The sequence below is a fragment of the Flavobacterium sp. KY-23415 genome (assembly GCF_055384985.1).
Map to the genome: position 1 here is coordinate 1038090 of NZ_AP044001.1, position 57671 is coordinate 1095760.

Below are 57671 nucleotides of genomic sequence, written 5' to 3' on the forward strand. Positions count from 1 at the left end.
TAAGACCAGAATTGGTACTTCGCTTTTTAATTGTTTTTAACAAATTAACATCATAAGTATAAAGTTCTTCTGTAGAAGAAACATCCCCACTAGACAATAAAGTAGTAGTAATTGTTTTACTATTTAACCGATCTAAAAGATAAGGAGAACTCAAAGGAGCATCATACCCATAGGTAGTAACTGTTTTTTGCTCAGTGGTGGTTCCATTTTTAATGCTAGTAGTAGTACTCAAAGGATTGTTATTCCCATTATAAGTTATCGAAGTAAGGCTACTTGTGTTCTCTAAACCATTAAAACTTTCGGTTTTTGTTTTAAAAAGTTTGAATACCTTATTCGGTAATAATGGGTTTATATAAGCTGTATCTTCATTATTATAAGTAACAAGACTTCTTGAAACATAAGAGTCTGTTGAAAGCAAATTATAGTTAGGTTCAACTAAACCAACCTTAGAAAATGTTTCAGTATTGGCTCCATTCTTAGTAAAGTCATATTTATTTACCGTGGAAATAATACCTGAAATATCTATAAACCAATTAGTTGATGTGGTTGCCTGAAAACCACTTATTCCTCTCCCAGCAATATCATAAACAGCTCCATAATATTTAAATTGTTTTTTCTTTATTGGTGAACCTGAATAAAAATGTCTAATTTCTGAAACTACCTTATACTCTTTATCATTTAATAAATTAAAATACGGATATTCGAGTAAATCATTTGAAGTCGTATAGGTTCCGTTTCCATCTTTAAGATTGTCATAAATAATCTCATTTATAACACCATTACCTTCGTCAACACTTGTTAAAAGAGTTTGATCATTACTATGCCTTTGAAAGTTAAAATATGATGTCACTCCTAGATAATCTTCTTGTCCAAAGTTATCAGTTTGTCCTCTATACCCACTTATTCCTAATAGAGATAAATTTTGTTGATTTGTATTTTCTTTAAGTAAAGTTGGTAATAAAGGTGCAAATTTATTATCGTCTGACGGGTCATCTGGAACAGAATTATTAATATAATCCTGTGTTATTTTTTCAAAATTATATACTTTCCATGTTCCTTGCTTCTCATAATAATTAATCCTAATTCCTGATTTTACCCAATTCATTTCAGCACAAACAGAACACTTTTTTATTCTTTTGGTCTCATACAATGACTCAAGTCTTACTATGTCAGATTTACCATCATTATTCATATCCCAAGACAAATAAGCTGTTCTTTTTGTCGGATTTGGTGTTACAAAAGTATTTGGCAACAGTTCTGAAGCATAGTGACTAATAGAACCTTGTGAGTAAATTATCTTTTTTTCCCAAGTCATCAAAAAATCAGTTTTAGAGTCTCCATTATAATCTCCCAATACAATCGGATACTTTCCAGAATTGAATATATCGCCTGGCAAATTATAATTTATATCTATTTTTTTTTCAAAAAGATTATTATTTAAACTGTAAACCTCAATTTTATTATATGGACTACCTCTAAAAACAATCAAATCTGAGCGACCATCACCATCATAATCTCCTTGTAATACCTTAGTTGTTCCTGAATGATTAAAACTACTTTCGCCTAAATAAGTAGCACCAATATTTATAATTGGTGTATCAAAATTGTAATTTGCGGTTAGTCGTCTATCTAAATCTATAAATTTCAACAACAAATTACCCCCTTCTATTTTAAAAGTAACAAAATCTGTTAACCTATCACCATTGAAATCTGAAAAAAATCCACCACGAGAATTTTGTCCTATAGGATAACCATTTGTTCCTGTTTCATAGATTTCACTGTAGACACCAAAATAATCTTCTTGATTTTCAGTTCCATATAAATGACTTATTACTTTTTCATACTCAAATTCATATGAATTATTATCCTTGTTGTAACTATAGATCTTTAAGCTTTTATCTAAGTCTAAAGCATCAAAACCAAAAAAATAATCGCAAAACCCCATTTTATTGCTAACTTTTAAATCTGCATTTAAAAAAGTTAATGGTATAGTACTAATAGGTCGTCCCAAAGAACTTAAATTTCCATTTACAGGAGATGTCTTTGTTACAGAGTAATCAGGGTTTAACCTGTATAACTGCTTATATTGATGACCTTCAATTTCATCATCGCCAGTAAAATCTCCTAAAATCTTATTTGGTAAGTATCCTCCTCTATGGCTATAACTAATTTCTTGATTATAGCTAGATTGATTAACCTTATAGTTAAAAGTTAAAGGCTTCAAACTTTTAGAATTGTCTCCTGTTTTTTCCTGAATGCTTTTTAACCTTTCGTTTCCAGAAGACGTTAAATCATGAGTTAAATAATAATTTTTAAAAGGAACTCCATTGCCTGTAATTTTTATAGCGCTTAAAACTTTATTCCTCTTTTGTTCCACTTCCAAAAAATAATAAACATCTTGCTTATTTTTTTCCTTATATACAAACTCAATACTATTAAGCCCTTGATTACTGTCATTACCATATTTGATAGACTTTATAAGTGCGCTATACTCTTTTACAAAACCTGAAGCGTAAGTATAATATTCATAAGTAATTTTTAGACCTTGCGGATTCTCCCATTTTGTAATAGGAAATTCTAGATAAGATATGTTATTTTGTCCTCCTTCAACATAGCCATAATATGCAATACTCCCATCTGGATATTCAACTTTAAAATATCTATTATGTCCAATTCCATATCCATTAGACAAATATGAAATCTTAACATTCGAAAACTGTTCAGTTTCATAAGTTGAGCCAGGTATCCCATAAACTCCTGTTTTTAATATCAATCGCTGTCCATCAAAAGAAAATCTTTTTAAACCATCAAAACTAACAGGGTCAATAACTCCATCATGATATAAATTCGAGGGTACTTTTGAAATTTTAGAAAGACCACCAATATGCCAACCATATCCCGCATAACCGTCGCCAGACTGACTATTATAGTTAAGTGAAATACTAGGAGCTATGTCTTTTATTCCTGGTGGCAATTGTATAGGCACATTATACACCGCTCCTCCTGTTGCAGAAACCGACAAATTTCCTTGCGTGTTTCCCACTTCACCATCTCCAGTAGAAGGAGTAGTGCCAATAGGGTCAAAAGGATCAACAATATCATCTGGCCCAGTAATTTGAATTTGCGAAAAAAGAGTAGCGCTCAATAAAAACGCAAATAAGACTAAAATTTTCTTCATAATTAATAACAAATTATTGTTTTACTATAGTTATAGATTTTTGCTCATTATTAGTATAGAACAAGAGCACCAAATAGGTTCCGTCAGGTTGATCCATAAATGGAATTGTTTGGCTAACATTATTTTCCAAGTCAACAAAAGTCTGTAGTAACTGTCCATTAAAAGAATAGACCTCTATTTTAGAAACCTTAGTATTTTCTATCAAATCCCATTTCAAATAAAGCTCTTCTCTAACAGGATTAGGATAATAAGACAGCACATCTTCTCTAGAAGCTTTCTCAAAATCTTCTAATTTTACGTCTTCGACCCCCGCAATAAGTGAATCTTTCGAAGCAACTTTTGCCGAACACAAACAAACATATCTTTTTATTTGGTTACCCGCAGTATCATATTCAAACTTAATTCGTTGTTGAATTTGAGAAACCCCTAATAGAGAAACAAAAAACAAGCAAAAGGTTATTATTTTTTTCATACTAGAAAATTAAAATTTTGCAAATGTAATATTTTTCATAAAAGAAAATACGTACAAAATAAAATTTAACTGTAATTAGAAAAAAAAATGTAACAAATGTTAAAAACTCCTTGCGATAGCTAAATCACAAGGAGTTCAAAACAAGATTCAAAATAGTTTAAAGTACCTCAATAACAGTAAGCACATTAAAGGTTTCATTCTTTAAAGAATACTGCACACCATTAATTTCTTGATAAAAAGAAAACATCAAGGCAAACAATTGCACTCCATTTCCAGTAGGTAAACTAGATGGTGTTAAAACTGTAGAGTTAGGCACATGAGAAATAGGCAAATTCACCAAAGCACTATAAGCAATTTCTGTTTCCTCTGTTTCAAAATCCAAATGCAAAACAGCACTTTGCATACTAAAATGTGTTGCCCCTTGTGGAAACTGCAATTGTTCAGCAGGAATAAAGGCATCAAAAGAGATGCTCCCCGTCAAACTGTCAAAAGTAAAAGGAGCAAACAGCACACTTTTTAAAGGAGCATTTAGATTAAAATCGAACCCCTTAAGTGTTTGTTTCCCTTCGGGAGTAGCAATCCCTATTCCCACTCTCCGCTGTCCCCGTAAAGAAGTAGTGTCTAAGTTTTTAATCTTAGACATCGTCTGTAGCATCCTGCTTGCCAATTTACTGTCTTTTGCTTTAAAAACTAGTGTCCCTAAAGCAAAACGCAACAGCTTTCCTGCATTGGCACAATGCGCAAATTCAGCACCATTCTCTCTTGTTCTCACAAAACCTGGGTCGTTCAGTATTCGTTCTCTAGAAACACCACCTTTTCTTCTTACAAAGTTTTTACCCTCTTTTTTGTAGAAAGTCAAATCATCAATCGTTCCTTCAATTTTCAAAAATCCATTTGCTTTTGCCATAATTATATTTGTTTAAAAGTTTATGGTGCAAATATAATGATTGTTTGAAAATAATCAAATAAATGAAGAAAAAAATCTAAAAAATATTTTTAAAAAAGACAATTATCTAAAACATCATTCTTAAATACTCCATAGATAAAGCATACAAAAGGTATAAATAATGTATTGAAATAGTATTAAGCATGAAGACAACACCATTTTTGATTTGAATTTACTGTAAAAGAAAAACGATGATTTTTTTCTTGATACGAAATCGCCATAAGAAAAGCGTTTGCTTGCAAACACCAACAAAAATATACGATTCCATATGACCAATTAAAAACAAATAATTATCTACATGTAAAATAGAAAATCAAAGCATAGCATCGCTACGTTTTTATTTTATATTGAAATAACGAGGAAAAAAGTGCGTTTTATCCCAATAAATTCAAGTGATAAAGGTATAAATATCAGTTGATTTTATAAAAAACTCATTATTTAAACTTATTCGGAAAATTTTCTTTAGGCAAATTCAGAAGTAAGCCAATAAAACCTCTACACTTCAATAAATAAAAATTTCAAGTATAAGTTTTCAAATATCCAAAGGACAGTGAAGTTTAAATATGTTTTTAATTAAAAATAACAAAATACAAACAAGAGAAAGTGTGAGAATTTTTGAATTATTCATAAAAAACAAAAAAAAGTGCATTTTGTCTTAAAAAACACACTCTTTATCGATAAAAACACGAAAAGCCTTGATAGATATTAAAAAATTTCTTTCGCAATGGTTCTCACGTTTTCAGCTTTCCCCATAGAATAATAATGCAAAACTGGAATCCCTGAATTTAAAAGCTCTTTACTTTGCTCAATACACCATTCAATTCCAATTTCTTTTACTACATCATTATCTTTTGCCTTCACCACTTCCATAATTAAGTCATCTGGTAAATCAACCTTAAAACGATGTGGAATTAAGTTTAATTGCTTCTTTGTTGCTATTGGTTTTAGACCTGGTATTATTGGCACAGTTATCCCAGCTACTCTACATTTAGTTACAAAGTCAAAAAACTTTTTATTATCAAAAAACATCTGAGTAATAATATAATCTGCACCATTGTTTATTTTTTGTTTCAAAAAATGAATATCACTATCCATACTTGGAGCTTCCATGTGTTTTTCAGGATATCCCGCTACACCTATACAAAAATCTGTCTTTGTAGAGTTTTGTAAATCTTCATCTAAATATATTCCATTATTTAAATTACTAATTTGAGTAACCAATTCAGACGCATATGAATGCCCATCTTTATCTGGCTTAAAGTAAATTTCGCTTTTAACTGCATCACCACGCAAAGCCACCACATTATCAATCCCCAAGAAGTCCAAATCAATTAATAAGTTTTCAGTATCTTCCTTAGTAAAACCTCCACATAAAATATGAGGAATAGCATCCACATTGTATCTATTTTGAATAGCTGCACATATACCAACTGTACCAGGTCTTTTCTTTACAATTTTCTTTTGTAACAAACCATTTTGCAGCTCCTTGTATTCATATTCCTCTCGATGATAAGTTACATCAATAAAAGGAGGCTTAAATTCCATTAAAGGATCTATTCCATCAAAAATAGACTGTATGTTTTGTCCTTTTAAAGGTGGTAATATCTCAAAAGAAAACAAAGATTTACCATTTGCATTTTGTATATGTTCCGTTACTTTCATTTACTTAATTTGTATATTGTATTATAAATGTGTTTTATAAAGTGAGTTTACAATTCCACTCTATAGAACACAAAATTAATCTGCTATATTAGGAGCAAGCCATTTTTCAGCTTGTTCCACACTAATACTTCTTCTTTTAGCATAATCTTTGACTTGATCTTCCTTTATTTTCCCCAAACCAAAATACTTACTCTGTGAATTTGCGAAATAGTATCCCGAAACTGAAGCCGCTGGCCACATTGCCATACTTTCTGTTAAACGAACGCCTATTTCATTTTCTACATCTAAAAGTTTCCAAATGGTAGGTTTTTCCAAATGGTCTGGACACGCAGGATAACCCGGAGCTGGTCTAATCCCTTTATACTCCTCTTTAATCAACTCTGTATTTGTTAATTTTTCATCAGATGCATAACCCCAAATTTCTTTTCTCACTTTTAAATGTAAATATTCAGCAAAGGCTTCAGCAAAACGATCTCCCAAAGCTTTTACCAAAATAGCATTATAATCATCCAGTTCTTTTTCGAATTCTGCAGCTTTTTCATCCACACCAAAACCTGTTGAAACACAAAAACACCCTATATAATCTTGCTTCCCTGAATCTTTTGGAGCTATAAAATCAGACAATGCAATATTTGGAGCTCCAACTGTCTTTTGTGATTGTTGACGAAGTGTCAAAAATTTCTCCACCCCATTTGAGGTAGTTAATTCTATATCATCATCATTTATCTGATTAGCAGGAAAAATCCCTAAAACACCTCTTGCTTCAAACCATTTTTCAGAAATAATCCTTTTCAACATTGATTGTGCATCTAAAAAAAGATTTGTCGCTTGCTCTCCTACTACCTCATCTGTTAAAATTGCTGGATATTTACCAAACAGTTGCCACGATTGAAAAAAAGGAGTCCAATCAATAAAATCAATTAATTCAGACAATTCAACATGAACTGTTTTTGTACCAATAAAATTTGGTTTAATAGGCTCAAAAGCATCCCAATCTATCTTAAACTTATTTCTTCTTGCATCTTCTATTGAATGAAAATTCTTGTCTCTACTCCTGTTTAAATATCCATCTCTTAACTTATCATATTCTTCTCTTATTGACTTAACATACGAAAGTCTAGTTTCTTTTTGCAACAAATTACTAGCTACAGTAACCGCTCTTGAAGCATCATTCACATGAACAACAGTTTCCCTATATTCTGGTGCAATTTTTACTGCAGTATGAGCACGAGAAGTCGTTGCGCCTCCAATCATGATAGGTATTTTTATATTCAATTTATCCATTTCCTTAGCTAAATAAACCATTTCATCTAAAGATGGCGTAATTAAACCACTCAACCCTATTATATCAACATTCTCTTTGATAGCTGTTTCGATAATTTTTTCAGGAGGTACCATGACTCCTAAATCAATTATTTCAAAATTGTTACATCCTAATACCACCGCTACAATATTCTTTCCAATATCGTGAACATCTCCTTTTACTGTTGCCATCAACACCTTACCTGCACTCGAAGAACTACTTGTTTTTTCTGCTTCAATATATGGCAACAAATAGGCTACTGCCTTTTTCATCACCCTAGCAGATTTTACAACCTGAGGTAAAAACATTTTCCCACTACCAAATAAATCTCCCACAACATTCATTCCAGCCATTAAATTTATTTCAATAACCTCTATTGCTTTTGTCGCATTCAATCGAGCTTCTTCAACATCTACTTCAATAAATTCATCAACACCTTTAACTAACGAATGTGTCAATCGTTCTTGAACTGAACCATTTCTCCATTCTTGAACCGCTTTTTCAGTTGATTTTGCTTCACCGATAAAACTCTCCGCTAGATCTAAAAGTCTTTCAGTAGCATCTTCTCTTCTATTCAATAAAACATCTTCAACATGTTCTAATAAATTCTTATCAATTTCATCATAGATTTCAAGCATCTCAGGATTAACAATTCCCATTGTCATCCCATTATTTATAGCGTGAAAAAGAAAAGCAGAATGCATTGCTTCTCTTACTTTATCGTTTCCTCTAAATGAAAATGACACATTGCTCACCCCTCCAGAAATCCCAGCGTAGGGCAAATTTTCACGAATCCATTTTATTGCTCTAAAAAAATCTAATGCATTTAATTTATGCTCTTCCATTCCTGTAGCAACAGGAAAAATATTAGGATCAAAAATTATATCTTGAGGTGGAAACTTCACTTCATTAACCAATATATCATAGGATCGCTTGCATATTTCTATTCTTCTCTCATAGTTATCAGCTTGTCCAACTTCATCAAAAGCCATCACAATCACTGCAGCACCATATCTTTTTATTAATCTAGCTTGTCTTTTAAAATTTTCTTCTCCCTCCTTTAAAGATATCGAATTCACAACACCTTTCCCTTGAATCACTTTTAAACCTGCTTCAATAATTTCCCATTTGGAACTATCTACCATTACAGGTACTCGTGCAATATCTGGTTCTGCAGCAATGAGGTTTAAAAATTTCGTCATTGCATAAACACCATCGAGCATTCCTTCATCCATATTAATATCAATGATTTGAGCTCCTCCTTCTACTTGTTGCCTTGCAATATCTAATGCTTCGTCATATTTTTCTTCTTTAATTAAACGAAGAAATTTTCTAGACCCAGTCACATTAGTCCGCTCACCAACATTAATAAAATTACTCTCAGGAGTTACAATCAATGGTTCTAAACCAGACAGCCTTAAATGTTTTTTACATTCCCCTTCTTTCATCATGCGTCAACTTATATTTTTCTAGGTTTAAATTCTGCTGCAACTTCAGCAATTAGCCTTATATGATCTGGAGTTGTTCCACAACAACCTCCAATTATATTTATCAAATTATCTTCTAAATACTCTCTAATTAGAACTTGCATTTCTTCTGGTGTTTGATCATATTCACCAAAAGCGTTTGGCAATCCAGCATTTGGATGTGCAGATATATTTAATTGAGTATTCTGAGATAGTCGTTTTAAATATGGTTTTAACTGATCTGCTCCTAAAGCACAATTAAACCCAACAGACAATAACGGTATATGCTCTATAGATATGAGAAAACCTTCTACAGTTTGCCCAGACAATGTTCTTCCTGACGCATCTGTTATTGTTCCCGAAACCATAATAGGAATATCTATTCCTCTCTCCTCTTTAACTTCTTCTATTGCAAACAAAGCAGCCTTAGCATTCAAAGTATCAAAAATGGTTTCTACCAAAAGCAAATCTGAACCACCATCAATCAGCGCTTCAACTTGTTGTTTGTAAGCGATTCTTAAATCATCAAATGTTACAGCTCTGTACCCTGGATCATTGACATCTGGACTCATACTTGCCGTTCTGTTTGTAGGACCGATAGACCCTGCAACAAAGCGTGGTTTATCAGTAAACTCATCTGCAACTTCTCTTGCTATCTTTGCCGATTGATAATTTAACTCATACACCAAATCTTCCATATGATAATCCGCCATTCCTATAGTAGTTCCAGAGAAGGTATTTGTTTCTACAATATCCGCTCCAGCCTGAAAATACAAACGATGCACTTCCTTCACAGCTTCTGGCTGTGTAATCGAAAGTAAATCATTATTTCCTTTCAAAGGATGTGGAAAATCCTTGAAACGTTCTCCTCTAAAATCTTCTTCAGAGAAATTATAGCGCTGCAACATCGTTCCCATTGCTCCATCGAGAACAAGAATCCTTTCTTTTATTACTTGGTTAATTTTTGACATACTAGAGTTAATAGTTTACGGCTTTAATAGACAATTCATCTATTACTACCAAAAAATCAATACAAAACATTTTTAGCTCTGATGAAAACAACATCTTTTTTTTAGGTCACAACAAAATTTATTAACTAATCCAAAAAAAGATAGTGTGAACAGCAGAAAAACAGATTCTAAAACAACGCAAAATATTTGCCCCTACTTTTAAAGAACTAATTTTTTGCAAAGTTATAATCATGAAAAAATGGAAAAACCCAAGTTATCTTTGTCTTAGCATTTTCTTAACACACAGACTAGAATGTAGCACCTTCTACAAGAGTAGGGTTGCTAAGCTTTCAACGGGTCTATTCCCTCCAGCTTTCATGATAACAACATACTATTCAAGAACACCACAAATGTAATCATAAAATTAATTTTTAGAAATTTTATCTGTGTTTTTATTTAATTTAAAATTTAATTAGTTTTTTTAACCACACAAAACCCAAGATGTAGTTTAAATTTCCGCAATTTCAACTTAACGCTTGTGATAAATCATTCAAAACATCTTCCACAGTTTCCAATCCAACCGAAACACGAACCAATCCATCTGTAATACTTACAGCTAAACGTTCTTCAGTTGATAACTTGCTATGTGTAGTTGATGCTGGATGCGTAACAATGGTTCTTGTATCTCCCAAATTTGCTGATAAAGAACAAAATTTTATTTTATCCAAAAACTGCCTTCCTTTTTCAATTCCTCCTTCAATTTCAAAAGCCACAATATTACCTCCTAGTTTCATTTGCTTTTTAGCCACTTCATATTGTGGATGTGAAGGTAAAAATGGATACTTCACCTGTTTTACATTCGGATGTTCCTCTAAAAATTGAGCCACTTTCAATGCATTTTCACAGTGTTTTTCTACTCGAATAGCTAATGTTTCTAAACTTTTTGACAAGACCCAAGCATTAAACGGAGACATCGCTGGACCAGTATTTCTTGAAAACAGATAAATTTCTCTTACTAATTCTTGGTTCCCCACAACTACCCCTCCTAAAACTCTTCCCTGACCGTCAATTAATTTTGTTGCAGAATGAACTACTAGATCAGCCCCAAATTGAATTGGATTTTGCAAATAGGGTGTTGCAAAACAATTATCTATAATCAAAATAAGGTTGTGTTTTTTTGCAATTTGACCTAACAATTCAAGATCCAAAACATCAACTGCCGGATTCGTTGGCGATTCTGCAAAAAGTATTTTTGTATTGGTTTGGATGTATTCTTCAATTGTTTCTGGCTTATTAATATCAAAATAACTCGTTGTAATATTCCATTTTGGGAAATACTTTGTAAACAACGTATGAGTTGAACCAAAAACGCTTCCAACAGATACTATATGATCGCCTGCATTTAACAAAGCTGCAAAAGTACTATAAACAGCAGCCATTCCAGTAGCAAAAGCACATCCATCATCAGCACCTTCCATTTGGCATATTTTTTCAATAAACTCTGAAGTATTAGGGTTTGAAAATCTACTATAAATATTTCTAACCTTTTCTTCTGCAAATGAAGATCTCATATCTTCAGCATCTTCAAATACAAAACTTGATGTTAAATATAATGGCACTGAATGTTCTAAATACTGTGTTCTTTCTACCTGTGTACGAATGGCTTGCGTTTCAAACCCAAAATCTAAATTTTCCATGTTTAATTTTTTTCAGCTAATCTAAGAATGTCTCCAAAAACTCCTCTTGCAGTAACAGAAGCACCAGCACCTGCTCCCTGAATAACAATCGGTCTTTCCCCGTATGATTCTGTATAAATTTCAAAAAGTGAGTCAGAACCTTTTAACTGCCCCAAAGCAGAATTTTCAGAAACTGAAACCAATTTTACTTCTAAAAGTCCTTTCTCTTTTTGCAAATCCCCAGATAATTCCCCAATATATCTCAACACATGACCTGGTTCTTGTTTTTCCTTTATTTCTTTATAAATCGGATTAAACTCACTTATCCTTTCAAAAAAATCTGTCTGAGAAATTGTTTGTAAATGTTCTGGGATTAAATTATCTATCTTAATTTCATCAAATTCATTTTGCAAATCCAACTCTCTAGCAAGGATTAAAACCTTTCTTGCCACATCATTCCCACACAAATCTTCTCTTGGATCTGGCTCTGTATATCCTTTATCAACCGCCTCAAGAAGCACATTACTAAAATCCTTATCTTCCTTAGAATAAGTATTAAATAAATAACTTAGAGAACCTGAAAAAACACCTTTAATTTTTGTAATATTTTCACCCGATAAATGCAATAATTTAATAGTATCAATCAAAGGCAGACCAGCGCCCACATTTGTTTCGTACAAATAATTTTTTTGATTTTTATCAATCGTTTTACGTAGTTCTTTATAAAAATCATAGCTTAATGTGTTTGCTATTTTGTTTGAAGAAACCAAATCAAAACCATTCTCTATTAAGTATGAATAGTTTCCTACAAATGTAGCACTTGCTGTATTATCAATTGCAATTAAATTTTCCAAATGGTGTTCCCTTGCATACTTCACCACATCAGTAACAGTATATTCTAACCCTGAATTTTCTAGAGTAGTTTTCCAATCGCTATTTATTCCGTTATTATTTAACAACACTTTTTTAGAATTTGCAATAGCAAAAACATTCAAAGCAATATTTTTCCTTTTTTCAATTGCCGAAGCAGAATTTAAAATTTGGTTTATTAAAGTCCCTCCAACTAGTCCATGTCCGAAAACAGCAATATTTATTTTCTTAGAAACACCAAAAATCTCTCCATGAATTACATTTAAAGCTCTTTTCAAATCTTCTTTTTGAATCACTAAACTTATATTTCTCCCTGTTGTAGTATTATTAAACAATATCGGAACAATTTTGTTTTTTATCAATGCCGTATAAGGCTTATGAAAAGTACTCAAATCTTGACCAATTATTGAAATCACAGAAATATTATCATTAACTGTGATTCCATTTACATCTTTTGTATAAAAATCATTTTCAAACTCTTTCTCTAATTCAATAAGCGCTTTTGAAGCCTTTTCAGCTTCAACAACAATTCCAATACCTCTCTCAGATGATCCTTGAGAAATAATACTAACACTTATATTATTATCTCCCATTACTTTAAAAATTCTTGCATCAACACCTGTTTTTCCAAGAAGACCTCTTCCCTCTAAATTGATTAACGAAACATTATTAAGAATAGAAAGCGACTTTATTCCTTCATCGGTTTGTTCTGCCGTTATAAGTGTTCCTTGATTGTCTGGATTAAATGTGTTTAATATTCGCAAAGGAATATTCTTTTCAACTAATGGAATTATTGTTTTAGCATGTAAAATATTAGCTCCGAAATTAGCTAATTCATTCGCCTCATTAAAGGAAAGCTTTTCTATCTTTCTTGCATTCGAAACCAACTCAGGATTTGCTGTAAAAATTCCGTCAACATGGGTATAATTTTGAAATTCCTCAGCATCTAAATAATTTGCCAATAATGAAGCAGTGTAATTACTTCCATTTCTTCCTAAAGTAGTTGTTTCATTATTTATTGTAGAAGCGATAAATCCTGTTAGAATATTTACTCCTTCAGGTTGATTCGCAAAAAATTGAACAACATTCTTTTTTGACACAGCATCTAAGGGTTGAGCATTACCAAAAGTAGCATCTGTTTTTATCAATTCTCTTGCATCAACAAAATTTGATTTAATGTTATTTTGATTCAATATGTATGCTAAGTATTTTGCAGAAATTAACTCGCCTACCGCCACTACTTGATCTTTTATCCTTGCACTATAATCTCTCAAAAGACTAACACCTTCTAAAAGTTTTTGCAATTGTAAAAACTCCTCAGCTAAAACATCTTCAACAATTTCATTCTGTTGATATTGTTTAAAAGAAGCTAATTCTTGCTCATAGCTATCTCCCTTTTGAGCCTTTTCAAGCAAACTGATTAACTCATCTGTTGCATTACCTCTTGCCGAAACAACTACCGCTATTGATTCGTTGTTGAAAAATTTCTGAGCAATTATTTGAATCACTTTTGATAAACCCTCTCCATTTGCTAAAGATTTACCTCCAAATTTTAATATTTTCATTCTCTTTTTATTTTATATAAACTACATCAAACACATTTTCTAAAATTGAACCTAGTTGCTCGTACTCGATTAAAAAGGCATCATGACCATGAATCGATTTTATCTCATGGTGATATATATTGTTTTTTATTTTACTTACTATCTTATATGTTTCTTCATCTTCTTTTGCCATAAAAAAACCATCTGTATCTATTGAAACTATATGAATATTTGATTTGACATTTTTAATTAACTCTATTACACTTCTCCTTCCCCTTGTTATATCATTGGTTTTCAATAAATGATTCATCAACTTATATGCTTTTAATTGAAATCTCTTTTCTAATTTATCACCATGATGATGCAACCAATTTTCTATTTCAAACAATTTATTTTCAGGATTTATGTTCCTTTCAAATTTACTTTTTAACGATTCAGGTGTTCTATATAACAACATAGCATGAATTCGAGCATCGTGAATTGGATTAGATGAATGATTTAATATACTATCCTGCACAAGAACATTTGCAAGCATCCAATCTGTAGCTTTCCAGTCTGTAGCAATTGGAATTACATTCTGAATTAAGTCAGGCTTCAAAATACTCATTTCCCAAGCAATAGCTCCTCCTAAACTCCCTCCAATAACAGCAAAAAGCGAACTAATATTCAATTGCAAAACACCTTGCCAAAAAACTTGAGCAATATCTCTTATGGTAAAATCTTTATAGTTTTTTATTAAGTTCTCTTCACCTCCATCAAACCCATTCCCAGGAATATTTATTGCTAAAACAGTATAAAAATTTGTATCGATTGTTTTACCCCCACCAATCAGATCATTCCACCAACCATTTCTTCCAACTACATTTGAGTTTCCTGTTAGTGCATGATTAACTAAGACTATTGGAGTAGTTCCAAGTTGTTGTCCGAAAATTTGATAAAACAAAGACACATTGTTCAAAGTCTTACTGTTCTCGAGAACCCATTTTTCAATTACTATTTCCTTTAAATCAGACATTCTAAATAGATATAAATTAATTAAAAGAGATTATCAAAAAGGGTTGTTTCAAATTGAAAAAAGGAAAACTATAACTTCTCACCTTTACAAACACAAACCAAATTTTATTTTCATTTAAAACAATAATTCCTTTTCAACAATCTCTAGACCTATAGAAATTACGCAATACTTTCTACAGGAAGTTTTTCAAAAACTGTTTTTAAATCTGTTTTTAAATCTTCTATATCTTCTAACCCTACAGACAATCTAATTAAATCTTTAGAAACACCTGTTGTCAACTGATCTTCATCTGACAATTGTTGATGTGTTGTGCTTGCAGGATGAATAATCAACGATTTTGTATCTCCTATATTTGCTAAAAGAGAGAATAACTTAGTGTTATCTGCTACTTTTTTAGCTGCTTCAAAACCTCCTTTTAATCCAAAAGTAACGATACCACTTTGTCCTTCTGGCAAATATTCTTGAGCTAATGCATAATATGGAGAGTTTTCAAGACCAGGGTAATTTACCCATGCAACTTGATCTTGTTTCTGTAGCCATTTAGCCAATTCTAATGCGTTTTCACTATGTTTCTTGATTCTTATAGCTAATGTTTCAAGTCCTTGTATAGTTTGAAAAGCATTAAAAGGACTTAAGGCTGCACCAAAATCACGCAATCCTTCTATTCTTACTTTTGCAATAAAAGAAGCTGCTCCCAAAACTTCATAATATTTTAGTCCGTGGTAACCTGCTGATGGTTCAGTAAATTCTGGAAACTTTCCATTACTCCAATCAAATTTTCCTGCATCTATAATTACACCTCCTAAAGAAGTACCATTTCCAGTTATAAACTTTGTTAATGAATGAATTACAATATCCGCACCATGAGCTATTGGGTTCAACAAATAGGGCGTCGCAACTGTATTATCAACAATAAAAGGTATTTTATTGGTTTTAGAGACATCTGAAATTGCTTTTAAATCTAACACATCTAACTTAGGATTCCCTAAACTCTCCACAAAAATCGCTCTTGTATTTTCTTGAATGGCTTTCGCAAAATTCTCTGAATTTGATGGATCAACAAATGTTGTTGTTATACCTAATCTTGGCAATGTAACACTTAACAAATTATAAGTACCTCCATACAAACTACTTGAAGCAACAATATGATCTCCCGCTTTAAGTAAAACCAATAATGTTGTTGCAATTGCAGAAGTTCCAGAAGCCGTAACTACCGCTCCAATCCCTCCTTCTAAACTTGCCAAACGTTGTTCTAAAACATCATTTGTAGGATTATTTAATCTTGTGTAAATATACCCAGCTTCAGACAAACCAAATAAATTAGCCGCATGGTCTGAATCATTAAAAACATATGAAGATGTTTGATAGATTGGCACCGCTCTTGTTCCTTGAGATTTTGTTACATCATGCCCAGTATGAAGTGCATTTGTTGAAAATTTTTGTGTACTCATTTTTTGTTTTTTTTAAATTATTATATTTTATTTTTTGACATTAAATAAAAAGTCCTTTAGGTTAAACTTACCAAAAGGACTTTTTAAGAATAGAAAACAACTAAAATTAAGTCTTTCGCTTTTGGCAATGGTAAATCATAGCGCACATGCACATCATCATTTTACACATCATCATTATTTTATTTTCTCTATTCATTATCTTAATTCTTTCTTAATCTATTTTTAAAAACAAAGCCTCTATTTTCATAGAGGCCTATAGTTACTTTTTATTTTACTATAGAAAACCTCTTCGAATTTCTCAACATCATAACTAAACACATATTATATACTTTGAAATTCATTTTCTAATACTTTATTTAACGAGACAAAACTAGAATATTTTTCTATCTAAAAAAAATATTTAGATTATTTTTCTAAATTTTATTATTTTATAATAAAAAAACAGAACAAAAAACTAAATAAACAAATTTTAAAAGACAAAAAAACTATCAATTTTGATTTTCTTAAATTATCCTAAAAAACATTCTCACACTAAATATTATAACCAACATAGCAACAGCCACTAAAGCAAACCTCCTAGACAATTTTCCTGCTAATTTTGCCGCAATTGGAGCCGCAAAAACACCTCCAATAATTAAACCTAAAACAACATACCAATGACTAACCCCAAGAGAAACAAAAAAAACTACAGAAGCAGAAAGCGTGACAAAAAATTCAGCCAAACTCACCGTTCCAATTACATATTTTGATTTTCTCCCTTTCGCTAACAATGTAGAAGTTACAATTGGTCCCCAACCACCACCACCAAAAGCATCCATAAAACCACCCGAAAAACCTAAAAACCCTAAAAATTTAATTTTCTTTTTTAGTTGTATTTTCCGAAAAGCTAAAATCAAAAGCCTAATACCAATAATAAATGTATAGGTTGACAAAATAACATAGGCTATTTTTTCATATTCACTCCCAAGATAAATCAATAAAGAAGCTCCCAAAACCGCTCCAACAACCCCAAACAATGCCAACCAAAAAAGCATTCGTTTATTTACATTTCCAAATCGATAATGAGAATACCCACTAATAGCACTCGAAAACATTTCTGCAGTATGAATACTTCCACTAATTGCAGGCAATTTTATCCCTAGGAGCATCATGCTTGTTGCACACGTAACACCATAACCTAAACCTACTGCACCATCTATTAATTGCGCTACAAAACCAACCAAAAGCATAAAATAAAATTCATTCGGAATTGAAACAAGTCCTAATTTAAAATCTGCAAAAGAAACAAAATTAGACAATCCAAAACCTACAAACAACATCAAGAAAGACAAAGCTAGAGTAAACACTAATCGTTTGTATTTATTCCTACCTTCTTCTTTTTTCTTTTTTTCAAAACTTTGTGTCAATTTGTTTAAATCGTTCAATTTTTCTTGAAAATCTCCTTTATGGTTGGAACGAAATTTATTCAACACATCTAAGCTTTCCTCAATATTATCTGGAATAACCTCCGTAAAATATTCCCTCATTCGTTTTGCCAAGACTGGTGATTTTCCATTTGTTGATATTGCAATTTTCAAACTTCCCTTATTAACAATAGAACCTAAATAGAAATCGCACAAAGCTGGTTGATCTGCAGCATTAACTTTTATTCCTTTAGATTTTGCTAGATTTCTAACTTCTAAATTCACCTCTGGACTATCTGTTCCTATAATTACAAAATCAATCCCATTCAAATCATTTTCTTCAAAAGGCCTTTCAAAAGCATCGATGTTTGAATGCGCATTTATTACTTCCTTTAATTTTGGGTAAATAATCGTACCAACAATTGTTATTCTAATCGCTGGATTCTGTCGCAATAAGGTTTCTGTTTTTTCTAGACCAACATTTCCTCCTCCAACAATCAAAAAATGAGCCGTTTCAGTTTTTAAAAACACTGGGAACAATGTGTTATTCATTTTCTTTCTTTTTTAAATAAATTTTATGAAATATTGAAAAACGTAAGATATCTCTATTATAAAAATCAACTCCAGAAGATTGCTGTTGAAACCAATTCATATAACCCATTTCAACAGAAAACAACGGATTAACTATATAATTCAATCCTACGTAAATTCGGTTCTGATCAAAAACATTCTTTATTATTTTGTTTCCTGCATTAATCATAATCTCATCTTTAACTTTCAAAATTACTCTATCCTTCTCTTCTTTCTTAAGAATCGGAATATCCAAACCTAATTGATATCTTATTCTGAAATTTGAAAAAACATAAGTATTTGTCAATTGATTTTCTTCTAACTGATTAAAGAAACGAGCCTCCAATTTATATTTGTGAGAAATAGCAAAAAGTGAATATTTTTGAATATTTTGAAAACCAATATCAGGTCGTAATTCTGGCACCATCAAATTGTTCTTCGAATACGGATCTTGTGAACTTTGCAAAAAAAGCGTCATCCCAAAAGTCTCTATCCAGTTGTCAAAAATTTTCCTTTCTACATTTGTTCTAAAAACCAATTGATGTTGTGCTAATGGCTTAATAAAATGTCGTTCTTGTATTTCACTTTTAAGACTCCATTTATCGCTTATAACCAAATTATTATAATACCCATGCCAAAGCAACTGATTCCTGTCTATCTTTTTTTGTCCAAACAATAAAACATGAGAAAGCAACAACAAAAACATCATTACTTTCCCATTATTTTTTATCTTATTGTAATACCGCTCTAAATGTAAAGTCTCCAAAGGTTTCACCTTCATTTCTTTCTTTTACATATCTTCCTAATAAAGAATCCACCTCCTCTAATATTTGAGTTTCAGTTTGTTTTTCTTTATAAAGCTTATTCAACCTTTCACCATATCGATCACCTCCTAGCATGAAGTTATATTGCTCTGGACCAGTTCCAATAAAACCTAATTCAGAAACGTACGGACGACCACAACCATTAGGACAACCCGTCATACGAATAGTAATTTCATCATCTTGAAGGTTATACTTTTCTAGGATAGGTTCAATTTTTGTTACCAAAACTGGCAAATAACGTTGTGCTTCTGCCAAAGCTAAAGGACATGTTGGCAATGCCACACAAGCCATTGAGTTTTTTCTTAAAACACTATCTTGCTTTTCTACTTCATAACTCGCAATTAAGGCTTCTACTTTAGCTTTATTCTCTTCTGAAATTTCACCTAGTATTAGATTTTGATTTCCAGAAAAAATGAAATTAGACACATTTAATTTAGCCACTTCATGTAGAAACTCTTTTTGATACGGTCGAATTACACCATGCTCTACGAACAAGGTATAAAACCAATTTCCATCATGATTTTGCTCCCATCCAAAACGATCTGAACGTTCAGTAAATTCATACGGTCTTTCTGGTTCAAATTGAAAACCAATTCTTTTTTCCAATTCTTCTTTAAAGCCTTGAACCGTTAATTTATCTACAGTATATTTCAAACGAGATAATTTTCTATCCACCCGATTTCCAAAATCTCTTTGGACTGTTAAAATCTCATAAACAGCCTTTAATGTTTTTTCTTCCGTATCCGTAAAACCTATAATACTTCCTAATCTAGAATAGGTATTTGGGTTCCCGTGAGTAGTTGCCAAACCGCCTCCAATAACAATGTTAAATCCTTTTAATTCATTATCTTCTATCACCGCAATTAATCCAATATCATTAGTAAAAACATCAACGTCATTACTTGGAGGAATAGCAATTGCAATTTTAAACTTTCTTGGCAAATAGCGATCTTCATACAACGGATCTGCTTCTGCTGAACGTTCATATATTTTTTCTCCATCAATAAAAACATCATAATATGATTGTGTTTTTGGCAATAATAATGTTGAGATTTTATCTGCATAATCATGTATTTGCTTATGCAATGGAGACAATTGTGGATGAGAACTCGCTATAACATTCCTGTTTACATCACCACAAGCAGCAATTGAGTCTAATTTTGCCAAGTTAAAAGCTTGAATTGTTGGTCTTAATTGATGTTTTAACAAACCATGTAATTGTAGTGTTTGACGTGTTGTTATTTTCAATGTTCCCGTTCCATATTGCTCAGATATTTCATGAGTGGCTATCCATTGTTCTGCATTAATAACACCTCCAGGTATTCTCAAACGAATCATAAAAGAATAGAGCTTGTCTAGTTTTTTTGCTGCTCTTTCCGCACGTCGATCTCTATCGTCTTGCACATACATTCCATGAAACTTTACTAATGTTTCATCATCTGGTCGTACGTTACCTGTATGATTATCCAAATCAATACTTTCTTTTAACGTACCTCTAAGCCCATCACTTTTCGTCTTTATGGCTTCTATTGGTGATAATTTATCGCTCATTTTTGTCTTTTTTAGTAATTAATAATTAGTGATAAGCGTCTAGTGAATTATTTTTTTAAAAAAACTAATTACTAAGCACTAATCACTACTCACTTTTTAATACACGTCTTTTTGATATTTTCCTTGATTTTCTAAGTTTTCTAAAATTGTTTTAGCTTCTTCTCTTGAAATATTTCTTTCTTGAACCAAAACATCTAGAATAGCATTTTCTACATCTACACTCATCGGGCTTTTTTGACCACAGATATACAAACTCGCACCATCTTCTAACCATGCATTAAACTCACTCGCTTTTTGCCTAATACGATCCTGTACGTATATTTTTTTCTCCTGATCACGAGAAAAAGCAGTATCTAATTTTGTCAACACCCCAGTAGTAATCCATTCTTGCACTTCCGTTTGATAATAAAAGTCCAATACAAAATGTTGTTCTCCAAAAAACAACCAATTTCTACCTTCTGCACCAGTTGCATCTCTATGTGCTATAAATCCCCTGAATGGAGCAATTCCTGTACCAGGACCAATCATAATTACATCTGTCTCATCACTTGGCAATCTGAAGTTTTGATTTTTATGAATATAAAAATCAATGGGCGTGTCATTTGGATAATCTGCTAAAAACTGTGATGCTAATCCTGTTTTAACAATATCCCCAACCTTGAATTTATTTAAATTTACTGTCAAATGAACCTCTCCATCATGTGCCTCAGGTGAAGAAGATATTGAATATAATCTTGGAGCAATTGGCAATAATATTGCTAGTAATGCTTCAATTGTTAAAGAATCTGGTTTAGAAAACAATTTCAAAACATCTATTAGATCAGCTTTCTCAGCATCAATCGAACTTCCCAATAGTTGTGCTAACTGATCCAATGATCTTTTACTTAATCCTTTAATATTTCTCGTTAGTAACCAATCACTAATTGTTCTTTTTTCTTCTTTTAAAGTAATCTCTTGACTACCATTTACATTGAAATAATCTAAGATAAAAGCAACATCTTCAGTACTGTTTTTTGGCAAAACCCCTAATGCATCTCCAGGCTCATAGTTTATTTCTTCTTCAGAAGCAATTTCTATATGATAGGTCTCTTTATTTGAACCTCTATCATTTAATATAATCTTATTAGTTATTACCCCTGAATAGTTCTTTTTATGAGAAGTAGTCCCAGATGATTTAGCAGCCGTAATAACTGTTGTTGTGCTTTGATTCTTAAAAACATTTTGTAATTCAATTTCCCAATTGGCTACTTCTGGGGCAAAATCAACATCTGCTTTTACCAATGGTAATAATCGCTTTGCTCCTTTTTCGGCTAAAATTTCATCCAAAAGCACACCTGCATTACAAAAAAGAGGATAAGAAGAATCTCCTAGACCAAAAACCGCATAAGATGTTTCTTTTAAATCTAAATTTGTAGTCTTTAAATACTCATAAAATTTAGTTGCATTTTGAGGAAATTCACCCTCACCTTGAGTACTCATTACAAAAAGCAATAATGTTTCCTTTTCCAATTTAGCAACATCAAATTGAAACACATCGACTGATTTTGCTTGGATTTTATTCTTTTTAAAAGTAGCTAATAGCTGAGAAGCGACTTTTTTTGAATTTCCCGTTTCTGTACCATAAATAATTAATGGCTTAACGGCTATGTTTTCTGATACAGCATTTACAGGAATTTGAATTCCGTTATTCTTTTTATCTAAATAACCAGCTAAATAGCCTTTTGTCCAGATAATTTCATCGTGAGATGCATTTTGTACCAATTGTTGCAATAAACTTAATTTAGTTTCAGATAGCATTTTGTAAAAGTATTTTATGATTATCGAAATAGGATTCTGTCTTATTTTTCTCGGTAAACCAAGCAAATTTTTGATGCAAATTCACTACATTACCTATAATTAATAATGTAGGGACATACTCAAATTCTGGCAGGCTTTTTGTTTCAAGTTCTTCAAACTTAAAAACTGTTGTTTTTTGATCAGGTGTAGTTGCTTGTTGAACAATTGCTATACTCTTATTTCTATCAATACCATTTTCTAACAATTGACATGACAGGGCATCCAAACGCTGTCCGCTCATATAAAAAACAAGTGTATCTTCAGTTGTTGCCCAATCTTTCCACTGATTTTCTGTTACATTTTTCAAATCATACAAGGTAAGAAAACGAACTCCTCTAGAATGTTCTCTAGCAGTTAATGGTATTCCTGTGTATGCAGCAGCACCGAAAGCAGCAGATACACCAGGTACAATTTCATATGGAATTCCATTTTCTATTAAAACATTCAATTCGTCTAAAACATTTGAAAACAATGAAACATCACCACCTTTTAATCGCAACACCAATTTCCCCATCAAGGCAAATTCGAGCATCAATTCATTGATATCCTTTTGAGGAGTATGAATCCCTTTTGAACATTGTTTACCTACATAAATAAGTTCAGCATCCTTTCTCGCATATTCTTCTACTAAAACAGGTGACACTAATCTATCTGTAAGAACAACATCCGCTATTTTTAAGTATTTCAATGCTTTTAAACTGATTAAATCTGGATCACCTGGACCAGCACCAGCCAAAATAACCTTACCATAATTTGAAATTTGTATCATATATCTTTTGTTTATAATTACACTTACCCTATCGAATTAGTAGAGTAAAGAATATTATAATATTTAAAAAATTAATATTATTTTAGAACAATCCTTCTACTGAAAGATAACGCTCACCTGTATCGTAGTTAAAAGTTAAGACAACAGCATCATCAGGCAATGAAGCAACTTTTTTAGAAACCGCAGCCAAAGAAGCTCCTGTAGAGATACCCACTAAAATTCCTTCTTGTAAAGCTATTTTTCTAGCAAATTCAAATGCATCTTCTTTAGAAACCGCTACTACCTCATCAATAAAATCTCCATGAAAATTTCCAGGTACAAAACCAGCACCAATACCTTGTAAAGGATGAGGACCAGGAGCACCTCCACTTAAAACTGGAGACAATTCTGGCTCAACAGCGATTACTTTTAAATTTGGGAATTTCTCTTTTAGAACTGAAGCAACACCAGAAATATGCCCACCTGTACCAACACCTGTTATGATATAATCTAACCCTTCAGGAAAATCTGCTAAAATTTCCAAAGCAGTTGTTTTCTTATGAGACTCAACATTTGCAGGATTTTCAAACTGTTGTGGAGACCAAGCATTTGGAATTTCTTTTACCAATTCTGCGGCTCTTTCAATTGCTCCTTTCATTCCTTTTTCACGAGGTGTAAGCTCAAATTCTGCTCCATAAATTTCCATCAATTTTCTGCGCTCAATACTCATTGACTCAGGCATAACCAAAATAACTCTATATCCTTTTACAGCTGCTACCAAAGCCAAACCAATTCCTGTGTTTCCAGATGTTGGTTCTACTATAACACTATCTTTATTCAACAAACCCTTTGCCTCTGCATCTTCAATCATCCCCAAAGCAATACGATCTTTGATACTGTTTCCTGGGTTGGTTCTTTCTAACTTTATCCAAACATTTTTATTTTCACCATATAGTCTATTAATTTTTACTACAGGTGTATTTCCGATGGTTTGTAATACATTTTCTACTTTCATTTTAACTTCTATTTTTAAATTTTTATATACTAAAATTAATTGGTTCTGGGAATTTATTTTTTGATTTAACAACTATTTCACTTTTATGAAAAACCAAAGATTGTGAAGGAATTGAAGCTGTTATCCAAACATTCCCTCCAATAATAGCTCCTTTACCTATAGTTGTTTCTCCTCCCAAAATAGTTGCATTAGCATAAACAACAACTTTATCTTCTATTGTTGGATGCCTTTTCTCTGTTGCTTTATCTTTACTCACACTCAAAGCCCCCAGTGTAACTCCTTGGTATATTTTAACATCATTACCAATAATTGTTGTTTCACCAATAACAACCCCCGTACCATGATCTATAAAAAACCTCTTCCCAATTGTTGCCGCTGGATGTATATCAATACCTGTTTTTCCATGCGCATATTCTGAGAGTAATCTTGGCAAGATAGGCACTTCACTTTTCCATAATAAATTTGCCACTCTATAGACCACTATTGCAAAGAAACCTGGGTATGACAACAACACTTCTTCTTTTGATTTTGCAGCTGGGTCAAATTCAAAAACCACTTTTAAATCAGACAAAAAGCAATCATGCAGCACTGTGATATTATCAAAAAAAGAATCAGAAACAGTCTTTGACGCAACATCACTTAATCCAACTTGTTCAATGAACTGAGCTAAATCTCTTTTCAACTCTTCCCCTTTAGTTTGAAACACCGAAAACGTTTCATACTCTTTTTTTACACAAAAAATCCATTCAAAAAAATCTTCAACCCAAGATTCAGCCTTACCCTTATCAAAGTAAATTTGCGTTTGAGAAAAATTTATTTTGTGTAACAATTGCAATTTATCCACTTTCATCAGATATACTTATAAAAACATTAATGCTCCTACTGTATTTAAACTTGTTTCATCAATCAAAATTGCATTTCCAGATTTAGGATTCTCAACAAAAGAATCATAAAATAATGGCTGGTTGGTTTTAAATGTGATTTGAGCAATATCATTCAACCTAATCTCATCAGCAGAAACAAATTCCCAATCATTTATATTCCATTTTTGATTGATCTTTTGTATTTTCACTCGCACAACTTTAAAACGATGTTGCAATAGATATGTTTTTCCAATCTGAAGAGCACTTTCGTCTAACCAAGATATCCATGATGAAATTTCATTAGAACTAACTGGTTTTTCTTCTTTTTTTACAATAGTGTCTCCTCGACTAATATCAATATTATTTTCAAAATGAAGCACTACATTATCTCCTGCAACAACTTTTTCAACTACTAGATTATTTTTTTCTATCGTCTTTATTGTTGTTTCAATATTAGCAGGCAAAACCAAAACTTTATCACCAACACTATAAGTTCCACTTAAAACTTGACCAGCATAACCTCTATAATCATGATATTTCTCATCTTTAGGTCTAATAACCCATTGCACTTGAAAACGAGAAGCTAAATTCTCCGTAGACTGAATTTCAATTTCTTCTAATGTCTCCAAAAGAGACTTCCCATTATACCAAGATGTACTTTCAGATTTCACCACTACGTTATCTCCTGCCAAAGCACTTACTGGGATATAACTTATCTCACTATAGTTTAATTCTTTTTTAATCTTTTCGAAATCTGTTTTTATCTCATTAAAAATATCTTCAGAATAATTTACTAAATCAATTTTATTAATCGCTAAAATTGCTTTTTGAATCCCCATTAGAGAACCGATGCTTGCATGACGTTTTGTTTGCTCAGTAATTCCTTTTCTGGCATCTACTAAGATAATTATCAAATCAGAATTAGAAGCCCCCGTAATCATATTCCTTGTGTATTGTTCATGACCTGGAGCATCAGCAATTATAAATTTTCTTTTCTTAGTAGAAAAATATTTATACGCTACATCAATCGTTATTCCTTGCTCTCTTTCCGCTCTTAATCCGTCAGTAATCAATGACAAATCAATTTCAACACCTTCTTGCTTTGTCTGTTTTTGCAACACACCTAATTGATCTGTATGGATAGAATCTGAATCATACAATAACCTTCCTATCAATGTACTTTTCCCATCATCAACATTTCCTGCTGTTATAAATCGTAATGTATTCATCTGTTAATTTTTTATTTCAGGTTTCAATTTCAAAAGTTCTATTACAATTCCTCTTTTTACTTTTCCGAAACACTATTCCACTTTTCCTTATCTTAAAAATATCCTTGTTTTTTTCTATCTTCCATTGCTGCTTCAGACAATTGGTCATCTAACCGTGTTTGACCTCTTTCACTTATTCTCGTTTGAATAATATCATCAATAATATCCTGAATTGTATCAGCACTAGACGGAACCGCTGCCGTACAAGTCATATCTCCAACAGTTCTATACCTAACTTTTTCAACAACCACCTCATCTCCTTCAACTGGCTGGATAAACTGTGATGTAGCTACCAATCTATCTTGATACACAATACATTCTCTTTCATGAGCAAAATACAAGCTTGGCAATTCAATATTGTTTTTTTGAATATAATTCCAAACATCTAATTCTGTCCAATTACTAATTGGAAACACACGAACATTATTCCCTTTTTGGATTTTACCATTTAAAATATCCCACAATTCAGGACGTTGTAACTTAGGATCCCATTGACCAAAATCATCTCTAACTGAAAAAATTCGTTCTTTGGCTCTAGCTTTTTCCTCGTCTCTTCTTGCTCCACCAATACAAGCATCAAAATTATTTTCTTGAATAACATCTAAAAGAGCATACGTCTGCAATGCATTTCTTGATGGAAAACGACCTGGAGTTTCTTTTAAATTATATTTTTTGATACTTTCTTCAACGGAAGCAACAATAAGTTTCTCTCCAATTTTCTCAACCAAATAATCTCTAAAAGCTATTGCTTCAGGAAAATTATGCCCTGTATCAACATGGACTAGTGGAAAAGGAAACTTCCCTGGGCGAAAAGCTTTTAATGCTAAATATACCAATACAATAGAATCTTTCCCACCAGAAAACAAAAGTGCTGGATTTTCAAATTGTGCTGCTGTTTCACGAAGAATATAAATAGCTTCGTTTTCCAATTGCTCTAAATAATCATCATTTTTTGCCATTTGTTATCTAAATATTATAATTTCACTTCATTAAACAATTATTAAAAAAAAACCTCCACAAAATGCAGAGGTTTCAATTGACTATTTTATATATAATTTTTAGGCAATAGAACGACTCTGCGGAAACTTCCACATCATACAACACATATTGCAAAAAAATAATTTCATCACTTTTCTTTTTAATTATTGACAGGGCAAATTTAGAAACATTTTCCGTAAACAAAAACAAAACTATAAAATTTTCTAAATTTTGCTTATTATCCAAAACAATATAGAAAAAAAAACTGAAAAAACATCAATATATAATTTATTTAAATTGTTATTTGCTATTTTACATGATTTATTAAATTTCACATAAAATATTATAAAAAATGACTTGATATTCAAATTGATTACTTAAATTTGCAAACAACAATAAGAGGAAAAATTTGAACTGATTGCAACCTCTATTCTACTCATTACTATTCAGTAAGGGTTTGGATAAAAAAATGCTAAAGCAGTACTTTTACTACTACTTTAGATTTTCTGCATCACAATTTTTCTTCATTTAATTTAAAAACAATAGAATATGGCTTATTTATTTACGTCAGAATCTGTGAGTGAAGGACATCCAGATAAGGTTGCTGACCAAATTAGTGACGCATTAATTGATAATTTTTTAGCTTTTGATGCTGAATCAAAAGTAGCTTGTGAAACATTAGTAACAACAGGGCAAGTAATTCTTGCAGGTGAAGTAAAATCAAACACTTACTTAGACGTTCAACAAATTGCGAGGGATGTAATCAAGAAAATTGGTTATACTAAGAGTGAATATATGTTTGATGCAAATTCATGTGGGATTTTATCTGCAATTCACGAACAGTCAGCAGACATTAATCAAGGGGTTGACAGAAGCACCAAAGAAGAGCAAGGTGCAGGTGACCAAGGAATGATGTTTGGCTATGCAACAAACGAAACCACTGAATACATGCCTTTAGCATTAAAACTTTCTCATGAAATTCTTCAAACTCTTGCTGATTTAAGAAGAGAAAACAAAGAAATCGAATACTTACGCCCAGACGCTAAATCGCAAGTAACATTAGAGTATGACAATGATAACAAACCCGTTAGAATAGACGCTATTGTTGTCTCAACTCAACATGATGATTTCGCTGACGAACCGACTATGCTAGCTAAGATTAAAAAAGACATTATTGAGATCTTAATCCCAAGAGTTATAGCTAAAAATCCAAAGTATGCTCATTTATTTAATGACGCTATAAAATATCACATTAACCCAACAGGAAAATTTGTTATTGGTGGTCCTCATGGAGATACCGGATTAACAGGTAGAAAGATTATTGTTGATACTTATGGAGGAAAAGGTGCTCACGGTGGTGGTGCATTCTCAGGAAAAGATCCAAGTAAAGTGGACCGTTCTGCTGCTTACGCAACAAGACATATTGCTAAAAACTTAGTAGCGGCTGGTATTGCTAGTGAAATCTTAGTTCAAGTTTCTTATGCTATTGGTGTTGCAGAACCAACAAATATCTATGTAAACACCTACGGGACAAGCAATCTTTCTTTAACAGACGGTGAAATAGCTAAAAAAGTCTCTGAAATTTTTGATATGCGTCCATATTTCATTGAACAACGATTAAAACTAAGAAACCCAATTTATAGCGAAACTGCTGCTTACGGACACATGGGGAGAACCCCTCAAACTGTTACTAAAACTTTTAAATCACCAAGTGGAGAAGAAAAAACTCTAGAAGTTGAGTTATTTACTTGGGAAAAATTAGATTTTGTAGATCAAATTAAAAGTGCATTTGGACTGTAATATTTCTCAAAATACGACACAAAAAAACCTGATTCTTTCAATTTGAATCAGGTTTTTTTATGCTTTTATTCAACCTTTTAGTAGGTCCCGTTTTGCATTTTATTTAGCACTTCTTGCATCTCTTGATAAACATCAGTACTTTCATCACCTTTCATTGCAGACAATGCTAATTTTTGCGTCATAATTGCTTTATCCTTCTGGTTGTCCTTATAATACAATTGTGCTAGTGTATCTAAATAATACCCATTGTTTTTTGTTACTTTCAAACTCATTTCACTCCACATGATTGCTTTCTTTATTAAAGAAATATTATTAGATTCTAAAACAATTGACCAAGCCACTTCATTTAAAAAATTAGAAAAAGTATTTTTATAGGTTATCCATGAATATTCTTCTGTGCTTTTAGCATACAACTCATCTAATTTTTCAATCACATTACTTTCTTTTGAAAATGTTGCATTAAAATATCTATCAAACGTATCGTAAAAATCATTATCAACACTTTGCACTTGTTTTAACACATTGAAGTATCCAAACATAATATTAAAATCATAATTTGTTGCAACAACAAAATTCTTATACAAAGAAATAGTCTCATTTTTCAATATAGCATCCATTTCGTAATTAGTCGCTTCGTTTAGATAGTTTACAATTGCTTCTTTTAAGTTATAATCTCCTTCTTTTAACTCTTGATTTTTTTCAAACTCAACAATCTTACTATAATTATTTACAAGATATTTAGTAATTGTATAATGCAATTCTTTATTCTTATTAGAATCAATTTCTTCAAACAAACGATTATTAAAACCGTCATTCATTAATTCTGTTTTTAAAATCATTAATAAATCCGAATTTAAGGTTTTGCTTTTATCAAATTCAGCAATTAATTGCTTTAAATTATAAACCAATACTTCTTTATTTGTTTTTAATTTATATAGATTTTGCAAATCTTGAATCGTTTCAGGTTCATAATAACTAAGCTCTTCTGATTCCTCATCTACATCTTCAACCCCTACAACAGAAGCAACTTCATAGGTGTATTTTTTTTCTAAAGATTGAACAGTATTAAACACTGTTATTAATTCGGCTGATGTTTTATTTGATTTCTGAAAAACAACATCAACCTTATTACTCACATTTGCTTTCTTCAATAGACTACTAAATCCTGAATAATAATTCAATAGTGTTATATTCTCTTTAAGTGTTCCTGTTGTTCTATACAACACATTCCCTAGACTATTTACTATTACCATTTGAGGTTTCTTTTCTCCTTTATCAAAATACTTATTCTCTTTTTTTGTAGCTTGATAAAAATTAAAATTATCATACTCTTCCTCATACTCATAACTCATATAATACGTAAGCGTCTGCTCATTTTCTTCTATAAAAGAATCAAATTCTTCTTTATTTGTATCATTAGTAATAACCAGAAATTTATTTGGAGTCTTTTTCAATGTCTCAAGTGCTTCATTTAGCGTTTTATCTAGTTTATGCTTAAACTGATACTCTGATTCAACATATGCAGCAGAGTCAACCGCTTCTTCAACCGCTTCATAATCTTCCTCGGTTTCAGGCAACGTAATTTTTGCATTATTATCTATTTCTATTGCTTTTAAATTTGCTGTATGCATTCCTTTTTCTTCGTTGACTAATGTGAAAATTAGTGGTTTTTTACCATCTGAGACTGCAATCGTATTTTCATCTGTATAAAAAGCGTTCAACTCTAAATTAGTTACACTATTAATTGTAGATTGTATCTCTAACCCAGAGACTTTATCAGCAACCTCATATTTAGAAGAAAGAATTTTATCCTTATCCTTTAGAACTATATGAATATACTTTACTTTTTCAACTTCTACATCTAAATCTTCATTATCAAAATCATATTCTTTATTCCCAAATAGACTTCTCAAACTTTTATATTCTACTATACTGTTTTTATCTTTTTGAGTACCTATAAACATTTCTGTAGCATAATAATAGAGGTTTTTACTAGGAAATCGCAACAACAAACCATTAGATGTTGTCTTTACATTTATTTCTTTAACCTGAAACTTGTCCTCATTAGCATATTTACTAGTTAATCTCAACGTATCGTTAACAATATCAAGCTTTCCTGACATAAACACTAGATCATAGGTATTGTCATTATTAATTTTAAGCTCAACTCCTCTCTGATCTCCTTGAGAAACATAAATCCCTGGTTTAAATTTCCCCTGCGCACTGATTATTGAAAAGTATGAAAATGCTATCAATAAAAATACTATTTTTTTCATTTGTAAAATTTTTTAGACAAAGATATAACTTTCGTGAACAAAAAAACCAACTCATTGGTTGGTTCTTTTTTCATTTTTTATTCTAAAATTAACTACAAATTATATTTCATACTTAAAATTATATATCTAGGTTGCACGATATAGCTTGAAAAACTATTTGTTCCCCCTAATTGATTAAAACTATTACTATTCAATGCTTTAGTATTTAATAAGTTTGTACCCGAAATTTTCCATTCTACTTTACTATCTTTCTTTTGATAGGTTAAACTTGAAGAAAGAAAATCATATTCTGTATCGATCGTTTTTTCTTTATTTCTATTGTGATAGAAACTATACTCAGACACAAATGAAAACGAATCTAGGAAAAAATACTCCAATTCGATAGCAGGATTGTCTGTATAAAAAACACTACTTGAATTATCATTAATACTAAAAGCATATTTTAAACTCAAATTTGGATATTTTTTAAAATTGGTAGAAAAACTTACATTATAATTTTGAGAAAAAGATTCTGTCGTTTGAATATTTTCTTCCATAGTCGGCAATACTCTAATATTGTTAAACTTACTCCAATTTAAATTTACACCCGCCGAAGCTTTATAGTAGCGCGCAAAAGAGCGTCCGTAATTTACCATTCCTGAAAATGTTTCGTCTGCAAAATTTGAATCTATGTTTACCGCAGACGTAACTTGATTTGCACTTGTTAGCAATGCTTTATTTTTAATAGCGTCTACTTGCTTTGTATAAGTTAAATTAGCAAATATGTTTTCAAAATTAAACATATTGTATTTGAAATAACGCAAACTATGTACTTGGGACAAAGAGTTTTCTAAATTACGATTTCCACTAAACAAACTATTATAGCTTGAAAAAACCAATCCTTCTGCTAATTTAACAATATCTGTAAAATTGTTTGACAAAGAAAAATTATAGGTTAAACTTTCCGATTTCTTAATTTGATATTGCGCAAAAAAATCTGGAAGGAATCGATTGAAATTTTGTCTATTATTAGTTCCTAGCTGCACATCATTTGTGCTATAATTATGAATACTAAACCCAGGATTAAATGTAAATTTTCCTTTTATAAATTTATAATGCAATCCAAGAAACACATCATTAAAAGCATAATTCACATCATTATTACTTTCTTCAGAATTTAAATCATTGACAGATTGATTATCTAATATTTGAAAAATATGAGAGTCAAAATTTTGATAAGAATAAGTATTTCCTAAAGTTACATTTATATTACTTTTTGGAGTTAACATGTAGTAATAATCAAACTTAACGTCTATTTTATTTGTTTTCACGAAGCGTTCTTGCGAAATGTTATCTCTCGATTGCATCGTATTATAATCTGATCCCAAATTGAATGCTAAGTTTTGCAGGTTAGCATTATAGAAAGGGTCTTCTTGTTGGTATAAATGCTGAGTTTCAAATGCAAAAACATTCTTATCATTTAACGTATAATAATAATTCAAATTTTGATTTATACTGAATGGTTTTTGATTTTTATTGGTATAAATATCACCCAACTCACTAGAAAAAACACTTTGATTTTCTTTTTGATTTGAGAATTTTAATAGCGCATCATAATCAAAATGTATTTTAGTTGAAGGCACATAACTAGAACTTAATTTAAAAATTCCTAAATCGCTTTTTTGTCTTGAAATATCCTCTTTTTCTTCTACAGCATTTGCAGAAGCTCCTCTTGGCAAATCGTTAACAGAATTTGTTTGCACATCTGTTTTGTTTCCTAAAAAAATACCAAAACCACTTAATGTCCAAGCCTTTGATGGATTATAACTAAAATTAGCAGCTCCAAATTTTGTATCTATATTGGCAGCTTGATCATTTCTTAGCCCAAGAATTCCTAAATCGTTTGAAGACACATTAAAACTTGAACCTCCTTTTCGCATCATATTCCGAAATCCTCCTGTAAACTTAAAGTAGTCACGCATTGTTAGTGGCAATTCTCCAATATTATTGAGATTCCCAATTACATTGATGCTGTATTTTGGACTATAATAAAACAATTTAGGGTTTACCAAATAACGATCTTCTTCATGCCCTACTCCAACACCAGCTGTAACATCTCCAAACCAAAAATTCTTTTTACCTTCCTTTAGCTTTATATTAATTGCAATATTTTCATCATTGTTTTCCAATCCTTTCAAATTTGAAACTTCATTATAATTTCTCAATACTTGAATTTTGTCTAATGCATCCGCAGGAATGTTTTTTGTGGCAATTTTAGTATCTCCATCAAAAAAATCTTTCCCTTCTACCATTACTTTTTGAACCGTTTTCCCTTCTACCTGAATCTCTCCATCCTTATTTACTTCTACTCCAGGTAATTTCTTCAACACATCTTCTAATTTTTTTTCTGTCCCATTTGTAAAAGAATCTGAATTATAAATTATAGTATCTCCAGAAATTGAGACAGGCATTTCATAAACTACTTCTACATTCTGTAATTGAACTCCTTGCGACATTTTAATATCAAAAACCATATTTGTTTCTTTTGTTTCAACTAACTTTTCAAAAGATTGAAAACCAATATAACTTGCTTTTATTTTATAGGACGAATTACTTTTTAGGTTCAAACTAAATTTACCATTTTCATTTGTAATTGCATACGCATCCATAGCCTTTGTATCATTATTAATAGCCATAACATTAGCCATTTCTAAGCCTAAACCCGTACTGTCTTTAACAATTCCCTCAAAACGAATGTTTTGAGAAAAAACAAGTGAAGTAATAAACAAGAAAATAATTAAAATATAATTTTTCATTTTTAGAGATTCATTTATTATTTATATACAAGTCGAATATTCAGTTAGTTTGTTACAAACCACAAATACATTATGACACTATATTTCGAGAAAGGTTTAATTCTTAATTCATTCTTATTTCAATTACACCATCATCGTTCATCATTTTCTTCAATCTTTCTTCATTTATTCTATCAAACTCTTTTTGTGATACTTTTTTCCCATTCTTTGGTGCTTTAATTTTCAAATCGTCTTCTGTGTTTAAAACTATTTTAGAACACAAATAGATTGTTTCATTTTCGTGTAGTTCTAAAATTAAACCTGGCAAACCCCAATATTTATCTGGACCATTAGAAACAGGGATATCTAAAGTGTACCAAGCTTCAATGACTTGCTCTTTTAAATCTCCTGAAACCATAAAAGCGGTTTTATTCTTTTTTTGTTTTTCTAAAAGCGCTTCTCTTTCTTTTTTATCTTCTTCTGTAACTGGAATTATTATTTTGGCTTTATAACATGTATAATTCCCTATTTTTTTTTGTTCATCTAACATTATCCAATTCATCTTTGGCAACGAATCAATTATTAAAAATTCTTTTCCAAAAATATCTTCTTCCGACATATACTTTTTTTCTTTAATGTTTTTATAGATTTTAGAACGATCACTACCAGACAAAACAGTTACCATATTTACTGAATTTCCTCCTGATGGATTCTTTAACTTCTCTTCCTCTTGATAAACAGATTCAAACATATTAAAATTTAGAACATAGCTTTTTTCAAATGCTTTTGCCATTTTCTCTTTTATTTGATCTAACATTTCTGGAGACATTCCTTCGCTTTTAATATCAAAATCTCCCATTTGCCTTTTTGATGAATAAATAGCTGTTCCTTGAAAATTTTGTGCTTCACTTTTTACTATTGCTAAGAAAACAAAGAGTAAACCCATTATTAATCGTACCATTTTTTTATTTTTAAAATTAACATTGCAAACTAAAGCATCTGAAAATTAATAAAGGGTTAATGTTTGTTAACGTATGTTAACAAACATATATCTAAACAAATAGTTCTTATTTTTGAAAAATGAAAATCAGTAATCGAAAAATAATTCTGTTTATAAGTGTCATTATTTTTGCAACTATTGGCCTGCAAGTTTATTGGAATTATAAAAACTATATTGCAAACAAAAGCCGACTTTCTAATGAACTTCAAATTGCTTATGACAAGGCTTTAGAAATCTATTTTAATGAAGAATCTAAAAACGAAATAATCAGCTTTATAAGCAATGATAAAACTCTAAAGTCTAAGGATTTTTTTGAAAATATCATTAACGATTCTATCTTCAAGACATTTATAAAGACAAATAATTCAAATCAGAAACAAGCCTCAGACAGTCTATTCATTGAAACGTTTGAAGATGATGGCATGAAAATTGACACTCAAATTTTCGTTCAGAATTCGAAGAAAACATCGGTCAAAAAAAAGCCTTCTATTCAAGTTTTAAAAGGGAAAGACGCACAAAAAACATTGGACGACATTAAACAATTCCCTAATCGTTTTGTTATTACTATATCCAGTGATTCAATCAAATACAAAGTTGTAGACTCTATTTTTAAAACGGAGTTAAAGCGCAAAAACATCAATATAAACTATGGTTTTAGACATTTAAAAAAAGACACGTTATTTAGCACGTTTAACCCTTTAAAAGAAAAATTCTTTGAAAAAATAGAACCAAAATCCTCATTTTTTAAATCATCGGAATTAATGCTTTTAGACTATAATCATTCCAATTTACTGTTATTTCAAAGAATGGGTAGCGAGTTAATTTTGTCTGTTATTTTTTTACTTGCTGTAATAGCTTGTTTATTTTTCATGCTCTATATTATTAATAAACAAAAGAAAATAGATGAAATAAAAAACGACTTTATTAATAATATTACACACGAATTCAAAACTCCAATTACTACTATTTCTACGGCTTTAGAAGGAATGAGCAATTTTAACCCCACGAATGATGTCGAAAAAAACAAAAAATACATTTCCATTTCAATGAATCAACTTTCTAAATTGGAAAGCATGGTTGAAAAAATACTAGAAACCGCATCATTAAACACAGAAGAGCTTAAATTAAATTTTGAGTCATTAGATTTAATTCCTTTTATACACTCAATTATTGAAAAACATCAAACAACAACTACAAAGCAAATTATTTTCTCTAATAACAACGATAATTTGTTTTTTTTAGGAGATGCTTTTTATCTTGAAAATGTAATATCTAACCTGATTGATAATGCTATTAAATATGGAGGAGAAACAATAAAAATAGCACTACAAATAGTCCACAAAGCAATCATTATTGATGTTACAGATACTGGAAACACTATACCAAAATCTGAAGAAAAAACTATTTTTGAAAAATTCTACAGAATTCCTAAAGGCAATATTCACGATGTTAAAGGCTATGGAATTGGACTCTATTTTTCGAAAATTATAATAGAAAAGCACGCAGGTTCTTTAACCTTGATTAGAACAAACGTAACTACTTTTAGAATTACATTACCTTATGAATCTTAATATATTATTAGCAGAAGATGAATCTTCTTTAGGATTAATCATTAAAGAAAGTTTAGAAAACAGAAACTTCACTGTCACTTTGTGCGAAAATGGGGAAGTTGCACTAAACACATTTAAGAAAAACAACTTTGATGCTTTAGTACTAGACATTATGATGCCAAAGAAAGATGGCTTCACGTTGGCTGAAGAAATTAGGCAAATAAACAAAGAAATTCCTATTGTATTTTTAACTGCAAAATCGCAAACGAAAGATGTTATTAAAGGTTTTAAAATTGGTTGCAACGATTATATTAAAAAACCGTTTAGCATTGAAGAATTGATTGTTCGAATTATTTCTTTAACGAATAGAAACCAAGAAACATCAAAAAAAACCACTTTAAACGTTGGTAAATATGAGTTCAACACTGAAAACCAGACTTTAAAACTTAATGACAAAACATTCAAATTAACAAACAGAGAAGCCTCATTACTTGAATTATTAGTCCAAAACAAAGGAGAAATAATCAATAGAGAAACCATTTTAAACATTGTTTGGGATAATAATGATTTTTTTAGCGGTCGAAGTATGGATGTTTTTATTACAAAACTTAGAAAAAAATTAAACCTCGACCCAAATGTTGAAATCATCAACAGTCGAGGTCGAGGTTATAAATTAATTGGATAAACTCTGCTCTTAATGAAATCCTCCTCTACCGCCACGTTGTCCACCATACATCTCTCTCATTTCTTCAATTTTCTTTTTTACAATTTCATCATATTCGGATTGAGAAACTTCTTTTCCTTTATTTGGCGCTTTAATTTCTGTTTTTTCCTTAGTATTCATTACAATTTTAGAGCACAACAAAACAGTTGTACCGTCATTAATTTCCAAAATCAACCCAGGCAAACCCCAATATTTATCTGGACCTTGATTAATTGGAATTTCGGGACAATACCACGCTGTAATTGTCTTTTCTTTAATTTGTTCAAAATCATCTTTCATGAAATTTGTTTTCTTAGAAGTTTCTAATGAATCTTTTGTTTTTTTCTCCTTTTCTTCATTTTCCTTATTTCCACGCATTCTAAAATTCCTAAAATCTGTAGCGTCTGTTTTTACTGTCGCTGTAGCTTTAAAACAAGTGTATTCACCAATTTGCTTTGTTTCTGAAGACATTTGCCATTTATAATTCATAAGTGTGTCTTTTATTAAAAACTCCTTTCCAAAAAACTCTTTGTCAACAACATACAGTTTTTCCTTCACATTTTTATATTGCGTACCACCGCCGCCCATCATAGACGACATCATTCTCCCGCCGCCGCCTTGCTGACCAGGAGCTTCTAATTTTTCTTCTTCTTTATAAATAGAGGCTGTCTTTTCAAAATGGAGTACAAATGTTTTTTCAAACATTTTTTTCATGTTTTCTTCAATTCTTTTTTGCATTTCGGGAGTAATTTCTCTATTGCTTCCAAAGTTTTTCATCATTTCTGCTGTACTCGTTTTCGATTCATAAACAGCCATTCCTTGAAAATTTTGTGCATTTAAACACAAAGAAATGAATAACAAGGATGTAATAATTATTTTTTTCATTATTGCTAGAATTAATTCAACTTTAATTATTTAGACTCAAAACTATACTTTTTGTTACAGGAATTCATACTAATATAGCACAAAAACTGTTATCTTTAGACAACTTTTTCCGTGAAAGGTTTAATTCAAGCAATAATGAAATTTAAATTAATTCTACTCTGTTCTCTATATTCTATTCTCTTTTTTTCACAAGAAATAATAAAAAGTCAAAAAACAGATTCTTTAATTGCCCCTTTTGACACTGTATATGAATATAACTTTGACGCTGTCTATTATTCAAAAAATTCCACTTTCTTTAAAAAAACACCTTCCAAAACATATCAATATAATAATTTCTCTTTAGGCAAGATAACCTCAGCAACTACTTACAACCCTTTACAAACGTTACTTTTCTATAAAAACTTCAATAGCATTATATTTTTAGACAATCAATTGAATGAAACACATAAAATAAACGGAAATTTATTGGAACAGCCTATAAATTTTGAAGCGATTGGACTTGCAGGACAAAATCAATTATGGTTTTTTGATTCATTCACTCAAAAAATTGGTTTATTACAATTTAACACAAACCTAATAAAGTTCATTTCAACTCCCTTGTTGTCTAATACTATAAAATACTATCAATCAAATTTTAATTATTTTTACTGGATTGATGAAAAAAATGAACTTTACAAAATTTCCGTTTTTGGAAAAATTATAGCTTTAGGCAATGTACCTGATTTTGATTTTATTCAGTTAACCGATCAAGAAAACTGTATTTACAAAAAAGGGAACACTCTTTTTTATATTGACAAAGAGAACAAACAGCGTTACGAAATTATTATTTCACAAAATTCATTTGATAATTTCTATTATAAAAATGGAATTTTATCTATTTTTACCACTGATAAAGTTATTAATTATAAAATACAATTACCGTAATGCATATAGCAGTTGCAGGAAATATTGGAGCAGGTAAAACCACTTTAACAAAACTACTTGCAAAACATTTTAAATGGGAAGCTCATTATGAAGATGTTGTTGACAATCCTTATTTAGATGATTTTTACCATCAAATGGAAAGATGGAGTTTCAACCTTCAAATCTATTTTTTGAACAGCCGATTTAGACAAGTTTTACAGATTAGACAAAGCGGAAAAACAACAATACAAGACAGAACCATTTATGAAGATTCGCATATTTTTGCACCAAATCTTTACACAATGAGATTAATGTCTGAAAGAGATTTTAAGAATTATATCTCTTTATTCGAACTGATGGAAGGTTTAGTTGGTTCACCAGATTTACTTATTTATCTGAGAAGTTCAATTCCTAATCTTGTAAATCAAATTCATAAAAGAGGTAGAGATTATGAAAACACCATTTCAATTGATTATTTAAGTAGGTTGAATGAACGATATGAAGCTTGGATAGAAACATATGACAAAGGAAAATTAGTGATTATTGATGTTGATAATATTAATTTTGTTGATAATCCAGAAGATTTAGGAGACATTATAAACAAAATAGATGTTGAGATAAACGGATTATTTTAAAAAATTAAATACTGATTCTTAATGCCACTTTAGTGGCATTTTCTTATTTTAGTAAAAAATAATTACAAACTTATGCCATTAGTAACACCATTATCACCCGATCACGATAAAGAAACACAAGAGTTAGCTGCTTTTTTTAATGAAACGCTAGGATTTTGTCCAAACTCTGTTTTAACAATGCAACATAGACCAGCTATTTCCAAAGCATTCATTAATTTGAACAAAGCTGTTATGGAAAACCAAGGACGAGTAACCTCATCTTTAAAGAGAATGATAGCTTGGGTAAGTAGTAATGCTACAGGCTGTCGTTATTGTCAAGCTCATGCCATTAGAGCTGCAGAACGCTATGGAGCCGATCAAGAGAAACTTGATAATATTTGGGAATACAAAACTCATGCTGCTTTTTCAGATGCAGAAAGAATTGCTTTAGATTTTTCTTTAGCTGCTTCATTGATTCCAAATGCAGTAACAGAAGACATTAAAAAAGAGTTGTATAAATATTGGAATGAAGGAGAAATAGTAGAAATGCTAGGTGTAATTTCTTTATTTGGTTACCTAAATAGATGGAATGACTCTATGGGAACAACACTTGAAGAAGATGCTATTGAGAGCGGAAATCAATATCTTGGGAAAACAGGTTGGGAAGTTGGAAAGCACCAATAAGATTTTAGAAAAGGCAATTGTTTAAATATAATTGCCTTTTTTACCTAATACTCTTTCGAACTGGGATATTAAATATTAAAGAAAATTGATTTTCTGAGACATTTTCAAAAGGTGATTTGTTTGTTGAAATATTATACCCATACGATAAAGAAACACAGCTAAACAATCCAACCCCAATCTTAGGTGTTACTACAAAATCTGTCCGATCAAAATCTGTTTGATATTTTGTTTCTATTCCTATGTGAAGAAGCAAAGCAGAAACTTCATAGCCAATTTTTACAGCATAAACATCTGAAAAATTAGTTCTTTTTGGCAACCATTCTAGTGCCACATAATATCCTCTTGAAAAATATCCTGTATCACCAATATTAGAAAGGTGTTTTGCATAGCCTATTTCCGAATAGAATGCACTATTTAACCCTATTCCTAAACGAATATCGTTTGTTTTGACATTATCAAAATGTGTTTTATTATGAAAAACATAAGTGCTATCCTGAGAGAAGCAATTTGTTAATGAGCTAAATAGTAGAATTATTAAAATATACCGCATTACGTTTTTTATAAAAGTAATTTTTATTTCCAAATTAAACAAAAAAGCCTCACAATATACTGTAAGGCTTCTTATAATATCTCTTGTTATTTTAGCAGCTATAACAAGATTCTTTAATGTGTAGTTAATTAAGTGCAAGTAATTCTCTCAAGTATATTATAAAATTAAATCTTTCAAAAATGATTAATTATTTTTTTTACAAATAAACTATTAAATGAATTATTATACTACAAATTTAATATATAAAAAATTAAAACAATCAGGTTATTAGTTAGCAGAAAGTTTCCTATAGATGAATGAACATTTTCTTTAGATAAGCATTCTAAAGTAGGTTTAACCTTTTTATTAGTTCAGGTCGATTAGAACGACTAACAGGAACGACATCTTTTCCTATTAAAACACTATTATCTTCTATATCTATAATTTTTTTTGTGTTAATTATATAAGACCTATGAACTTTTAAAAATTGATCCGCTGGGAGTTTTTCTTCTATTTTCTTCAGTGTAGAATGTACTGTATAGTTTTTTGTTTCCGTTTTTATTAATATATAGTCTCCCTTAGCTTCAACAATTGTTACTGAAGCTATATCAATTTTTATTAATCTTCTGTCTATATTAATATAAAATTCATTTGCAGTGTCTTCGTGTTCTTTAATTTCAGTGTTTAATTTTTTAATATTTGGAAGCAATTGCGCTTTATGAACAGCTTTCTCAAAACGATCTTTAGTTATAGGCTTCACTAAATAATCAACAATACACTCATATTCAAAGGCTTCTATAGCAAAATTCTTATCTGATGTTACAAGAATTACCTTAGGAGGATTCTTAATTGTTTGAATGAAGTCAAACCCTGTAAAATCGGGCATATGAATATCAAGAAAAATTAAATCAACTTCATTTTGATTTAAAAACTTTATAGCCTGCATTGCGTTGCTAAAACTTCCAACAATATTTAAATTGAGATGACTTGAAACCATTTGTTCAAGAATTACTCTTGCCATTTCTTCATCATCTAAAATAATGCAGTCCATTTATATTGTTCTAAGGTTATTATAAATCATCAACGAATTTTTTCATCAACATTAAAAATCCTTCAAACTCCACTTGAAGTAACGTAGAATTACTTTTTAAATTGTTTTCAAATTCTTCGGCAATATAATAACTTTTTTCTAGACCAAGAATAGAAATCTTGTGCTTTAACTTATGAACTGATTGCGCTGCTAGTAAAAAATCACTATTTTGCATATATGAGTAATAGTCTTTTATTTCTACTGGCAATTCTTTTTTTAAAACACCAATCATTGTTGCTTTAAACTCTTCATCGTCTCCAGATAATTCTGTAATATAATTTAAATTAGGCTGTTCCATCTTTTTTAGGTAAAGTAAAATAAAAAGTAGTTCCAATATCTTCTTGACTCTCTAACCAAATTTGACCGTTATAAATCTCAATGATTTTTTTCACAATTGAAAGACCAATTCCAGATGATTGGTTATTGCTCTCTAATTTAGAAAAAATTTCAAAAATCTTGTTATGATATGGTTCTGGTATTCCCATCCCATTATCTTTAATATAAAACTGTATTTCGCTTTCGTTTTCTGTGCTTCCAATCTCTATAAGACCAACTTCTTTCCTGTTATACTTAATTGCATTTTGGATGAGATTTTGAAATAATTGTCTAAAGCGAAAATCGTTTCCGTATATTTTTGGCAAAGTATTTTTAATTGTTATTGAAAAATTTGTTGGAATGTTTAGGGTTTTTATTATTTCATTAACTAAAACATTAATATCTATTAATCTATCGTTTGTTTTTTCTATATCTACAGAGGAATAGTCTAAAATTCCTCCAATCAACAAATCCATTTTTTCAACATTAAACAAAACTAAATCTAATGATTGTTTATTTTTTTCATTAATTAGTTCTTTATTATCCTCAATAAACCAATTAATCAAAGCATCAATACTTCTTAAAGGAGCTTTCAAATCATGAGAAATCATATGAGCATATTCGTTTAATTCCTTATTTTGCTTTTCAAGATTTCTAAGAAGTTCCTCTCTTTGCTTGTTTATTTTAACTATCTCTTGTGTTTGCAGTTTAATATAATTTGCTGAACTAAACTCCTCTAACTTCCCAGTTGTTTGAGTATCTAAGCTCATTGATTCTAATACAAACTCTAAATTACTATTAATTTCTTTTAAGCTATCTGCTTCTTCTCTTAATTTCTGATTGGCTTCATATAGTTCGTCTGAACTTATTTTCATTGCTCTTTGTAACAATGCAATTTGTTCTTCATAATTTTGGTATGAATCATTAACTGCGTTGAAAAATTGATCAATGTCATTAAGTCCATTTTTTAAGTGCTTTGTAATTTGTCTTTTTAATAATGAATTCATTATTCGCTTATAAGTGTTAATGTCATCGTTTGATTATGTAATTCACAAAATTTATTTCCGTGAAATGGTGCCATTTCACCATAAGAATAAAATCCTGTGATTGCTATTTTTTCGCCTATTATTTCCCTGACTTGTTCTACTTCTTCCTCTACTCTTTGATCCATGACTAACTTTCGTCCGACACAGCTAACTAATATAGCAATTTCTGGTTTAGTTTTCCTATTTTTCATAGCTAATTCTGCTGCAGACTCAGCTCCATTAGCAATTGCGTCAACAGAAGCCATCATTAACTGTACTTTAGAATTAACTGGAACATCTCCAGCTAACACCATCGAATTATCTTCATTGTTAATACTTAATATAGTTCTCACCACAGGTTTTTCCTTCCCTTCAGGCATCACATTCAGAGGATATAATAACGATGCTTGCGGCAATTGTGCTGCTTTTTCTCCTAAATATTTTTTATATAAATCTAAAGCTGGTTGGCCATCTAATTCATACAAAATATTTTCTGTAGATTTTGTAATTTTTCTCTCAGGACCAAAAGAAGACCATCCCCCATGGCTCGCAAAAGATATTTCTAAAGTTTCTCCATAAAAACCAATTAGAATCACCTCTCCTTCTTTGGGATTTTCTTTATAGGATGCTAATGTTTTTTCAAATCGATCATCATCTCCGCACATTCCACCTGTTATAGAAATTATGTTGTTTAAGGTTTTCTCTAGTCCAACAATTAGAGAGCTTCCGTTTACAAAGCTACCTTCAGACAACACAAACAAATGCTTCAAGCCTTCCTTTGGCATTTTTCTAAATAATTCTTCGCCTAATTTATCTGCCTTTTTATTAAAATCTAATATATTTTGCCTTTGTACAACAAAAGAACTCTTTTCAAACTCAATAGCAGTTACTGATATAGAATTGTCATTAACACTACAACAAGAAATTTCTCCAGAAGTGGACCCAAAAACAATATCTTCATAAGGAAATTCTTTTCGGATATCTTCAATAACCTTAGCATCTTCTAACAAAAATCTGTTAGCAAAAACTAGCACTAAGGGTTTTTTCAAATTAATTTTTCCTTGTAAATATTCCCAATCTTGATCTTTTAATTTTGATGCTTGTACTATTTTCATAATTGATATTTCTTTAATTTAATAAAAAAAGTAGTCCCTTTTTTCAATTCACTTTCTAACCAAATTTTACCATTATAGGTTTCCACCACTTTTTTAACAATAGATAATCCCAACCCTGTAGATTTTTCACTATTGGTAAAAGATTGAAATGTATTAAAAATTTTTTCTTGATTTTCCAATGCGATTCCTGGTCCATTATCTTTAATTGAAAACACATAACTATTTTCTTTTTCTATAAAGTCAATTTCAACTAAGCCTCTTTCCTTGTCGATATAATTGACAGCATTACTAATAATATTTTGAAAAAGCTGCTGTATTCTAAATTTATCTGCTTCTAAAGAAGGTAACTCCTTCTTAATTACAACTTCAATATTTTCAGGAATATCGATCATCTCTATAATATTTTTCACAATATCATTAATAGATATGATTTCTATTCCTCCTCCCATTTTATCTATTTTAGCATAGGTTAAAATTCCCTGAATTAGATGGTCCATTTTTTCAACCTTACTCTCAATCATTAATAAATATTGCAGGGTTTGTTCACTAAACTCTTTCTCATTATCTTCCTTAATCCAAGAAATTAAAGAGTGTATGCTTCTTAAAGGTGATTTTAAATCGTGAGAAACTATTTGTGCATAATCTTCTAACTCTTGATTTGTTTTAGCTAAACTATTAACTAACTCTTCACGCTGTATTTCAAGAATTTTTTTCTGAGTAATGTTTTCCTCGATAGCAAAATACTTTAGAATTTCTCCTTTTCTACTATATAATGCTTGCCCTTGAACACTCACCCAATACTCTTTCCCTGATTTTGAATAATTTAAAACTTCACAGTTAAACGGAAGACCTTTTCTTATTTGTTCTTTCAAATAATTTATAGTTTCAGGGCTTGTATTTTCACCTTGTAAAAGATAGCCTGGTTTTTTCCCAATTAACTCTTCTTTATCATAGCCAGACATAGTAATAAAACTTTTGTTGACCCACTCTATCTCTCCTTTTTTATTACATATTATAACTGCATTTATGTTTTTTTCTGCTATTAATGAAAGTAAAAAAAGTTCTTCTTCTTGCTTTTTCTGTTCAGTTATATCTAAATGTATCCCGATAGAACCGATCATCTTTCCTTTTAAATCATAATTTGGAGCCCCACTAACCAACCAAATCCCTTTCTTTCCTTGCTTTGTTGTTATTTTTACTTCATAAGTATCTGAAATGCCTTCTTCTCTTAATCTGTTTTTATCTTCTAAAATTACCCTACTTTCTTCATCAATAAATTTTTTTGATGCATTTTGACCTAATAAATCCTCAAGAGTGTAACCACTAATATCACAAAATGCTTGGTTAGCAAAAGTAATTTCATCCTTTAGATTCACTTCTAACAAGCCCAAATTCATATTCGCAATTATACTACTGTATTTTAGTTTTTCCTTTTCGAGGCTCTCATTATATCTTACTTTCAAGGTTACATCTATATAGGTCCACAAATGCCCTTTATAAATACCTTCTTCATAAATAGGAATAAAACTTCTTTCAAAATATCTACCATCAACTAACGATAGTATTTCGTTTTGAACTATTTTCTTCTCAGCTAGAATTTCATCTATTCTTTTTACGAAACTATCAGGCTCATTAAAAAGATGTTTAGATTCGTCTGCTGATTTATTACAATCTTGTCCAATTAATTGGTCTGGATTTAAATCTATTGAAAATAATGTGCAGAATTTTTTATTAGAAAGAAGGATTTTACGATTTTGGTCTTCTAACAATATTCCTGTTTCTAGGTTTTTAATTAAAGTTGACAATCTATTTTCTGATTCAACAATTTTCATTCTTGCTGCTACTTCGGTTGAAATGTCATCTATAATTGCAAAATATTCTACAACATTCCCATCGTCGTCTTTTATAGCTTGTCCTCTTGTTCTAGTCCAAAAATAAGAGCCGTCTTTTCTTCCATGTACTAACTGAAGACTGAATGGCTCGCCTTTAAAAAAAGGCTCAACCATCTTTCTAATTTCATTTTTGTCTGTAGCATCACATTTACCCAGCTCTACAGGTGTTTTACCTATTATTTCATCCAATGAATACCCCGTATGTTTGATATAGGCTTCATTGCACCAAAATATTTTCCCATCTGGTTTTGTAAAAACAACACCACTTTGGTTTGTGCTAGCCACTAAAGAAAGTCTATTCAATTCTTTTTGTCTCTCTTTTAGTTTATTTTTTTGTTTACTAATAGTGACTAAAGATTCTTTTAATTCTTTTGTAGTTAATTCTTGATTATTTAAAATATGTAGTAAATCTAATAAAGGATCACTTATTGCAAAATCATTAAATACTAATTTTTTACTCCTAACTTGTTCCATAGAAACAAACCATGGAGAACCAACGAATAGAATATTATCATTAAGAATTTGAAATTGTCCTCTCAATACTAATCTATCCTGCAAATAATCTACAACAATTAATTGATCTATTAGCTGAGTAACACTTTCTAAAGAGAGTTTTTCTATATGAGGTCTTCTTATGGAAAAACATGAATTGAAATTTGAGTTTATTTCTAAATTTCCACAAACTTTCTTTATGCTTTTACCTAGCCCTATAATTTTAAGATTTTTATTAATTAGAATATAAAATGGGTATAGTTTATTAAAACTATTTTCGTCAAATTTAAATTCTAATTTTTCCATACTTTACCAACTTACTTTAAAGATTTCGTGCGAACTACCATCTAATCTAGTTTGTATCAAATCTACTTCTATGGAGGAATTATAAAATTTACCTATTCCAAGAAGTAGTCCTTTAACAAACCCTTGAAGCCCTTGCCTATTGGAAAAATAATGTAAATCAATACTATTGGAAGTAATATTACTTGTTTTAAATTCCGGCGGAGCCAATTTAGGATACATTAACATAATCCTATTATGGAAGTTAGGTAAATTTAATAAAAAATCTTTTAAGTTTTCTCCCCCCGAGCTCATTAATCCAGGATAATTTTTTGAAGCAGTTTTCAATATCCACCATTCACCAAGTGCCATTAATGTATCTTCTAGAGATATTCCAATTTCTTCAGAGGCTGCTATTGCTAATCTAAATGTGACATCATCTTCATAAGGTTCTGTACTTATAAAATAATCTACATTAACATTACTTTTGTTTAAAATGATTTCCCATTTCTCTTCCCCATAACTTTCTACTACTAACTCCTGAACAGCCCTATTTACTATGCCATACATTTATTGAGAAATAAGTTCGTTTATACTCCAATAATCTAACATTCGCTTAATTCGCTCTAGATAATCGTCATATTTTAATGGCTTTAAAACATATCCTGCAATACCTATTTTATAACATTCTAAAATATCCTTATGATTACTCGATGTAGATAGTATAATTGAAGGAATATACCTCAACTGCTCATCATTTTTTAATATTTCAAGAAACTCAATACCGCTTATTTTTGGCATATTTAAATCTAAGAAAATAATATCGGGAATTATTTCCTTTTCTTTAAGAACTGCAAGTGCGTCCTCTCCATTGTTTGCTTCAATAATCTTATGATTTGCATCTAAAGTCTTTAAAACTCTTTTGAATTTCATTACTTCAATTGCGTCATCTTCAATTAAAAGAATGTTTAATGTTTTTATCATGTGGTTAATATGTATAATTTTTCAAATTCAAAAATAATACTAATTAAACACAATTTTTACTTAGCAAAGTTTGAAAAGCTTTTTCTATAGACAAATAGACATAAAGTGTAGACGAATGGTTTTTTGTTTATTCAAGAATTTCTTGTTTGATTTTTTTTGGAAGATTTTCAACTACTAAATGATATGAATGATTTAATAGTTCTAACATCATTTTAGTAGTAACATCACAATTTAAAAAAACAGTATTCCAGTGTTTTTTACTCATATGGTATCCTGGTTGAATCCCCTTATATTCGGCTCTAAGCTCAATTGCTTTTTCAGGATCACATTTTAGATTTAATGATGGATTTCCTTGTTCCCATTTTTGTAACGATGTTAAACAAAACATTTTCCCTGCTACCTTAAACACTAAAGTATCTTCATCAAACGGAAAATGTTCTGTCACTCCTTTTTTTGAAAGGCAATACTCATAAAGCTCTTGAATATCCATACTTAATTTTAAAAAACTAAGATAATCAATTTTAAATTCTTGGCAAATCTATACCTTCCTTTAGTGGTAAATTAGATTTTCCCATTAAGTACTCATCTACATAATGTGCCGCTTGACGTCCTTCTGATATTGCCCAAACAATAAGAGATTGTCCACGACGCATATCTCCTGCCGCAAAAATACCTTTTACATTTGTAGCATAATCTTTTTCTGAAGCTTTGATATTTGTTCTAAAATCCATTTCTACTCCTAATTGCTCCGCCAATGTTTTTTCTGCACCCGTAAAACCAAGTGCTAATAAAACCATATCACATTCCCAGTCTTTTTCACTATTTGGCACTTCAATTAATTGAGGACGTTCTCCTTCTTTGAAAATCCATTCTACTTCAACAGTTTTCAATCCTACTAAATTTCCTTTTTTATCCCCTAAAAATTCTTTAGTAGAAATACTAAAAAATCGTTCCACACCTTCTTTATGAGAGGAAGTCGTTTTCAACTTCATAGGCCAATATGGCCAAGGTTGATTAGCAGGACGACCCAAAGTTGGCTTTGATAATATTTCAAAATTAGTTACCGAAACTGCTCCATGACGATTACTTGTTCCTATACAATCTGAACCAGTATCTCCACCACCAATTACAATAACTTTTTTACCTTTTGCTGATAAAACATCATCAAATTTAATTAAACCATCAACATATTGATTGTTTAGTTTCAAAAATTCCATAGCTTGATGAATCCCTTTTAAATGATTTCCTTTAATAGGAATTCCTCTTCTTTCAGTAGCTCCACCACACATTAAAACAGCATCATAATCGGCTTTAATAGTTTCCACACTTACATTGTTACCAACGTAAGCATTTGTTTTGAAAATAATTCCTTCTTCTTTTAAAACAGCAACTCTTCTATCTATAATTAGCTTTTCCAATTTAAAATCAGGAATTCCATATCGTAATAATCCACCCACTTTAGAATCACGTTCAAAAACTGTTACCGTATGACCAGCTCTATTTAATTGTTGCGCTGCTGCTAAACCAGAAGGACCAGAACCTATTACAGCTACTCTTTTATCAGTTCTTACTTTTGGAGGATGTGCTACTATCCAACCTTCTTTGAAGGCAGTTTCAACTATATTCTTTTCTATATTTTCAATGCTCACTGGATCCTCATTAATTCCAAGCACACAAGCTTCCTCACAAGGTGCTGGACATAATCTTCCTGTAAATTCAGGAAAATTATTAGTTGAATGCAAAATTTCAGCAGCTTCTTTCCATCTTCCTCTGTATACTTTGTCATTAAAATCTGGAATTAAATTGCCTAATGGACAACCACTGTGACAAAACGGGATACCGCAATCCATACATCTCGCTCCTTGAGACTTTAATTTACTTTCATCTAAAGGAATTGTAAATTCATTATAATTTTGAAGACGTTCTTCTACTTTAATATAGTCTTCATCTATTCTTTCATATTCTAAAAATCCTGTTGGCTTTCCCATAATCTTATTGCTTTACAAGGTTTTCTTGTTCTAATCTTATTAATGCTTGTTTGTATTCTTCTGGTAGTACTTTAATGAATTTTGATAATTGGTTTTCCCAATTTTCCAAAATGCGCTGTGCTAATGGACTCATTGTTGCATTATAATGGTTTTCTATTAATTGTTTTAATTGAAGAATATCTTCTTTAATAACAACTGGATCTAAATTTAAACCTTCTTTATTACATTGTTTCTCAAAAGTTCTATTCACATCATAAATGTATGCAATTCCTCCACTCATTCCAGCTCCAAAATTACGTCCTACTTCACCTAAAACAACTGCAACACCACCAGTCATATACTCACAACCATGATCTCCAATTCCTTCAACAACGGCAGTTGCTCCTGAGTTTCTAACGCAAAAACGTTCTCCTGCTTTTCCATTAATATACACTTCTCCAGAAGTTGCTCCATATAAAGCAACATTACCTATAATTACGTTTTCTTCTGGTACAATAGTAGCTTCTTCTGGAACTTTAACAATTAATTTAGCACCAGAAAGTCCTTTTCCTAAATAATCATTTGAATTTCCATTGATTTTTAAGGTTAATCCTTTAGTAGCAAAAGCACCAAAACTTTGTCCTGCAGAACCTGTGAAATTAATTTTCAAAGTGTTTTCAGGTAATCCTTGAGAACCATAAATTTTAGAGATTTCGTTACTTAAAATAGCTCCAAAAGCTCTATCCATATTGGTAATCTTAGATTCTAGAACTGTTTTTTCTTTTCTAAATAAAGCTGGATGTGCTTGACGAATAATTTTAAAATCTAGCGATTTCTCCAAATGATGATCTTGCGATTCAGTATTGTATAATTTTGTATCTTTTGGTACTTTTACTTGGTGTAAAATTGGCGATAAATCTAAACCTAATGCTTTATAATGTTTTATCGTTTTATTTCTATTCAATTTTTGAACTTGACCCACCATTTCATTTACGGTTCTAAACCCTAATTGAGCCATAATTTCCCTTAATTCTTGCGCTACAAAATACATGAAGTTAACCACATGTTCAGGTTTTCCTTCAAATTTCTTACGCAATTCTGGATTTTGAGTAGCAATTCCTACAGGACAAGTATTCAAATGACAAACACGCATCATAATACAACCAGAAGCCACTAATGGAGCGGTTGCGAAACCAAATTCCTCAGCGCCAAGTAAACAAGCAATAGCAACATCGCGACCTGTTTTTAATTGACCATCACATTCTAAAACCACTCGGTTTCTTAGATTATTCATTACCAAAGTCTGTTGCGCTTCAGCCAAACCTAATTCCCAAGGTAAACCAGCATGTTTTAATGAGGTTAAAGGTGATGCACCTGTTCCACCATCATGTCCTGAAATTAATATTACATCTCCTTTTGCTTTAGCTACACCAGCTGCAACAGTTCCAATTCCCACCTCAGAAACCAATTTCACATTGATTCTTGCTTCTCTATTAGCCGATTTTAAATCATAAATTAATTGTGATAAATCTTCAATAGAGTAAATATCGTGATGTGGTGGTGGAGAAATTAAACCTACATAAGGTGTAGAATTTCTAGTTTTAGCAATATCTGGATTTACTTTTGGACCAGGTAACTGTCCACCTTCTCCTGGTTTTGCACCTTGAGCCATTTTAATTTGGATTTCGGAAGCATTCGTAAGATAATTTGATGTTACTCCAAATCGTCCTGAAGCCACTTGCTTTATAGCAGAATTTTTCCAATCTCCATTTGAATCTTTGTAAAAACGTTCTTCATCTTCTCCTCCTTCACCAGAATTACTTTTTCCGCCAATTCTATTCATGGCAACTGCTAAATTCTCATGTGCTTCTTTACTTATAGAGCCATAAGACATTGCTCCAGTTTTAAAACGCTTTACAATATTTGTCCATGGTTCTACTTCTTCTAATGGAATAGGATCAAAATTAGCAAACTCAAACAAACCTCTAATAGTCATTAATTGTTGGGCTTGTTCATTAATTAAATCTGAATATTCTTTATATGTACTATGCTTATTACTTCTAACCGATTCTTGAAGCTTAGCAACAGTTAGAGGGTTAAATAAATGCTTTTCTCCATTTCTTCTCCATTTGTATTGACCACCAAAATCCAAATTCAAATCAGCTTCAATTGATTCTTTTCCATAAGCCTGATTATGTCTATGATAGATTTCTTTTTCGATTTCTCTTAATCCAATACCTTGAATACGAGTAATTGTATTTGGAAAATATTCTTCAACTACTTTAGTATTTAAACCGATACATTCAAATAATTGAGCTCCACGATAAGAATTTAGTGTAGAAATACCAATTTTATTCATCACTTTAAGAATTCCCATTCCTATGGCCTTGTTGTAATTGATAATTGCATCTAGATATTCAACATTTTCAATTTCTTTTTCTTGTACTTGTTTGTAAACAATTTCATTTACTATATAAGGATTAATTGCACTAGCTCCATAACCAAACAGTAAGGCAAAATGATGCACTTCTCTAGGTTCAGCCGATTCTATAATTATACTTACTTTAGCACGTTTACCAATTTTATATAATTCATGATTTACATAAGAACATGCTAACAAAGCAGGAATTGGAGCCATTTTACTATTCACCCCTCTATCAGAAAGAATTATGATATTTCCACCTTCGTCTATAACTTTAGAAGCGTGTTTTACCATATTAACTAAAGCACTTTCTAATTCATTTAATCCTTTACCAACTTCATATAAAATTGGAATAGTAGTTACAACAAAATCGGGATTATTAGTATAGCTTTTAATTTTATCTAAATCGTGTTTTGAAATAACTGGGTTTTGAATTTTTAATTTACGACATTGATCTTCATTAATTTTAAATATGTTAGTATCGCTACCTAAAGTTAAACTAATATCTGTAATTAATTTTTCTCTAATGCCATCCAAAGGTGGATTAGTAACTTGTGCAAATAATTGTTTAAAATAATTGTATATCAATTGAGGTTTATCAGACAAAACAGCAATAGGAGTATCACTTCCCATAGAACCAATAGGCTCTTTACCCGTTTGAGCCATTGGTAAAATAATGGTTCTTAAATCTTCTTCTGTATAACCAAAAACAATTTGACGTTTCTCTAAAGCATCTTCTTTATGTTTGATAGGTCCTTTTTTTGCTGGAATATCTTTTAAATGTACTAAATTTTTATCTAGCCATTTTTTATAAGGATGTTTAGAAACAATATCTTCTTTAATTTCTTCGTCATTGATAATACGACCTTGGTTCATGTTTACTAAAAACATTTTCCCTGGCTCAAGTCTTCCATGACGTTCAATATTTTTTGGATCAATTTCAACAACGCCCGTTTCTGAAGACATGATTACGAAACCATCTTTTGTCACTGTGTATCTTGACGGACGTAACCCATTTCTATCTAATACTGCACCAATATAATTCCCATCTGTAAAAGGAATAGAAGCAGGGCCGTCCCAAGGTTCCATGATACATGAATTGTATTCATAAAATGCTTTTTTAGCTTCAGACATATTTGGGTTTTTCTCCCATGCCTCAGGAACTAACATCATCATTACTTCTGGTAAAGAACGACCCGTCATTAATAATAATTCCACTACCATATCCATTTGGGCAGAATCTGATTTCCCAGGCAAAATTACTGGAAACAAACTTTTTATTTCATCACCAAACCAATCACTTTCCATTAACTCTTGTCGTGATAAGGTCCGTGAAACGTTTCCACGAAGTGTATTAATCTCTCCATTGTGACACATGTATCGAAAAGGTTGTGCCAAATCCCAAGTAGGAAAAGTATTGGTTGAAAAGCGTTGATGTACCAAAGCCAACCTAGTAACTAAAGATGAATCTTGTAAATCTTTATAGTATAATTTTATATCTTCAGGAATTAATAATCCTTTATAAATTATTGTTTTTGCAGATAAACTTGGTAAGTAAAAGTATTTACTTTCAGATAACTTAGAGTTATTAATATGATGTTCAGCTTGTTTACGAGCTGTAAATAACTTTAAATTAAAAGAAAAATCATCTTGCTTTTTATCGTGTTTACCAACGAATATTTGCTTTATATAAGGTTCTGTCTCTGAAGCTATTCTACCCATAACAGATGCATCAACTGGAACTTCTCTCCATCCCAGAACAACCAAACCTTGATTTTCTATATAATGTTCTAATTTTTCAATACAGTATTTACGTTGATTTTCTTTCTTAGGAAGAAAAACATTACTTACTGCATATTCTCCTTCTTTTGGCAAATGAAAATTACAATTTTTTACAAAAAAATCATGTGGGATATCAATTAAAATCCCTGCACCATCTCCTGTCTTCCCATCTGCGCTTACAGCACCTCTATGCTCTAATTTTTCGAGAATTTCTAAAGCTTTATGAATAATATCATTTGATTTATTCCCTTTCAAACTACAAATAAATCCAGCACCACAATTATCGTGTTCAAATTCTGGCAAATAGAGGCCTTGTTTTTTTAGCATAAGATAAAATTATTTAACATGTTCATAATTAGATGATTTCCACTAATTTATAATGAACTATCCTAAAAATAAAATCTTAAATGCATTATTTCGATTTTGAAAATTAGAGCCTTTTAAATAATTAATTTGATAATTTAAACCTTTTTAATTATCAAATTAACAATCATTTTTTTCAGTTGCAAATACGTTTCTAAAAAGGACACTCAATTTTATACAACACTGGTTTTGAAGGAGAAGCATCATTTTCAAAAGATGCAATTTGTAAATTTAATAAATAATTACCATCTGAAATATTATCTGAAACATACAATAATTCTGTTATGGTACAATTCATTCTTGCATCATCATTTACAACCAAAATATCTTTTATATTCCAAAAAGCTTTATGCGCTAATAATTTACCTTGATCGTGCTCTTTATCCACACTAGGTAAATCAATTAATAAATGTTGAATTCCTAATTCTCTAATATAAATTGCGGCCGATTCTTCTAAATAAGGAGGATTTGTATTGGAATACTTTTTGCTTTTTTTACTCTCATGATTTGGAAGCGTTCTAATTATTATAGCTTCTGTATCTTTATTTTTTAATATCAATTCAATTTGTGATTTAGTAATTACCAAATCTTCATTTATTGATTCTGGTTCAACAGAAATTACTTCTGCCGTAAAAAAGAATTTTTGCAAACATTTATTAATACTATAAAAATCATGCGTAATATGACCTAAACATTCAGTATGTGTTCCGTGTGCATGAGGATTAAAGAAAATATTATTGAAGTTAGTAGAGGATTTCCCATTGGAAACTTTCCCAATCCAATCTCCCATTTTTACGGGTTCAATTTCAGGAACATCTTGATACCAAGCAATTGGATTTTGTTCATTATTTGTTAACGGTATCGAAATATCCAATGGTTTTGACAAGTCTATTTGGTATTTATTGTCTATTGTAGCTTGCATAATTCAATATATTTATATTCTATTTATTCTAAATTTAACAAAAATAAATCCGATGCAATTCCATCGCATAAAAACTTACCTTTTTTTGTCGTTTGAAGAACATTATCTTCAATAATTAACAAATCGTCTTCCAAAAAACGTTTTGATTCTTTATTCAGATAATCAAAATATTTCAATCCGAATTCATTTTTTATTCTATCCAAAGAAACACCCCAAATTGTTCGCAATCCTGTCATTATATATTCATTATAACGATCTGTTAACGTTAATTTTTCTGTTTCAATAGGTAATCTGTTTTCTTTAATAGCTTTACTATATAGTGCATTATTCGAAATATTCCAGCCTCTATTTACGCCATCATAACTGTGTGCAGATGGACCAATTCCTATATATTTTTTCCCAAGCCAATAACTTGAATTGTTTTTAGAGAAATAATCTGGTTTCCCGAAATTAGATAATTCATAATGTATGAATCCGTTTTCCTTTAATGTTTCAACTAAAATATGAAAATGTTCTTGTGCTACTTCATCATCAGGTTGTTTAACAATTCCTTTTTTAATGAATTTATCTAAAGCGGTCTTAGGCTCGACTGTTAATGCATAACTTGAAATGTGTGGAATTCCAAAAGACAATGCTTTTTCAATGTTTTGCTTCCATTTTTCATTGCTCATATTTGGCACTCCATAAATTAAATCTAAGGAAATATTATCAAAATACTGTGTTGCTATCTCCAAACATCGTTGTGCTTCTTGAGAGTCATGTGCTCGATTCATCATCTTCAAATCATCTTCAAAAAAAGATTGAATTCCAATTGATAATCTATTTATATTATTTTTTGAAAGTTGAATAATTCGTTCTTCTGTTAAATCATCTGGATTGGCTTCGACTGTTATTTCAGGGTTATCATCAACTTTATAATTCTGATAAACCACATCAATCAACATTTTCAAATCATCAACATCAAGAATACTCGGTGTTCCACCACCAAAATAAATGGTTGCAACAATTTCATCTTTAAACTCATCTTTACGCATTGCAATTTCTTTAGCTAATGCCGAAACCATTTCGTCTTTCTTTTTTAAACTTGTAGAAAAATGAAAGTCGCAGTAATGACACGCTTGCTTGCAAAAAGGAATATGGATATAGATGCCGCTCATTTTTTTATATTCAGTATTTGATATTCATAATCAGTTTTCATCAACTGAATACTACTTCTTAACTCTATTCTCGTTTTGCTTCACAAAAGCATCCCAACCGGAATAACTTTTTCCTGCTTCTATTCTTCCAGAATTGAAAAAGTGACATACTGCTGCTGCCAAACCATCGGTTGAATCGAGGTTTTTAGGTAATGTTTTTAAACCCAAAAGTTGTTGTAGCATTTTTGCTACTTGTTCTTTACTAGCATTACCATTTCCTGTAATAGCCATTTTTATTTTTTTAGGCTCATATTCTGTAATGGGAATATCTCTAGACAAACCTGCTGCCATAGCAACACCTTGTGCTCTACCTAACTTCAACATCGATTGTACATTTTTCCCAAAGAAAGGTGCTTCAATCGCAATTTCATCAGGATGAAAGGTTTCAATAAGTTCAATAGTTCGTTCGAAAATAATTTTCAACTTCTTGTAATGGTCATCATATTTACTGAGAACTAATTCGTTTAACTGAAGAAATTCCATTTTTTTATTCACGACTTTAATTAATCCGAATCCC

The 57671-nt window shown here is 30.8% G+C and carries 43 protein-coding genes and 1 riboswitch (2 of these 44 cut by a window edge); of the genes, 6 read left to right on the forward strand and 37 right to left on the reverse strand.

What is annotated here, in order from left to right; genetic code table 11:
- The 19 genes from ACZ49Z_RS04750 to cysD all read right to left on the reverse strand — a co-directional run.
- On the reverse strand, nt 1–3178 hold the 5' portion of the coding sequence (locus ACZ49Z_RS04750; RefSeq protein WP_464307042.1) for an RHS repeat-associated core domain-containing protein. The gene continues 3188 nt to the left of window position 1, outside the view; the window shows 3178 of its 6366 coding nt (coding positions 1–3178); its start codon is at nt 3176–3178; its stop codon lies off the left edge, out of view.
- Nucleotides 3179–3191: 13 nt separating this feature from the next.
- The gene (locus tag ACZ49Z_RS04755; protein WP_464307043.1) at nt 3192–3650 is read right to left on the reverse strand and encodes a T9SS type A sorting domain-containing protein; all 459 of its coding nucleotides are present in this window, start codon (nt 3648–3650) and stop codon (nt 3192–3194) included.
- A gap of 157 nt (nt 3651–3807) precedes the next feature.
- Nucleotides 3808–4557: a hypothetical protein gene (locus tag ACZ49Z_RS04760; RefSeq protein ID WP_464307044.1), complete on the reverse strand. Its 750-nt coding sequence runs from the start codon at nt 4555–4557 to the stop codon at nt 3808–3810.
- Nucleotides 4558–5301: 744 nt separating this feature from the next.
- On the reverse strand, nt 5302–6258 hold the full coding sequence (gene metF / locus ACZ49Z_RS04765) for a methylenetetrahydrofolate reductase [NAD(P)H] (protein ID WP_464307045.1): 957 nt from the start codon (nt 6256–6258) through the stop codon (nt 5302–5304).
- Between the two features lie 75 nt (nt 6259–6333).
- A complete protein-coding gene (gene metH, locus ACZ49Z_RS04770; RefSeq protein WP_464308045.1) occupies nt 6334–9009 on the reverse strand; it encodes a methionine synthase in 2676 nt (891 codons plus the stop codon).
- An 11-nt stretch (nt 9010–9020) separates the two neighbouring features.
- Nucleotides 9021–9998: a homocysteine S-methyltransferase family protein gene (locus ACZ49Z_RS04775; RefSeq protein ID WP_464307046.1), complete on the reverse strand. Its 978-nt coding sequence runs from the start codon at nt 9996–9998 to the stop codon at nt 9021–9023.
- Nucleotides 9999–10248: 250 nt separating this feature from the next.
- A riboswitch (SAM riboswitch) is annotated at nt 10249–10364 on the reverse strand.
- Between the two features lie 137 nt (nt 10365–10501).
- A complete protein-coding gene (locus tag ACZ49Z_RS04780) occupies nt 10502–11674 on the reverse strand; it encodes a trans-sulfuration enzyme family protein (protein WP_464307047.1) in 1173 nt (390 codons plus the stop codon).
- Between the two features lie 2 nt (nt 11675–11676).
- Nucleotides 11677–14088, reverse strand: coding sequence for a bifunctional aspartate kinase/homoserine dehydrogenase I (gene thrA, locus ACZ49Z_RS04785; protein ID WP_464307048.1), 2412 nt, complete (start codon nt 14086–14088; stop codon nt 11677–11679).
- 7 nt (nt 14089–14095) lie between these two features.
- Nucleotides 14096–15082, reverse strand: coding sequence for an alpha/beta fold hydrolase (locus ACZ49Z_RS04790; protein WP_464307049.1), 987 nt, complete (start codon nt 15080–15082; stop codon nt 14096–14098).
- A 158-nt stretch (nt 15083–15240) separates the two neighbouring features.
- The gene (locus ACZ49Z_RS04795; RefSeq protein ID WP_464307050.1) at nt 15241–16533 is read right to left on the reverse strand and encodes an O-acetylhomoserine aminocarboxypropyltransferase/cysteine synthase family protein; all 1293 of its coding nucleotides are present in this window, start codon (nt 16531–16533) and stop codon (nt 15241–15243) included.
- 503 nt (nt 16534–17036) lie between these two features.
- The gene (locus ACZ49Z_RS04800) at nt 17037–18488 is read right to left on the reverse strand and encodes a TSUP family transporter (protein ID WP_464307051.1); all 1452 of its coding nucleotides are present in this window, start codon (nt 18486–18488) and stop codon (nt 17037–17039) included.
- Nucleotides 18481–19287 (reverse strand): DUF2490 domain-containing protein, encoded by an 807-nt coding sequence (locus tag ACZ49Z_RS04805; RefSeq protein ID WP_464307052.1) that lies wholly within the window; start codon nt 19285–19287, stop codon nt 18481–18483. The genes ACZ49Z_RS04800 and ACZ49Z_RS04805 overlap by 8 nt, the downstream gene beginning before the upstream one ends.
- The gene (locus ACZ49Z_RS04810) at nt 19238–20881 is read right to left on the reverse strand and encodes an NADPH-dependent assimilatory sulfite reductase hemoprotein subunit (RefSeq protein ID WP_464307053.1); all 1644 of its coding nucleotides are present in this window, start codon (nt 20879–20881) and stop codon (nt 19238–19240) included. The genes ACZ49Z_RS04805 and ACZ49Z_RS04810 overlap by 50 nt, the downstream gene beginning before the upstream one ends.
- Nucleotides 20882–20977: 96 nt before the next feature.
- Complete coding sequence (locus ACZ49Z_RS04815) at nt 20978–22678, reverse strand: diflavin oxidoreductase (RefSeq protein ID WP_464307054.1); 1701 nt, start codon at nt 22676–22678, stop codon at nt 20978–20980.
- Complete coding sequence (cobA, locus tag ACZ49Z_RS04820) at nt 22668–23486, reverse strand: uroporphyrinogen-III C-methyltransferase (protein WP_464307055.1); 819 nt, start codon at nt 23484–23486, stop codon at nt 22668–22670. Before cobA ends, ACZ49Z_RS04815 begins: the two co-directional genes overlap by 11 nt.
- Nucleotides 23487–23568: 82 nt before the next feature.
- Nucleotides 23569–24480 (reverse strand): cysteine synthase A, encoded by a 912-nt coding sequence (gene cysK / locus ACZ49Z_RS04825; protein ID WP_464307056.1) that lies wholly within the window; start codon nt 24478–24480, stop codon nt 23569–23571.
- A gap of 22 nt (nt 24481–24502) precedes the next feature.
- Nucleotides 24503–25330 (reverse strand): serine O-acetyltransferase EpsC, encoded by an 828-nt coding sequence (epsC, locus tag ACZ49Z_RS04830; RefSeq protein WP_464307057.1) that lies wholly within the window; start codon nt 25328–25330, stop codon nt 24503–24505.
- Between the two features lie 9 nt (nt 25331–25339).
- Entirely contained in the window at nt 25340–26572 is a 1233-nt protein-coding gene (locus ACZ49Z_RS04835) for a sulfate adenylyltransferase subunit 1 (protein ID WP_464307058.1), read from the reverse strand.
- A 92-nt stretch (nt 26573–26664) separates the two neighbouring features.
- Nucleotides 26665–27570 (reverse strand): sulfate adenylyltransferase subunit CysD, encoded by a 906-nt coding sequence (gene cysD, locus ACZ49Z_RS04840; protein ID WP_464307059.1) that lies wholly within the window; start codon nt 27568–27570, stop codon nt 26665–26667.
- A gap of 568 nt (nt 27571–28138) precedes the next feature.
- On the opposite strand from cysD, the gene metK reads away from it, so the two are divergent.
- Nucleotides 28139–29389 carry a methionine adenosyltransferase gene (gene metK, locus ACZ49Z_RS04845; protein ID WP_464307060.1) on the forward strand — a complete coding sequence of 417 codons (1251 nt, stop codon included), beginning with the start codon at nt 28139–28141 and terminating at the stop codon, nt 29387–29389.
- Between the two features lie 77 nt (nt 29390–29466).
- On the opposite strand, the gene ACZ49Z_RS04850 is transcribed toward metK, so the two are convergent.
- From ACZ49Z_RS04850 to ACZ49Z_RS04860, 3 genes are all read right to left on the reverse strand, one after another.
- Nucleotides 29467–31665, reverse strand: coding sequence for a hypothetical protein (locus tag ACZ49Z_RS04850; RefSeq protein WP_464307061.1), 2199 nt, complete (start codon nt 31663–31665; stop codon nt 29467–29469).
- Nucleotides 31666–31757: 92 nt separating this feature from the next.
- Complete coding sequence (locus ACZ49Z_RS04855) at nt 31758–34460, reverse strand: carboxypeptidase regulatory-like domain-containing protein (protein WP_464307062.1); 2703 nt, start codon at nt 34458–34460, stop codon at nt 31758–31760.
- A gap of 103 nt (nt 34461–34563) precedes the next feature.
- A complete protein-coding gene (locus ACZ49Z_RS04860) occupies nt 34564–35400 on the reverse strand; it encodes a GLPGLI family protein (RefSeq protein WP_464307063.1) in 837 nt (278 codons plus the stop codon).
- Between the two features lie 119 nt (nt 35401–35519).
- Here ACZ49Z_RS04860 and ACZ49Z_RS04865 point away from each other — a divergent pair, with 119 nt between their 5' ends.
- Together ACZ49Z_RS04865 and ACZ49Z_RS04870 are read left to right on the forward strand one after the other, a co-directional pair.
- Nucleotides 35520–37010: a sensor histidine kinase gene (locus ACZ49Z_RS04865; RefSeq protein ID WP_464307064.1), complete on the forward strand. Its 1491-nt coding sequence runs from the start codon at nt 35520–35522 to the stop codon at nt 37008–37010.
- Complete coding sequence (locus tag ACZ49Z_RS04870) at nt 37000–37674, forward strand: response regulator transcription factor (protein WP_464307065.1); 675 nt, start codon at nt 37000–37002, stop codon at nt 37672–37674. Before ACZ49Z_RS04865 ends, ACZ49Z_RS04870 begins: the two co-directional genes overlap by 11 nt.
- 9 nt (nt 37675–37683) lie before the next feature.
- Here the strand turns inward: ACZ49Z_RS04870 and ACZ49Z_RS04875 are convergent, their stop codons facing one another.
- Nucleotides 37684–38577, reverse strand: coding sequence for a GLPGLI family protein (locus ACZ49Z_RS04875; protein ID WP_464307066.1), 894 nt, complete (start codon nt 38575–38577; stop codon nt 37684–37686).
- Nucleotides 38578–38712: 135 nt separating this feature from the next.
- Here ACZ49Z_RS04875 and ACZ49Z_RS04880 point away from each other — a divergent pair, with 135 nt between their 5' ends.
- The 3 genes from ACZ49Z_RS04880 to ACZ49Z_RS04890 all read left to right on the forward strand — a co-directional run bounded on the left by ACZ49Z_RS04880 (nt 38713) and on the right by ACZ49Z_RS04890 (nt 40778).
- Nucleotides 38713–39501, forward strand: coding sequence for a hypothetical protein (locus tag ACZ49Z_RS04880; RefSeq protein WP_464307067.1), 789 nt, complete (start codon nt 38713–38715; stop codon nt 39499–39501).
- Nucleotides 39501–40115 carry a deoxynucleoside kinase gene (locus ACZ49Z_RS04885; protein WP_464307068.1) on the forward strand — a complete coding sequence of 205 codons (615 nt, stop codon included), beginning with the start codon at nt 39501–39503 and terminating at the stop codon, nt 40113–40115. Before ACZ49Z_RS04880 ends, ACZ49Z_RS04885 begins: the two co-directional genes overlap by 1 nt.
- Nucleotides 40116–40187: 72 nt before the next feature.
- Nucleotides 40188–40778: a carboxymuconolactone decarboxylase family protein gene (locus tag ACZ49Z_RS04890; RefSeq protein ID WP_464307069.1), complete on the forward strand. Its 591-nt coding sequence runs from the start codon at nt 40188–40190 to the stop codon at nt 40776–40778.
- A gap of 40 nt (nt 40779–40818) precedes the next feature.
- Here the strand turns inward: ACZ49Z_RS04890 and ACZ49Z_RS04895 are convergent, their stop codons facing one another.
- From ACZ49Z_RS04895 to ruvC, 14 genes are all read right to left on the reverse strand, one after another.
- Nucleotides 40819–41361 carry a hypothetical protein gene (locus ACZ49Z_RS04895; RefSeq protein WP_464307070.1) on the reverse strand — a complete coding sequence of 181 codons (543 nt, stop codon included), beginning with the start codon at nt 41359–41361 and terminating at the stop codon, nt 40819–40821.
- A 289-nt stretch (nt 41362–41650) separates the two neighbouring features.
- Entirely contained in the window at nt 41651–42358 is a 708-nt protein-coding gene (locus ACZ49Z_RS04900; RefSeq protein ID WP_464307071.1) for a LytR/AlgR family response regulator transcription factor, read from the reverse strand.
- Between the two features lie 19 nt (nt 42359–42377).
- Nucleotides 42378–42695 (reverse strand): Hpt domain-containing protein, encoded by a 318-nt coding sequence (locus tag ACZ49Z_RS04905; RefSeq protein WP_464307072.1) that lies wholly within the window; start codon nt 42693–42695, stop codon nt 42378–42380.
- The gene (locus ACZ49Z_RS04910; protein WP_464307073.1) at nt 42682–43719 is read right to left on the reverse strand and encodes a sensor histidine kinase; all 1038 of its coding nucleotides are present in this window, start codon (nt 43717–43719) and stop codon (nt 42682–42684) included. Before ACZ49Z_RS04910 ends, ACZ49Z_RS04905 begins: the two co-directional genes overlap by 14 nt.
- Nucleotides 43719–44852, reverse strand: coding sequence for an FIST signal transduction protein (locus tag ACZ49Z_RS04915; RefSeq protein ID WP_464307074.1), 1134 nt, complete (start codon nt 44850–44852; stop codon nt 43719–43721). The genes ACZ49Z_RS04910 and ACZ49Z_RS04915 overlap by 1 nt, the downstream gene beginning before the upstream one ends.
- On the reverse strand, nt 44849–47542 hold the full coding sequence (locus ACZ49Z_RS04920; protein ID WP_464307075.1) for a PAS domain S-box protein: 2694 nt from the start codon (nt 47540–47542) through the stop codon (nt 44849–44851). Before ACZ49Z_RS04920 ends, ACZ49Z_RS04915 begins: the two co-directional genes overlap by 4 nt.
- 3 nt (nt 47543–47545) lie before the next feature.
- Nucleotides 47546–48088 carry a heme NO-binding domain-containing protein gene (locus ACZ49Z_RS04925; RefSeq protein ID WP_464307076.1) on the reverse strand — a complete coding sequence of 181 codons (543 nt, stop codon included), beginning with the start codon at nt 48086–48088 and terminating at the stop codon, nt 47546–47548.
- Nucleotides 48089–48502: a response regulator gene (locus ACZ49Z_RS04930; RefSeq protein ID WP_464307077.1), complete on the reverse strand. Its 414-nt coding sequence runs from the start codon at nt 48500–48502 to the stop codon at nt 48089–48091.
- 127 nt (nt 48503–48629) lie between these two features.
- Nucleotides 48630–48992 carry an MmcQ/YjbR family DNA-binding protein gene (locus tag ACZ49Z_RS04935; protein ID WP_464307078.1) on the reverse strand — a complete coding sequence of 121 codons (363 nt, stop codon included), beginning with the start codon at nt 48990–48992 and terminating at the stop codon, nt 48630–48632.
- A 31-nt stretch (nt 48993–49023) separates the two neighbouring features.
- A complete protein-coding gene (locus ACZ49Z_RS04940; protein ID WP_464307079.1) occupies nt 49024–50490 on the reverse strand; it encodes a glutamate synthase subunit beta in 1467 nt (488 codons plus the stop codon).
- A 4-nt stretch (nt 50491–50494) separates the two neighbouring features.
- Complete coding sequence (gene gltB / locus ACZ49Z_RS04945; protein WP_464307080.1) at nt 50495–55000, reverse strand: glutamate synthase large subunit; 4506 nt, start codon at nt 54998–55000, stop codon at nt 50495–50497.
- Between the two features lie 190 nt (nt 55001–55190).
- Nucleotides 55191–55958: a cyclase family protein gene (locus ACZ49Z_RS04950; protein WP_464307081.1), complete on the reverse strand. Its 768-nt coding sequence runs from the start codon at nt 55956–55958 to the stop codon at nt 55191–55193.
- A 23-nt stretch (nt 55959–55981) separates the two neighbouring features.
- Entirely contained in the window at nt 55982–57115 is a 1134-nt protein-coding gene (hemW, locus tag ACZ49Z_RS04955) for a radical SAM family heme chaperone HemW (RefSeq protein WP_464307082.1), read from the reverse strand.
- 51 nt (nt 57116–57166) lie between these two features.
- On the reverse strand, nt 57167–57671 hold the 3' portion of the coding sequence (gene ruvC, locus ACZ49Z_RS04960) for a crossover junction endodeoxyribonuclease RuvC (RefSeq protein ID WP_464307083.1). Its footprint extends 50 nt past the window's final position; 505 of the gene's 555 nt are visible here — the last part of the coding sequence; the start codon falls outside the window, past its right edge; it ends in the stop codon at nt 57167–57169.

What these genes read in the sequence shown, in the direction of transcription:
- epsC (WP_464307057.1), bottom strand. Translation starts at nt 25,330, where the DNA reads ATGAAAGTGGATAAATTGCAATTGTTACACAAAATAAATTTTTCTCAA.
- cobA (WP_464307055.1), bottom strand. Translation starts at nt 23,486, where the DNA reads ATGATACAAATTTCAAATTATGGTAAGGTTATTTTGGCTGGTGCTGGT.
- ACZ49Z_RS04880 (WP_464307067.1), top strand. Translation starts at nt 38,713, where the DNA reads ATGAAATTTAAATTAATTCTACTCTGTTCTCTATATTCTATTCTCTTT.
- ACZ49Z_RS04905 (WP_464307072.1), bottom strand. Translation starts at nt 42,695, where the DNA reads ATGGAACAGCCTAATTTAAATTATATTACAGAATTATCTGGAGACGAT.
- ACZ49Z_RS04865 (WP_464307064.1), top strand. Translation starts at nt 35,520, where the DNA reads ATGAAAATCAGTAATCGAAAAATAATTCTGTTTATAAGTGTCATTATT.
- ACZ49Z_RS04885 (WP_464307068.1), top strand. Translation starts at nt 39,501, where the DNA reads ATGCATATAGCAGTTGCAGGAAATATTGGAGCAGGTAAAACCACTTTA.
- ACZ49Z_RS04790 (WP_464307049.1), bottom strand. Translation starts at nt 15,082, where the DNA reads ATGTCTGATTTAAAGGAAATAGTAATTGAAAAATGGGTTCTCGAGAAC.
- ACZ49Z_RS04910 (WP_464307073.1), bottom strand. Translation starts at nt 43,719, where the DNA reads ATGAATTCATTATTAAAAAGACAAATTACAAAGCACTTAAAAAATGGA.
- ACZ49Z_RS04775 (WP_464307046.1), bottom strand. Translation starts at nt 9,998, where the DNA reads ATGTCAAAAATTAACCAAGTAATAAAAGAAAGGATTCTTGTTCTCGAT.
- metK (WP_464307060.1), top strand. Translation starts at nt 28,139, where the DNA reads ATGGCTTATTTATTTACGTCAGAATCTGTGAGTGAAGGACATCCAGAT.
- thrA (WP_464307048.1), bottom strand. Translation starts at nt 14,088, where the DNA reads ATGAAAATATTAAAATTTGGAGGTAAATCTTTAGCAAATGGAGAGGGT.
- ACZ49Z_RS04875 (WP_464307066.1), bottom strand. Translation starts at nt 38,577, where the DNA reads ATGAAAAAAATAATTATTACATCCTTGTTATTCATTTCTTTGTGTTTA.
- ACZ49Z_RS04755 (WP_464307043.1), bottom strand. Translation starts at nt 3,650, where the DNA reads ATGAAAAAAATAATAACCTTTTGCTTGTTTTTTGTTTCTCTATTAGGG.
- ACZ49Z_RS04795 (WP_464307050.1), bottom strand. Translation starts at nt 16,533, where the DNA reads ATGAGTACACAAAAATTTTCAACAAATGCACTTCATACTGGGCATGAT.
- ACZ49Z_RS04815 (WP_464307054.1), bottom strand. Translation starts at nt 22,678, where the DNA reads ATGCTATCTGAAACTAAATTAAGTTTATTGCAACAATTGGTACAAAAT.
- ACZ49Z_RS04935 (WP_464307078.1), bottom strand. Translation starts at nt 48,992, where the DNA reads ATGGATATTCAAGAGCTTTATGAGTATTGCCTTTCAAAAAAAGGAGTG.
- metH (WP_464308045.1), bottom strand. Translation starts at nt 9,009, where the DNA reads ATGAAAGAAGGGGAATGTAAAAAACATTTAAGGCTGTCTGGTTTAGAA.
- ACZ49Z_RS04805 (WP_464307052.1), bottom strand. Translation starts at nt 19,287, where the DNA reads ATGAAGGTGAAACCTTTGGAGACTTTACATTTAGAGCGGTATTACAAT.
- ACZ49Z_RS04915 (WP_464307074.1), bottom strand. Translation starts at nt 44,852, where the DNA reads ATGAAAATAGTACAAGCATCAAAATTAAAAGATCAAGATTGGGAATAT.
- cysK (WP_464307056.1), bottom strand. Translation starts at nt 24,480, where the DNA reads ATGAAAGTAGAAAATGTATTACAAACCATCGGAAATACACCTGTAGTA.
- ACZ49Z_RS04800 (WP_464307051.1), bottom strand. Translation starts at nt 18,488, where the DNA reads ATGAATAACACATTGTTCCCAGTGTTTTTAAAAACTGAAACGGCTCAT.
- ACZ49Z_RS04780 (WP_464307047.1), bottom strand. Translation starts at nt 11,674, where the DNA reads ATGGAAAATTTAGATTTTGGGTTTGAAACGCAAGCCATTCGTACACAG.
- ACZ49Z_RS04835 (WP_464307058.1), bottom strand. Translation starts at nt 26,572, where the DNA reads ATGAATACATTACGATTTATAACAGCAGGAAATGTTGATGATGGGAAA.
- ACZ49Z_RS04920 (WP_464307075.1), bottom strand. Translation starts at nt 47,542, where the DNA reads ATGGAAAAATTAGAATTTAAATTTGACGAAAATAGTTTTAATAAACTA.
- ACZ49Z_RS04940 (WP_464307079.1), bottom strand. Translation starts at nt 50,490, where the DNA reads ATGGGAAAGCCAACAGGATTTTTAGAATATGAAAGAATAGATGAAGAC.
- ACZ49Z_RS04900 (WP_464307071.1), bottom strand. Translation starts at nt 42,358, where the DNA reads ATGGACTGCATTATTTTAGATGATGAAGAAATGGCAAGAGTAATTCTT.
- ACZ49Z_RS04855 (WP_464307062.1), bottom strand. Translation starts at nt 34,460, where the DNA reads ATGAAAAATTATATTTTAATTATTTTCTTGTTTATTACTTCACTTGTT.
- hemW (WP_464307082.1), bottom strand. Translation starts at nt 57,115, where the DNA reads ATGAGCGGCATCTATATCCATATTCCTTTTTGCAAGCAAGCGTGTCAT.
- ACZ49Z_RS04930 (WP_464307077.1), bottom strand. Translation starts at nt 48,502, where the DNA reads ATGATAAAAACATTAAACATTCTTTTAATTGAAGATGACGCAATTGAA.
- ACZ49Z_RS04860 (WP_464307063.1), bottom strand. Translation starts at nt 35,400, where the DNA reads ATGGTACGATTAATAATGGGTTTACTCTTTGTTTTCTTAGCAATAGTA.
- metF (WP_464307045.1), bottom strand. Translation starts at nt 6,258, where the DNA reads ATGAAAGTAACGGAACATATACAAAATGCAAATGGTAAATCTTTGTTT.
- ACZ49Z_RS04810 (WP_464307053.1), bottom strand. Translation starts at nt 20,881, where the DNA reads ATGAGCGATAAATTATCACCAATAGAAGCCATAAAGACGAAAAGTGAT.
- ACZ49Z_RS04925 (WP_464307076.1), bottom strand. Translation starts at nt 48,088, where the DNA reads ATGTATGGCATAGTAAATAGGGCTGTTCAGGAGTTAGTAGTAGAAAGT.
- gltB (WP_464307080.1), bottom strand. Translation starts at nt 55,000, where the DNA reads ATGCTAAAAAAACAAGGCCTCTATTTGCCAGAATTTGAACACGATAAT.
- ACZ49Z_RS04870 (WP_464307065.1), top strand. Translation starts at nt 37,000, where the DNA reads ATGAATCTTAATATATTATTAGCAGAAGATGAATCTTCTTTAGGATTA.
- ACZ49Z_RS04950 (WP_464307081.1), bottom strand. Translation starts at nt 55,958, where the DNA reads ATGCAAGCTACAATAGACAATAAATACCAAATAGACTTGTCAAAACCA.
- cysD (WP_464307059.1), bottom strand. Translation starts at nt 27,570, where the DNA reads ATGGCAAAAAATGATGATTATTTAGAGCAATTGGAAAACGAAGCTATT.
- ACZ49Z_RS04890 (WP_464307069.1), top strand. Translation starts at nt 40,188, where the DNA reads ATGCCATTAGTAACACCATTATCACCCGATCACGATAAAGAAACACAA.
- ACZ49Z_RS04850 (WP_464307061.1), bottom strand. Translation starts at nt 31,665, where the DNA reads ATGAAAAAAATAGTATTTTTATTGATAGCATTTTCATACTTTTCAATA.
- ACZ49Z_RS04760 (WP_464307044.1), bottom strand. Translation starts at nt 4,557, where the DNA reads ATGGCAAAAGCAAATGGATTTTTGAAAATTGAAGGAACGATTGATGAT.